A 57,671-nucleotide genomic window follows, 5' to 3' on the forward strand; every position below is an offset into this window, starting at 1 on the left:
CTTCAATGACACCGTCAACCATAATCGATACGCGATTGCAATATTCGGCTTCATCCATGTAGTGTGTGGTAACGAAAATCGTGGTGCCTTTGTGTGCTTCGGCATAAATTAATTCCCAAAATTGTCTTCGGGTTATTGGATCGACACCACCAGTGGGTTCGTCTAAAAAAACGATTTTAGGTTCGTGTAATAAGGCTACTGAAAAAGCTAATTTTTGTTTCCAGCCTAAAGGTAAATCGCCTACTTTAGTTTTAGCAATGTTGCCCAATTGCAATTCCGCGATCAGCTCTTCTGTTTTTGTTTTAATTTGTTTTCGCGATAAACCGTAAATACCGCCAAAAAAAGTAATGTTTTCCTGCACCGTTAAATCATCATACATGGAGAATTTTTGACTCATGTAACCGATATTTTGTTTGACCTCTTCGCTTTGCGTATGCACATCAAAACCTGCGACATTGGCTGTTCCGCCCGTTGAATTTGATATTCCAATCAACATTTTCATTGCCGTAGTTTTTCCAGCACCGTTTGCGCCTAAGAAACCAAAGATTTCGCCTTTGTTCACATGAAAACTAATGCCTTTAACGGCAGTGAAGTGGTCAAATTGTTTGGTTAAATTTTCTACGATAATGATTTTCTCTTGTGCATTTTCCATCTGCATTTCCTTTTATAAATCCATAAAAACATCCTCAATAGTTGCGGTTGCTTTTTGAATGCTTATGTTTTGATGTCCTTTATCATGTAAAAACGTTCTTAAGACATCCATATCAAAAGAATCGTTCTTGTCGATGTAGTGCATGAATTCGCCAAAAGCAAACACACTGTACTGCGAAGGAAACTCTTTCAAATCCAAAATCAAATTATGCATTTGATTGGTTGCTACTTCATAGATAGTTTTTTCGTAAGCTTCCACAATGGCATCTGGTGAATCGATTTTAAGGATTTTTCCTTTTTGAATTAAAGCAATTCGGTCGCACAAACTCGCTTCATCCATGTAAGGCGTGGAAACTAAAATGGTAATACCTTTCTGTTTCAACCGTTTGAGCATTTCCCAAAATTCTTTTCTGGAAACAGGGTCAACACCCGTTGTGGGTTCGTCTAAAAACAACACTTTTGGTTTGTGTATTAAGGCACAACACAAGGCTAATTTTTGTTTCATTCCTCCCGATAATGCACCCGCTCTTCGATTTTTAAAAGGTTCGATTTGCACGTATATATCTTCAATCAAATCGTAATTCTCTTCAATAGTTGTTCCGAAGATTGTGGCAAAAAAGGTTAAGTTTTCGGCAATGGTTAAATCCTGATACAAGGAGAATTTTCCCGGCATGTACCCAACGGAATTTCGTATTTCCTTTATATGTTTCAAAATGTTGTAATCGGCTACTGTTGCATTGCCTTCGTTGGGAACCAGCAAAGTAGTCAACAATCTAAAAAGCGTTGTTTTTCCTGCACCATCAGGACCAATTAAGCCAAAAAGTTCGCCTTCCTGCACTTCAAAAGTGATATTTTGCAATGCTTGAACGTTTTTATACTTTTTAGAAATATTTTGAATGGAAATACTCATGGCGTGATGGTGCTTGAAATTTTATTTTATCAACAGAAAATTACTTAATTCATGAGCGTTTACCCAATGTTTCACCTCAACAGGAATTTTAACGAAATCGCCTGATTTTAAACGGATTTTCTCATCATTTTCATAGCTAAATGTGGCATCTCCAGTAACGCACACCAAAAGTGCTGGTACTTTGGTAACATGCTCTTTCAATTGTTCGTTTTTTGCAATTTGTAAAGCAATTACTTTAGCCTCTGTAGGTTCAAACAACACTTGCGTTTGAACGGGTTTATCGGTTTGATGTAAGTTGGTTATATTCATTGGAAAAACTGATTAAAGGTTGCAAAAGAATCTTGTATGGCTTTGAATTCTGCTTCAGATGGTTCTTTTTCTAAGGTATCCACTAACTCAATATATGGTACTAACCATTTGTGCAATTCGTCATGGGCTTGCCCTTTCATGGTACAGTTTGACGTTAGCAAATCAAGATTGGTTTTTAAATTTGTTGCCAATTGCGCATAATCTTTATCCGAATTACCAGCAAATGCAATTACATCTTTTTCCATATTACGAATGTGTTCCATCATATTATCATCCACTTTCCATTTTTCGCCGTTGTTCAAGACGATTGCTTCGTGCTCATCGTGATGTTGTTCCGATTTAACTGTTGTTTCAGTTGGTGTTTCGCTACTTTTTTCTGCTTCTTTTGCGCCTGAGTTGCAAGAAAGTGTTAACACTGCAATTGTGCTAAAAAGCATCATTTTTACATTTGAATTTTTCATGGTTTTAGAGGTATTGATTTATCATTATTTCAGCCAAACTTCTGCCGGCATGCCTATTTTTAAACTTCCATCGTTTTTTACGGCTACTTTTACAGCGTACACCAAATTGGCTCTTTCTTCTTTGGTTTGGATAACTTTTGGAGTAAATTCGGCTTGCGCGCTTATCCAAGTGATATTGCCTTCGTATTTTTTAGTGTCGTTTTCCGCATCAATGGCTACCGTAACTTTTTGTCCGATTTTTATTTGTGCCAATTGCGTTTCGGTCACATACACACGTAATTCCATTTCGTTTAAATTGGCGATTTTGTATAAGGGTTTGCTAAAAGCTGTGATTTCAGAAGGTTCTGCGTATTTCGTTAAAACGGTTCCATCTACTGGGTTTGAAATTTTTGATTTCTTTATTTGGTCGTCTAATTTTTCAATTTGGACTTTAATTGATTTTATTTCGTTTAAAATTGGGGCATTTTGAGATTGAACACTGCTGATTTGTTTTTCGATGACTTTTACTTTTCCGTCAATTTCGTCAATTTGTCTTTTGGTAGCGGCATTTTCAGCGAACATGTTTTTGATTCGGTTTTGTTCGATTTTAGCGGTTTTCAGTTGTTCATTTAAAACTTCAATTTGCGATACAACCGAGGCCGATTTGGATTGAACCGTTTGAATGGAAGCTTTGAGTTGCTCTCTGTTAAAATGCAATTGTAACGTATCGATTAAACCTACTAAAGTTCCTTTTTTAAGTTGCGCGCCTTCTTCCACATTTAAAAACTCAATTTTTCCGTTGGATTCCGAAGAAACGGTGATTTCTATGGCTTCAAAATTACCATAAGCGTCGGCTTTCTCGTTGTTTTTATTGCAACTTAGTATTGCAATTGATACCGTAAGAAGGGTTATTATGTTTTTCATGATGTATGCTTTAAATTCCTTTTATGATTTGATGATTCACTTTGGCTAACAGCAACTGAATGCGATGCGTTTTTTCGGTAATTTTTGATTCAAACAATTGGGTTACATCGTTTAAATAATCGGAAGACGTAATCACTCCGTTTTTCATTTGTGCTTCTGCTGAACGGACAATTTTTTCCCGTAATTGAATAATTTCACTATCCGAATTCAGTTGTTCTTTAATTTTCTCGATCTCAAAATCGGCTTCCTGTAACTGACGGTTCTGGTTTACTTCGAAGGTTTCTTTTTCTGAAGCGATGAGTTGTTTTGAAATTTCCAGTACTTCTTTTTCTTTTTTGGTTTTATTCCAATCGAATAACGTCCAATTTAACCGTACCCCTGTCATGTAAAAAGTCTCAAATGAATTGTTTAACATGTTCAACGCCGGATTTCCGTAACCGCCTTGTAGGAAAGCGTTTAGTTTTGGTAAGTTGGTTGTGGTAATTACTTTTTGCGAAGCATTGATTTGTTGGTTTTGCAATTCAAATAACTCTAATTCAGGTCGAATGGTTTTGTTTTCGGAAGAGAAATTTTTAGGTATTTCTAAAATGGTATTTGGGTTAAATTTTGTGCCGGAAAGTTGTTCCAAATGTTGCCAAAGTTTTAGTAGGTCATACTTGACGTCATTTAATTGTTGGTTGATTTTGATGATTTCGGCTTCTATCACTTGTTCCGATGAAGGTAAAACGGCTCCAAATTTCAGGGCAGCTTGTATTTCTTTACTTTTTTCCTGCAGCAATTTTTTTTTGGCATGTAGCAATTCCTGTTTTTCCTGTCCCAACAAAAGACCAAAATAGTATTGGTTGATAAAGCTTTTTAATTGGTATAGATTAACTTCAACCAGTTGTTGTTGGGCTTTGATTTGCGATTCTTTGAGTTGGGTTTGTGCTTTGATGATCCCACCATTGTAAATCAATTGGTTAACATCAATGGTGGCTCTGTATTGGTCTTTATTCAGAGGATCGATAGTCGTGTTAGGCATTGAAAAGGGTACTTGAGTGACTTCCGATTGGTAAGTAGCCTGTGCGTTTAAGGTTACTTTTGGTAATCTGTCTTTTGATAAAATTTCTGAATGTAATTCCGATTGGTTTTGTAACAAACGGTTTTGTTTTGCCAATGGATAGTTCTTTTCTGCCAACTCATAGCATTTTTCGAGCGTTAGTTTTTCCTGAGCCCAGATAGTTGGAGCCGTCAAGAGTAAGAGTATTTGAAAAATTTTTTTCATCACTTTTTAATTGCGTTGATAATTTGTTCCGAGATGTGGATTTTTCGTTCTTCCATTAACTGAAAGAATTCTTCGTCTGAAATATTGATAATTCCCTTTACTAAGGTTTGTGCTGCAAAAGGGAAAACAGTCATCGAAAAAACATCTAAAAGCAGTTGTTTGGGCGGAATCGGTTTAATGAGTCCCAATTCAATTTCGCTTTCAATTTGCTTCAGTATTTTCGTAGGATCCGGTCGTTTTTCATCTTTTAGAAATTTAGTCACAAATTCAGGATTGTTATTCATTTCCTGAATGATGAATTGGGGCAAAAAAGGATACTCCATGACAAATGAAATATAACTGTCCGTGAACTTCTTAATTTTTTCAAATAAAGCTTCGTCCGAGTTGAATATTCCATTGATTTGTGGGGCTAATTTTCCAAAAGCATTCATGAAAACTGCTTCAAACAATCTTTCTTTGCTTCTGAAAAAGTAATGTAGCATGGCTTTGTTTATTTCTGCTTCGTCGGCTATTTCCTGCATTCTGGCTCCTGTAAAGCCCTTTTTTTGAAATACTTTAAAGGCGGCTTCGAATATTTTTTCTTCGGTTGTCATGTGTTAACTTTTAGGTTTAACCATTTGGTTAACAAAAATACAAATAATAGTATTGAATCTTATTTTTTAGATTTTTTTAACACTAAATTAACCCTCTATCGTGAGTGTTTCAGAGAGAATTGTCGGTTAATGTAATCGGAATGTACTTATGAAATAAAATGAATCAGCAAAGAAGAATGAAGGATGTTGAATTTTTTAAAATTTTGCTAATTGTATAAAAAGTAAAAAGCCGAGGTGGAGCCCCCGACTTTTTGGTTGAACGTGTAACCACATTGCTGTGCGTTCGGGTGCAAATGTAAGACAATCTTTTGTATTACCTAATAAATTCTATGAAAAAATTAAAATAAATGTGTTGGCATCTATTTTTAAAATTATTATGATAGGAAAATAGAAATGGTTACTTTTGGAGCGATTAAAAATCAGAAATATACACTTTTGAATTATGGTTAAAGATTTATTTGAAAGAATACAAAACAATAAAGGTCCGTTAGGAAAATGGGCTTCACAGGCAGAAGGTTACTATGTGTTTCCTAAATTGGAAGGGGAATTAGGACCGAGAATGCAGTTTCACGGAAAAGATATTTTAAACTGGAGTCTGAACGATTACTTAGGTTTGGCCAATCATCCGGAAGTGCGTAAGGCAGATACCGAAGCAGCTGCACAATTTGGCGCGGCCTATCCAATGGGTGCCCGTATGATGTCAGGACACACAAAATACCATGAACAATTAGAGAATGAATTGGCGGCTTTCGTAATGAAAGAAGCGGCTTATTTGTTAAATTTCGGGTATCAGGGAATGGTATCGATTATCGATGCATTGGTGACTAAGAACGATATTATTGTTTATGATGTGGATTCTCATGCTTGTATCATCGACGGTGTTCGTTTGCACATGGGAAAACGTTTTACGTATAAGCATAACGATTTGGAGAGCATGGAGAAGAATCTTCAGCGTGCTACTAAAATGGCTTTGGAAACCGGAGGCGGAATTCTTTTCATTACGGAAGGTGTTTTCGGAATGCGCGGTCAGCAAGGTAAGCTGAAAGAAATCGTTGCCATGAAAGAAAAATACAATTTCCGTTTGTTGGTTGATGATGCACACGGTTTCGGAACACTTGGTAAAACAGGCGCCGGAGCAGGAGAAGAGCAAGGTTGTCAGGATGGCATCGATGTGTATTTCTCAACGTTTGCAAAATCAATGGCAAATATCGGAGCTTTCGTAGCTGCGGATAAGGATGTCATCGATTATCTGAAATACAACTTACGTTCGCAAATGTTCGCAAAAGCATTGCCAATGATTCAAACCATAGGCTCTTTGAAACGTTTGGAGTTGTTGCGTAATTCTTCCGAAATCAAAGACAAACTTTGGGAAAACGTAAACGCGTTACAGAGCGGATTAAAGGAAAAAGGATTCAATATCGGAGATACAAACACTTGTATCACACCGGTTTATCTTGAAGGTTCTATTCCGGAAGCGATGGTGATGGTTAATGATCTTCGTGAGAACTACGGAATTTTCCTTTCGATTGTGGTATATCCGGTAATTCCTAAAGGGATTATCCTATTGCGTATGATTCCGACAGCATCACATACCTTAGCGGATATCGAGGAGACATTAACGGCTTTTGAAGCGATTCGCGAGAAATTAGTTAACGGAACGTATAAGAAAATTGCCGAGGAAACTACAGTAGACGTTTCTTAATTGATTTAGAAATAGCATTTATAATAAAGAAAAACCATCTGCACAAACAGATGGTTTTTTTAATTTTAGTGGGTGTGTTATCAGAGCAAAGCGAAATTTTTAAAGTAACCTTTTTCTCTTCGTAAACGGAATTCGGAGTTTCGTCAACTGAAAGGCTGCTTTTGGAAAGTTAGTTAATGGTGATTGGATTTTGATTGTAATTTTAATCAAAATCATGTTTATGAAGCCACTACTGAATAATGATCGTCTTGAAATCGTCCTGATGCTGTTGTATGCTTTATTGGTAATTATCGCATTATCGGCATCGGTGTAATGTTCACTATCCGATTGCAATAAATATTCAAAAACATATTTTTCTGAAGTAACTTGCTTCGAAAATTACAGATCTTTCCGAAAGGTCTTTCTTCTCTTGTTAATTACCGGGTCGAAATTTTTCCAAAGATTGTGAATCGCATGATTTTCTTCCAGTTCCGGAGTTCTTACGCACAATTCAATTCCTTTAGCGAGACTTACTTTGTAATATTCATCAAAAATGATAGCGGTAACGCCTTTACTCTGATATTCCGGTGTCACGCCAATCAGATAGAATACAATTTCCTTCGACTTTTTTCGGGCTTGCAGCAAATGGTAAAATCCAAAAGGGAAAAGCTTTCCTTTCGCTTTCTGTAAGGCTTGAGCAAAATTGGGCATTACAATGGCAAAGGCAATCATATTGTCGTCTTTGTCCATGATGAATTTAATATACTCCGGATTGATGAAACTAATGTATTTTTTCTTGAAATATGCTTTCTGAATGTCGTTTATGGGTACAAAGGATTGGAGGTTTGCGTAAGTTTCGTTAAACAAATCAAACATCCTGTCCACATAAGGCATTATCTCTTTCGTATTCGTGAAATTCAGCGGTTTTAATCCGTAACGTTGCTTTATCAGGACACTTGCTTTCTGGAACGGAGTGGGGTCGATGGTAGCAAAAGAAAAATTACTTTCGATGTATTCTTTTTCTTTTACCAGTCCGAGTTTTTCAAAATGGTCTTTGTAATACGGCATGCTGTACCAGGTTATCATATTGCCAATTTGGTCAAAGCCTTCGGTAAGGACTCCTACTTTATCCAGATTGGAGAAACCCATAGGACCTTCAACATGATCCATATGGTGCTTATGTCCGAATTCGTAGGCTTTTTCAAGTAACGCTTTGGTAACTTCAATGTCGTCAATAACGTCAAACCAGCCAAAACGGACTTTCTTTTTACCTAACAGATTCACTTCATCCCAATTGATGATAACGGCAATTTTGCCAACGATTTTATTGTTTTTGTAAGCAAGATAAAAATGAGCTTCCGCAGACGAAAAAGCCGGATTTTTTTCTTTGTCAAAAGTCTCCATTTCATCCGCTATTATCGGAGGAATCCAATAGGGATTGTCTTTGTACAGTTCAAAAGAAAATAATACAAACTCTTTAAGTTCCTTTTTAGAACTTACTTCTTTAATTGTAATCATAATTATTGTACTTCGTCTGAACGTTTTTTCTTTTCCATTTCGGCTTTTTTGCCTTTGGTGGCACCTTTTACTTCTTTCCCGCTTTGAATTTCAACCGGTTTGTAAGATTTGTCAAAACGCCAGGAGAAACCTATCGCACCTCCGAAAATGGACGGTGTGTTCTTAATGTTGGTTCCTATGGATGCATCAATCTGCATGTTTTTCTTTAACAGATAAGCCGCTCCGCCACGCAAAATACTGTCGGCATACCAATCGCTTTTATACCCTTGGTTTTCAATAAACATCGACCACTGTTGGTTGATTCCCCTACTTAGCGTTAAAATATATCCATACGAAGGGTAATCGGTAATAAATTTATCGGCAATGATATTTGTTGTAAGTACGGTTCTTGACCCGAAGTGATTCTGTAAGATCAACATTACCCGGGGACTGAATTTCGGATCGGTCGGGAAAGTATACGGATTGTCACCCACATTGAAATTAGCACCTGCATAAGCACCGATAGCCGGTAATAATTTTTTCCATTTGAATTTTTTATTGGCTTTCCAACTGTACACATTTACTTTCTCTTCGTAATTTTTCCACGGATCGTAAAACAGGTATTTTGCACCAACGGTCAGTTGTTTGAACCCGTTTCGTTTTTCCTCCAGATAAGGAGAAGAATAGGTGTCTGTTTGGTACTGCATTTCGGCGATGAACTCCAATTGTTCCAAAAGGGCTCCGTAACGTAATGCCAAATCCAATCCGAAACCTTTGGCTTCCGATTCCAGCAATTTGTGTTTTTCTTTGGTATAATAGATTCCGGATTCGGCCTGAATTACCGTTTTTCCGATAGAATAGGCGCCAAAAGATTTTCCCGGACGGTTGGAATTGATTTCATCGGTATATTGAGCAAAGGTAATTCCTGTGGTAAGCAGCAAAAAACCAAGGAGTTTCGTTTTTATCTGACGCATGTTATTTGTGTTTCTGTTAAATTATGCTTTCCAAAAATAGTTAATTTATTATTATTTTAAGAAACAGATTTTATTTTTAAATGTAGCTTTGCTTAAATTTGACAAAATTTAGATTTAGGATGGAAACAGCATCATTTACCGGTTTGATAAAAGTTTTGGTTTGGATTCTTTTTATATACTATGCGTTAAAATTTTTAATGCGCTTGTTGGCACCGTACTTTTTACAGCAGGTGGTAAAAAAAGCCGAACAGAATTTTCAGCAACAACAGCAAAACTATAGAAATCAACAGCAACGGCAGCAACAACAGCAACAGCAGCCTTCTAATTTTGAAAAACCTCAGGAAAAGAAGAAAGTAGGCGAGTACATTGATTTTGAAGAAATTGAATAGTCATAATTAAAACGAATAACAGCCGAGTTATTCGTTTTCTTTTTTTAAAGGGTTTTTATTGTTATTTTAGCCTGATTTTTAAGCGAATTGAAGCAGAATACTATGAAAAACCTGAACAAGATTTATCCTTATTTGTTAGTCGTAATCGGCTTTACGGTTATATCCCTACTTTATTTTTACCCGGTAATGCAGGGTAAAAAAATCTATCAGAGCGATATTGCGCAATATACCGGAATGGCGAAGGAGCAAAACGACTTCAGAAAAGCTACCGGAGACGAACCGTATTGGACCAACAGCGCTTTCGGAGGGATGCCTACCTATCAGTTGGGAGCGAATTATCCGCACAATTACATCAAACAATTAGACAGCCTGATTCGTTTTTTACCGCGTCCGGCCGATTATCTTTTCCTTTATTTCATAGGGTTCTTTATTTTACTGAAAGCTTTAAAAGTCGACAATCTCAAAGCTTTTTTCGGAGCACTCGCCTTTGGTTTTTCCACCTATATGATCATCATTCTGGGTGTCGGACATAACGCCAAAGCCCACGCCATTGCGTATATGCCTATGGTTGTAGCCGGTGTGATTATGGTGTATCAGAAGCGTTTCATAGCGGGCGGATTGCTAACGATGATTGCCGCCGCTTTTGAGATTAACGCGAACCACTTTCAAATGACCTATTACCTGTTTTTCCTTTTGCTGGTCATTGCGATTTATTATATCATTCAGTATGTAAAAAAGAAAGATTACAGCAGTATCGGAATCACTTCCGGAATATTTGCCTTGGCTGCTGTTCTGGCAATTGGTGCCAACGCCACGAATTTAATGGCAACAACCGAATATGCGGATTTCAGTATACGAGGCAAAAGCGAATTGACGTTCAATCCGGATGGTTCTAAAAACGATACAAAATCGGCAATGCCGTATGATTATATCACCGAATACAGTTACGGAATTGCGGAAAGTTTAAATTTAATTGCTCCCCGTTTATTTGGAGGATCGAATAACGAAAAAGTGGGAGAAGGTTCTCCTATGTATGATTTTTTATTGAATCAAGGTGCATCACAAACAGAAGCTAAAGAATTTGCTTCGTCTGTGCCAACTTATTGGGGTGATCAGCCTATAGTAGCGGCTCCGGCATATATAGGTGCTATCGTTTTCTTCCTGTTTGTTTTAGGGATGTTTGTCGATAAACGAAAAATTAAATACGCCTTCTTGGGAGGTGCGATCTTATCATTATTGCTTTCCTGGGGTAAAAATTTCCCATTGCTGACCGATTTCTTCATCGATTTTGTACCAATGTATGATAAATTCAGAGCGGTATCTTCCATTCAGGTGATATTGGAATTGTGTTTCCCTGTAATGGCCATTTTAGGATTACAGGCTTTCTTTAAAGAAGAGGAGAAAGCCCGTTTTAAAGCCTTATGGATGACTGCAGCAACCACGTTAGGTCTTGTTGTGTTGCTCTTCCTTTTCAAAGGGATGTTCAGTTTTAGTGGAGGTAGCGATAGCATGTATTTACAGGCCTATGGCGAAATGGGCGGACCATTCGTACAGGCATTGAAGGAACAACGTCAGGCGATGTATTCTGCCGATTTGATGCGTACGGGAATATTGATCTTATTGGCAGCGGGAGCACTTTGGATGTTCACTAAAAATAAACTGTCTGAATTCACCACGATTATTATTGTAGGGGTTTTGATGGTTGGCGATTTGTTCTTCGTGGATAAAAATTATGTGAATAACGATAGTTTTATTTCTGCCCGTCAAGCGGATATTCCATTCGAGCCAACTCCGGCTGATGAACACATTTTACAGGATACAACGCATTATCGCGTATACGAAATTGAAGGAAGACTGCAGGCCAGAACATCTTATTTCCATAAGTCATTATCAGGTTACAGTGCCGTAAGACCAAGACGTATCGAGCAATTGTATGATTATCAGATTGAAAAAAACAACATCAATGTACTGAACATGCTGAATGTGAAATATATCATTCAGAAAGACGAACAAAGACAGGATGTTCCCATGACGAATCCGAATGCAAACGGCAATGCGTGGTTTGTAAGCGAAGTGAAATTGGTAAATACAGCTGATGAAGAAATGAAAGCGTTGGATAAGCTGGATACGAAGAAAACAGCGATTGTCAATCAGAAAGATTTTGCCGGTGCGGTAAAAACGACTTCGTTTGTAAAAGACAGTCTGGCGACAATCCAATTAAATGATTATAAGCCGAATTATATCAAATACACTTCTAACAATACCAATTCCGGATTGGCGGTTTTCTCGGAAATCTACTACCCGAAAGGATGGATTGCTACCATTGATGGTAAAGAAGCGGATATTTTCCGCGTAAATTATGTATTGCGAGCGATTAACGTTCCTGCCGGAAAACACACGATTGAATTCAAGTTCGAACCGCAGGTGGTAAAAACCGGAAGCATGATTTCATTGTTCAGTTTTATCGGAATGCTGGTATTGCTGGCAGGCGGTTTTTTCATGGAATATAAGAAACGCAAACAGACAGTTTAGTGAGAACCCTTTTGTTAATAGCGTTAGGAGGTGGCTTGGGCAGCGTTTTTCGTTATCTGACTACTCTGTTTATTAATAAACACTCGCAATTGTTTTTTCCGTACGCGACTTTTGTGGCTAATATTTTTGGTTGTTTTTTAATCGGATTGTTTTTGGGATGGTTGGAGAAAAATAACATTACCAATCCCGATTTGAAATTCTTTCTAGTAACCGGATTCTGCGGCGGATACACGACTTTTTCAACGTTTTCGAATGAAAATGTCAGTTTGTTACAGGCAAATCAAACCGGAACCGCTTTTTTATACATCGGATTGAGTGTCATTCTCGGTTTGGCAGCTACTTGGGGAGGATTAATGGTTTCTAAATTGTAATATGAAGAAGGTACTTATCATAACGTATTATTGGCCACCTGCCGGAGGACCCGGAGTACAGCGCTGGCTTAAGTTTGTGAAGTACTTACCTGATTTCGGGATTGAACCGATTGTATATATTCCGGAAAACCCGACCTATCCTTTATTGGACGAAAAACTATTGGCAGATGTACCTAAAAAGGTAACCATTCTGAAAAACAAAATTATCGAACCCTATGCTTGGGCTTCAGTTTTTTCAAAGAAAAGTACCAAGAAAATAAGTTCCGGAATTATCCCGAACCAAAAAAAGCAGTCATTCATTCAGAAGATGATGCTTTGGATTCGTGGCAATCTTTTCATTCCGGACGCACGGGTTTTGTGGGTGAAACCATCCGTGAAATACCTGTCAAAATACATTCGGGAAAACGAAATCGACACGATAATTACCACCGGACCGCCACACAGTCTGCATTTGATCGGATTGGAATTGAAACAGCAATTCAATATAAAATGGATAGCCGATTTCAGGGATCCGTGGACGACCATCGGATACCATAAAGCACTTAAATTAACGGAAGCATCCGCCAAAAAACACAAAGCATTGGAAACTGAAGTAATGAATTCTGCTGATTTTCTTCTGGTTACAAGTCCGACAACCAAAAAAGAATTTGAAGCCATTACCACTAAACCGATTCATGTAATTACCAACGGTTATGATGTGGAGAATGTGAACAGACATTCTTTAGATGAAAAATTTACCTTGGCACACATCGGATCATTTTTATCCGAACGAAATCCGAGAATTTTATGGAAAGCCTTGCGTGAATTGGTAAAAGATAATCCGGATTTCAAAAAACATTTCGAATTGAAATTAATCGGAGCAACCAGTCAGGAAGTTTTGGATACGATTTCCGAGTTTAAATTATCGGACTATGTGAATAATCTTGGCTATGTTTCGCATCAGGAAGCGATTGAGCACCAACGCAAATCACAGGTTTTGTTGTTAATTGAAATCAATTCCGAAGAAACGAAAAGTATCATTCCCGGAAAGTTGTTCGAATACATGGTTTCGGAACGGCCTATATTGGCTATTGGTCCGCAAGATGCTGATTTTGCCACTATTCTGAAACAAACCAACACGGGAGTTTTTGCCTTGTACGATGAAAAAGAAAAAGTGAAAGAAACGATTTTGTCGTACTTCAATTTGTATTTACAACAAAATCTAAAAGTATACCCGGTTGGTTTACAGCAATACAGCAGAAAGAGTCTTACTAAGGAATTGGCGGGGTTGCTGCAATAAAAAAATCCCGTTTCACATTGCTGCTCCGCGGGATTTTTAACCAAACTTAACCAACCAAAATCTTAACTAGGATCTTTTATTTTTTGCTTTAACAGCTTTCTCGTCTTTTTTAACTTCTTCTATTTCCGCAGCACTCATTTTTGCTTTTGTACCATCGGCTTTATAGTAGTAGTAATCGTCTTCATTATACCCTGAACCGCTTTCGTAACCATCATAACCATAATCGTTGTCATAGTTCATGTTGTCATAACCGTTTCCTCCGTAAGGCATGTAAGCATAACCGTTACTGGCGTGGTTTACATATCCGATTACATCAATGATGTGACCTCTTCTGTCATACAGGATTCGCAAGCCACCCACTTGAGCCAGTGCGAAACTGTTGTATCTCATGTAAACAGAACCTACACGTTTCACTCTGTTGTATCCGTCGTAGTTGATGAATACGTTTCCGATACGTCTCACCCTTCCAAAGTTGTCGTGTTCTATACGAACGCCATAGTTTGAAGGACCGTAGTGTACCGCAGTATGAACTCCGGGTGCACCGTAAGTAACGTTGGTAACACCTCTTCTAGGTCCAGATGGACGAGTGTTGAAATCAAATTGGCCGTCAGGGAAAACGTAGAATTCGATTCCGCGTTCCATAAACATAATTGGTTCTGCATTTCTGTAATCTACAGCATAACGCGGACCTTTTCCATTTGCATCAGAAAAAACAGGGTTTTCTGACGCGTGTGCCATACTTCCTACCAGAAGTATACTGGCTACCATAAGAGTAATTTTTTTTCTCATGACTTTAAAGTTTTTTTAAATTAAGGTATTCGAGAATCTTACGATTTCATGATACAATAATTTAATGGTTTACCTACTCGTAACGTTTTTCGGTTTTCACGTTTCTGAATTTCAATTCAGTTATTTATTTGATAAGTAATATCCAATATGCGTGCCAAAAATTAAATGTTCTCTTTTTTAAATAGGATTTAGCTTTTATCACATTGATAATCAGGTAAATAAATTCAATAAAAAAATCTCACTTCTTTTTGGGAATGAGATTTCGTTTTGATTTTGAACTTTCAAAACAGTACAAAAAAGATTTATTTACCGCAGATTTGCAGATTTCTATTATGTTTTAATCTGCGAATCAGCGGTTGGTTTTCTTTTTAACAGCTTGACGAACTATGTTTTTATTTTATTTTTTCCGCGAAAGCGATAATGTGTCCGTCCGGATCGGCAAAATAACAAACGCGGTCGCCCCAGTTGCGATCTTCCGTTTCGCTGACAATTTTTGCACCCGATTGTAAAGCATTCTGGTATTCCAATGCGATGTTTTCCACATAAAAGTAAAGTTCACAACGCGGAATTCCGTTTCCCTTCTCCGGATGAATGGTGGCCGGAGTGATGATTTTAGCGATTCCGTTATTGGGCATTAATCCGATTTTGAGGTTTTCGGAAAGTGTGAATTCGGTCATTCCCGGTACTTCAAGAGTTGGTTTTGTTCTGAAAAGCAATTCGTAGAAACGAGAGCTGACTTCCTGATTGTCAACATAAAGGATGAATTCGGAGAAAAGTATGTGTTTCATTTTTGATTTGTATGTTATTAGTATGAAAAATATTAAAAAATATTAACAGATAAGTTAAAAATGTATAAATTCGTAAACCAAACTGACTTACTTAACTAAACTAACTGAAAAAATGAGATTTTTAAATGGAAAAACGTTGCTGCTGTTTGCAGTAATGTTTTGTCTGCAAACCACCACAGCGCAGACTTTTATTCAGGCCTACGCCGATAAGGCAAATCAATGCTCACAAACCAATATCACCACAAATTTAACGGAGTATGAAGCGTTGGGTGTTAAATATCGAGGCACTCCGGCCTTGGAAAACGCCTATCAGTGGCTTGTAAACAAATACACCAGTTATGGGTATACTGCAAGTCAGATTACAACCGATTCGTTCAGTTATTCCGGAAGTACCTGCAAAAATGTTGTGGTAACTAAAGTCGGAACCCTTTATCCCGATACCTATGTAATTGTCTGTGGACATTACGATTCGATTACGGGAACGGGTACAAATGACAACGGAAGCGGTGTGGTTTCCATTTTGGAAATAGCAAGATTGTTGCAAAATGTGCCTACCGAGTATTCCATAAAGTTTATCAACTTCAGTGGAGAAGAGGACGGTTTACGCGGGAGTCAGCATTATGTAACCAATGTGGTGAATGCCACCAATCCGAAAATGAATATTCGTCTGGTGTTCAACATCGATGAAGTGGGAGGTATAGCGGGACAAGTAAATAATTCCATAACCTGTGAACGCGATACGGGAACACCAACTACGAACAATGCGTTATCTTCTACAATGACGCAGGAATTGATGAATTGCGTGAGTTTTTATTCTCCGCTGACTCCTGTGTTATCCTACGCCTATGCCTCGGATTACATGCCATTCGAAGAGAATAATGAAATCATAACCGGTTTTTTTGAAACCAACGAATCGCCTTATCCTCATACTGCCAATGATTTACTGGTTAATATGGACCCGGTCTACAATTTTAACGTAGCCAAAGCTGCGGTAGGAGCCACTTTACATTTTGCCAAAGCAAATGCGGCGGTGTTGTCTGAAGAGGTATTTGCTACCGATTATCAAATCAGTTTTTATCCCAATCCGACGAAGGGAAAACTGAATATTAATTTGGGAACCCTAAAGCAAAACAACTATACGTTTTCTATGATGGACATTCAAGGGAAAGAAGTGTACAGCGATACCATTCCGAATGCCAAACAGATAGAAACCATCGATGTTTCCCGTTTCAGTAAAGGAATTTATATGGGTGTTTTGGAATCGGAAGAAACCCGAATCACTAAAAAGATTGTTATCGAATAAATAAAAAAGACCTCAATGTTGAGGTCTTTTTTTTTATAGTTTTTCTTTCAGATATTTCCCCGTAACGGATTTAGCATTTTTGGCAATTTCTTCCGGAGTACCGAACGCCATTAAATTCCCCCCGTTTTCACCGCCTTCCGGACCAATATCGATAATGTAATCGGCACACTTAATCAAATCCAGATTGTGCTCAATTACGATAATGGAATGTCCTTTTTCAATTAAAGCATCAAACGAAGCCAATAATTTTTTGATGTCGTGAAAATGCAAACCGGTTGTAGGTTCGTCAAATACAAACAAGGCTTTTTCTTTAGTTGCGCCTTTCACCAAAAAGGACGCTAATTTAATACGCTGCGCCTCTCCGCCGGAAAGGGTAGAAGAGGATTGTCCCAATTGTACATAACCCAAACCAACATCCTGAAGCGGTTGCAATTTCTGAGTGATTTTTGTTTGTTTGTGCTCGTTGAAAAACGCAATGGCATCATCAATGGTCATCGTTAAGATATCGTCAATGTTTTTATTTTCGTAATTGACTTCCAGAATTTCCTTTTTGAAACGTTTTCCGCCGCAAGTTTCACATTCCAGATGCACATCGGCCATGAATTGCATTTCAATAGTCACTTCACCATCGCCTTTACAGGTTTCACAACGACCGCCTTCCACATTAAACGAAAAATGTTTTGGTTGATATCCGCGCATTTTGGATAGTTGCTGTTTTGAAAACAAATCACGGATGTCGTCATAGGCTTTGATGTACGTCACCGGATTCGAACGCGAACTTCTTCCAATCGGATTCTGATCCACGTATTCAATGTGTTTAACCTGAGAATAGCTTCCCGCCAATTCGGTAAACTGACCGGCTTTTTCACCCACACCTTCCAGTTTTTTCTGAATGGCTGGGAATAATATTTTTTTAACTAACGTACTTTTTCCACTTCCCGAAACGCCGGTAATCACCGTTAGGCATTCCAAAGGAAAAGTAACATTGATGTTTTTTAAGTTGTTTTCCCGCGCCCCGATAACATCAACATGGTTTTTGAATTTCCGACGTTTTTTCGGCACTTCGATTTCCATTTTTCCGTTGAGGTATTGCGCGGTAAGGGAGTCGGCTTTCAGGATTTCTTCGTAAGTGCCCTGAGCCACCAATTCACCACCTAATGTTCCGGCTTCGGGTCCGATATCGATAATCATATCCGCGGCTTTCATGATGTCTTCGTCGTGTTCCACCACAATTACGGTATTCCCCAAATTGCGTAAATCTTCCAATACTTTTATCAGTCGTTCGGTGTCTTTCGGGTGCAAACCAATACTCGGTTCGTCCAAAATGTACATCGAACCCACCAAACTGCTCCCTAACGAAGTTGCCAAGTTGATTCGTTGTGATTCCCCTCCGGAAAGCGTCGCCGAATTTCGGTTTAAGGTCAGATAATTCAAGCCGACTTCGTCCAAAAAGCGCAAACGGTTGTTGATTTCCAGTAAAAGACGTTTGGCTACTTTTTCGTCGTATTCGGATAAGGTTAACGCTTTGAAAAATGCAATCAGGTTTTTAATCGGTAAATCCACCAAATCGGAAATGGTTTTTCCTCCGATTTTGATATAATTGGCTTCCGGGCGCAAACGTTTTCCTTTACAGCTATTGCATTTGGTTTTTCCACGATAACGGGATAACATCACCCGGTTTTGGATTTTATAATTCTTCTCTTCCAACTCCTGAAAGAAAGCATCCAATCCTACAAAATAGTTGTTACCTTTCCAGATAAGCGCTTTGTGTTCGTCTGATAATTCGAAAAAGGGTTTGTGAATCGGAAAATCGAAATGATGACTGTTGTTTACCAATTGGTCGCGATACCAGCCCATACTTTCGCCGCGCCAAGGATAAATGGCATTTTCATATACGGAAAGTGCCGTGTTTGGGATGACTAATTCTTCATCGATTCCGATAACGTTTCCGTAACCTTCGCATTTCGGACAAGCGCCATAAGGATTGTTAAAGCTGAATAAATGAACATTCGGTTCAAGGAAAGTAATGCCGTCCAATTCAAAATTATTGCTGAAAGTGAAACGTTTATCCGAATTCAGTTCCTGTAAATAACATTCGCCTTTTCCTTCATAAAACGCAGTCTGAATCGCATCGGCCAAACGGTTGAAAAATTCCTCTTCCTCTTTCACCACGATTCGGTCGATAATTAACAATACATCTTTGTTATCAAGGGAATGCTGATTGATTTCATCTAGACGAACCATTTCGTTGTCGACTAAAATACGCGCAAAACCCTGTTGCAACAGTACTTTTAATTTGTCTTCCAAAGCTCGGCCTTCTTCCAAATGAATAGGAGAGAGCAGCAACCATTTGCTTTCCAAATCAAAATTTTTAACCTGATTGATAACGTCGGTTACGGTTTGTTTTTTGACTTCATTGCCGGAAACCGGAGAAAACGTTTTTCCGATTCGGGCATATAATAATTTTAAGTAATCGTAAATTTCTGTGGAAGTACCCACCGTAGAACGGGCGTTGGTAGTGTTTACTTTTTGTTCGATGGCAATAGCCGGAGCAATACCTTTGATGTATTCGACTTTAGGTTTGTCCAAGCGACCCAGGAACTGACGTGCATAGGAAGACAAACTTTCCACATAGCGACGTTGTCCTTCTGCGTATAGCGTATCGAATGCCAGACTGGATTTTCCGGAACCCGAAAGTCCGGTGATAACCACAAGTTTGTTTCGCGGAATTGCCACATCCACATTCTTAAGATTGTGAAGTTGCGCTCCTTTTATAATGATATTTTTCTTCGGTTCGAGTGTTGTGATGTCGGTTTTCATAGAACAAAGTCGGTGAAATGCAAAGATAGTCAAAAACCAATTTTTTAAGGAATTTGTTTTCGGATTATTATGTTGTGGAATAGGCGACTGACTTACAATCAGTTGGTTTGTACTAATTGATGATTTTGATGGTTTTGATGCGCTTTTTAAGATTTATTGTGTGAAATTATGTTAAATTTTAATTTTTTATTTGTCAGATAAAAATATTTATTGTTATATTTGGATATCATTAATTAACAAAAAAACATTTGCCTATCGCATAAAAATACTTTTTAGAGATTTTAAATCTTTCCCAAACCAAAAACTAAAAGGTATTATTATGGCTAATGTTGTACTTCCGGACGCAGTCCTAGTGAAAAATTATGTAGGTGGAGACGAAATTGCTTTAGCTACATTAATTGAGAGACACCAATCTAAGATTTACGGTTTCATTTATTCTAAGGTAATGGACAGAGATGTTACCGAGGATATCTTTCAGGACACTTTTATTAAGGTTATCAAAACTTTAAAGACGAAAAATTATAACGAAGAGGGTAAGTTTTAGCCTTGGGTAATGCGTATTTCCCACAACCTGATTGTGGATCATTTCCGTAAAACCAAAAAAATGCCTTTCAACAGAGACACCGAGGAGTATTCTGTTTTTTCAATCATGACGGATAACAGTCCGAATATTGAAAGCCGAATCATTTCCGAACAAGTGGAAGTTGATTTACAGCGTTTGATAAACGAATTGCCGGACGATCAGCGTGAAGTTCTGGTAATGCGCATCTATGACGATTTGAGTTTCAAGGAAATTGCCGATTTAACTGGTGTGAGCATTAATACGGCTTTAGGCAGAATGCGTTATGCCTTAATGAACCTTCGAAAAGTAATTGAAAAAAACCAAATTATTTTAACCAATTAAACAATATTTGGATTGCTGTTGCGTTATTGTATTAAATTTAAAGCACATACAATGGCAAAACTCTACTCTAAGAAGACTAAAGCAAGTCCAAAAATGTTACCTAAAAAAGAAACAATTAGTTTTTTGCTCAGCTACTCTAAAGCGCTGACCATTACAAAAGTAGGTGACTTAACTTTTGAGAATATTGCTAATTAGGAAAATGTCCCGGAATAGAAATTTCGGGACATTTTTTTATTTGAGATAAAAATTATAGCCGCAGATTCGCAGATTATTTAGGTTAATTCACAATCTGCGAATCTGTGGTTAAATGTTTATTTTCAAAACACTGTCTTTCTGATTTTTCACATAAAATTAAAGAGTATTATTTAATAGCGGTTTACTCTTGTAATACTCGTCCAAAACGGATTTTCTTCCTATGGTTTTCGTAATGATGTCTTTTTCCAGATCCCATCCGCGCGCCGGAGAATATTCTCTACCATACCAGATAATCTGAAGGTGTAAATCGTTCCATAATTCCCTCGGAAAGATACGTTTGGCATCTTTTTCGGTTTGTTGCACGTTTTTGCCGTTGGTTAAATTCCAGCGGTACATCAACCGATGAATGTGTGTGTCTACAGGAAAAGCAGGAACTCCGAAAGCCTGACTCATTACCACGCTGGCCGTTTTATGTCCCACAGCCGGTAAAGCTTCCAAATGTTCAAAACTCTGCGGAACTTCGCCACCGTGTTTTTCAATCAGAATCTGAGACAAACCGTGAATTCCTTTTGATTTCATTGGCGAAAGTCCGCACGGTCTTATGATTTCCCTGATTTCATCCACAGACAGTTTTACCATATCGTACGGATTATCCGCTTTTGCGAAAAGTAGCGGCGTGATTTGGTTTACGCGAACATCAGTACACTGCGCCGAAAGTAAAACCGCAATCAATAAAGTATAAGGATCTTTATGGTCTAATGGAATCGGAATTTCCGGATAATATTGGTTTAAAGTATCAATAACGAATTGTACTTTTTCGTTTTTAGTCATGATGGTATTATGAATTGTCAATTATGAACTACGAAAATAAGTTTTCTTCAGCGATAAAATGCACTTTTTTTTACTTACTGAGTTTCTTAGTCGCTGAGAGGTTCGGTAACTATATAACTAAACAACTCAGCGACTCAGTAACTCAGAAACTCCAAGAAACTTTGTAACTTAGCGACTCAGTAACTCAGAAACTATAAAAATGACAACATTAAAAAAAGGGGATCAAGCGCCCAATTTTTCAGGAGTGGATCAGGATGGAAAACTACATTCTTTAACAGATTACGTTGGTAAAAAGTTAGTAGTCTTTTTTTATCCGAAAGCCAATACGCCGGGTTGTACTGCAGAAGCATGTGATTTAAGAGATAATTTCGAACGTTTTCAGGCCAATAATTACGCTTTGTTGGGGGTTAGTGCCGACAGTCAGAAAGCACAAGGTAAATTTAAGGATAAATTCGAGTTTCCGTTTCCGCTTTTGGCCGATGAAGATAGAAAAGTAATCGAAGCTTTTGGGGTTTGGGGACCGAAGAAATTTATGGGCAGGGAATACGATGGGATTCACAGAACCACTTTTGTAATAGATGAAAAAGGAATTATTGAAGACGTGATTTCGGATGTAAAAACCAAAGCGCATGCCGCTCAGATATTGGGTTAGTGCTCATTATTTTGGTAATAGAAGTTAGAGATAAAAAAAGAGTTAGACGGAATATATTTCATCTAACTCTTTTTTATAATGTGCAAACAGCTAACTGATTACTGCCTGCTATTTTGGTTGTTCTTCCAGTAATTTTTTTTCGTCGTAACCAAAAAGATGGTTTTTCTTGATAAGTTCGGCGATACCACCCGGAAGCATGTCTTCCCAGCCTTTTTTGCCTTTACTGATCATTTTCAGCACTTCACGGGAGAAAATTTTAAGGTGATCTTTGTCGAAATCGGTAATGTCAATCACTTTTCCGTTGTAAGCAAAGAATTTATACAACTCTTTCATACGAGGATGGACCTTAAGGTTTTGTGAGTTGATGATTTGTCCGTCTTCACTTTCCATCGGATACAAGAACACTTTTAAATCGCGGTAGAATAATTTACCGAAAGCTTCCAGGATTCCACCGCTCAAATGGCGATAGTATTTTTCGTCGAAAATATCAATCAGATTGCTCACACCCATGGCTAATCCCATTCTGGCTTTGGTATATTCAGAGAAGTATTCTACTACTTTGTAGTATTCCTGGAAATTGGAAATCATCACGGTTTGCCCTAAGGAACAAAGCAATTCCGCTCGGTCCATAAAATCAAGTTCGTCGATTTCTCCTTCGGAACGCAAATTGGATAAGGTGATTTCGAAAACAACCAGCGCATTTTCTTTCTCTACTTTCTTTTCCTGAAGGAACATTTCCAGTGATTTCTCATACATGTCCATATTCACTTTGGTAACCGGTCGGAAACTTCCACGCAAGGCCAAAATGTTTTTCTTGTATAAAATAGCTGCCGGAAGTACGTTTTTCCCGTCAGGACCAAACATAACCGCATCGGTCATTCCGTTTTTAACCAACTGTAAACTCATCAATCGGTTGTCTACATCTTTAAAACGCGGACCGGAGAAATTGATGGTGTCGATTTCCAATTGGTCTTTGTCCAGATGGTCGTACAAATAACGCAACAGTTTTTTAGGATCGTTGTATTTGTAAAACGCCCCGTAAATTAAGTTAACACCCAGTATTCCAAGTGTTTCCTGCTGTAATTTGGAGTCGTTTTCTTTGAAACGGATATGTAGAATGATTTCGTTGTATTCTTCACCCGGTTCTACCTGAAAATTAATTCCCACCCAGCCGTGACCTTTGAATTGTTTGGCAAAGTCGATGGTTGCTACGGTATTGGCGTAACTGAAATATATTTTATCGGGATGTTTTTCGCGATCCAGACGCTCTTCAATCAAACGGGTTTCATGAGTAAGCATTTTTCTGAGACGACTTTCGGTAACATAACGACCGTCATCTTCAACACCATAAATAGCATCACTGAAATCTTTATCATAAGCCGACATTGCTTTTGCAATAGTTCCCGAAGACCCCCCGGTACGGAAAAAATGTCTTACCGTTTCCTGGCCTGCACCAATCTCTGCAAAAGTTCCGTAGATATTTTTGTTCAGGTTTATTCGTAGTGCTTTGTCTGCTATAGCGGGTATAACTTCAATCTCGCGATCTCCTTTTAATTTGATTTCGCTTCCTATATTCTTCATAATTCCGTTTATATTGACAAAGTTAACAAAATAGCTATTTTTACAAAAGATAAATAATCCTATTTTTGTAAAAAACCATACAATTTTGAAAGTATATTTTTTAGGAACCGGAACTTCGCAGGGAATTCCCGTAATCGGAAGCCATCATTCGGTCTGTTTGAGTAACGATTTTAAAGACAAGCGTTTGCGGGTTTCCATTTGGATTCACTGGGAGAAACACTCTTTTGTGGTGGATTGCGGTCCCGATTTCCGTCAGCAGATGTTGGCTGCCAATTGCCATGATTTGGACGGAATTCTGTTTACACATGAACATGCCGATCATACCGCCGGTTTGGACGACATACGTCCTTATAATTTCAGAAAAGGCGCTTTACCGATTTTTGCTCACGAAAGAGTACTTAAAAGTTTAAAAAAACGTTTTGATTATATCTTCGAAACTGAAAATCGATATCCGGGAGCACCTTCGGTAGCCATAAATGAAATTGAGAATGACAGGCCTTTCGCAATTGGAAACAAAACAGCCGTTCCGATATCCGTTTGGCATGGCAATCTGCAGGTTTTCGGTTTCAGAATAGACGATTTCGCCTATCTGACCGATGTGAAAACCGTTGAAGAACCGGAAATCGAGAAGCTGAAAGGGGTTAAGGTGTTGGTTGTCAATGCGCTTAGGGAAGAACCGCATGCCACACATTTTAATTTGCAGGAAGCCTTGGATTTTATAGCTTTGATACAACCTGAAAGAGCCTATTTAACCCATATTAGCCACCTTTTGGGATTCCATAAAGAAGTCGAAAAAAAATTGCCGAAGAACGTGTTTTTGGCTTATGATAACTTAGAAATTACCATTTAAAATGAAGAAAGCAGTATTGTATTTATTTATTCTGTCCCTGTTGTTCAATGTGTTTCAGTACATGAATTCAACTAAAATCCTGAAAACGCAAAGCAAGGAAATCGAGAATGCCAAAGCGAAAATAAAAGCCGTAAGGGATTCGTCCGATATCGTTTACAACCAGATGCTGGATGCGAATTATTTCTCTTTGGAGATGAATGACGAATCCATAAACTATCTTGAAGATTACAGTATTCCGGAATTATCGGAGAAAATAAAAAATGAATTGTTGGCATTAAACGACAGTCCGAAAGGAAATCCGTTAATTCCATACGATCCCATTGACGGAAATAAATTCATTATCAACAAGATAAAAATAATCAATCACCGTTGGATAATTGCCGATATTTATTCTGGAACGCTGAGAGGTGAAATTCTGATAAAATATTTTGTCAACGAAAATAAGCCTACGGATTTTGAAACCATAGAAACGATTTTGTTTCCCAAAGTAAAAAATGTACAATAAAAATGTAGTAATTTTAGTTTTTATTGTCTGACTTAACAATAACCACCACATGAAAATAATTGTACATAGTATTTTGGCAGTTTTGTTGCTGACCTCCTGCGATTTTATCCTCAAAGATCATTCGACTGATGATGCCGTTGTGGTAGATCAGAAGCCTGTTGTGTTGGGAAATGATAAAGATGATAAGGGGTGTGTTGCATCGGCTGGTTACATGTGGTCCGAAACCCGTAAAGGCTGTATTCGTGTGTTTGAAGAGGGATTCCGATTGACGCCCTACAGAAGTCAGGCCGATTCAGTAGATGTAGATGGAGAGCTGGTTACCCTTAATGCTTACGTTGTTTTCAGTGAAGACAAAGCGGTAGCCGAATTGTTTTTACCAAACGCCAAGAAATCATTGTTATTGAAACGAGAAAGTGAAGGAAAACCTTATGTGCAATCCGATTGGATGCTGGAAGCCTGGAAAGGATATGTGCTGAAGAAAGGCAATCAGATAGAGTTTGTTTCGGCTGTTGCCGTAGAAAAAAAGATAATTGGCAGCGATGTTGGCGAATAAAAAAATAACCGCAGATTTAAGGATTACCGCAGATAAATCTGTGTGAATCATTAAATCTGCGGCGAAATAAATTCACATTTTACAGATTAAAATATACAAAATCAATTCAAGTAAATGATTGTTTATTGTACCAACCAGTTCTTAAAATCATAAAAATTCTGAGGAGCCACACCGTGACCGACAGGATATTCTTTATAAACCACATCCAATCCTAAATTCTTCAAAAACTCAGGAGCTTTTCTAGCCCAGTCTACCGGAATTACCTGATCTGCTGTTCCATGGGAAATAAAGAATTTCAGGTTGCTGATGTTGTTGCTCTGATAGTTTTCTTTTACGATGTCCAAATTCAGATAACCGCTTAAAGCCACCACCCGCTGTACTTTTTCAGGATAGGAAAGCGCTACCGAATAACTCAGAATGGAACCCTGACTGAAACCAATCAGTGTAACGTTATTAGCGTCAATCGGATAATTTGCTATCAATTCGTCGATGAATGTTGCAATTAAATCACGGGATTCCCGGGCTTCATCATTATCGGAGAATTTGTTTTCATCGGTGTCAAAATGAATGGCATACCATGCGTTACCATAAGGCGGAAGCGGGTAGGGCGCACGAGCCGAAATCACAAAGTACTCGTCCGGTAATTCCTGTGCGAAGGAGAATAAATCTTCTTCATTGCTGCCATAACCGTGCAATAGTAACAGCAACGGATTTTTTTCTTTTTTTACTTTCGGTTCTCTAACGAGATGGTATAAGGATAAATTCATGTTATGCTAAATTTTTAAACCATTTCTGGAAATGTTCTCCCAAAAGCGGAATCACTTTCATTTCGCCCTGAACGGCTCCGATAAATCCATAAACCCATAAAACAAAGATGAATACATAGAAACTGGAAGAAACCATCCAGCTGTCGAAATAACCAATAAAATAGGCTAAGATGTAGAACGTAATGTTAATTCCGAAGGCCTGACGGATATGAAAACCCGCAAACGAATTTTTAGGTTCCATGTTCATGAAAATGGCGATGATACTTCCTAAAATGGTGAAATAACTAATTATGGCAGTAGTTTTTCCTTCTTGTACCGAATTTTTTTCCATGACGTTAGTTTAAAATTAATTGTTTGTTATTGTAGATACCATAAGCTTTTCCTTTCATCGGTTGTCCCAAAAAAGCCGAGTTTTTCGATTTTGAAAGGATGTTTTCTTTGCTGAATTCCCAGTTCCCTTCTGTTGTGAATAACGTTAATGAAGCTGCATTTCCTTCTTTAATCGTTTGCTTTTCAATTCCGAATACGTTCTTGCCGTTGGTTAATTTTTCAACGATGATTTCCAAAGGGAGCACTGTTTGTAAGGCTCCGAAAGCGCTTTCCAGTCCGATAGTCCCATTTTTGGCATTGTCGAATTCCATTTTCTTATGTTCGATATCCAACGGATTATGGTCGGAAGTAATCATGTCGATTGTTCCGTTCAGAACGCCTTCAATCAACGCTTTTCTGTGATTTTCATCACGTAAAGGCGGTGTCACTTTATATCTAGTGTCGAATCCGGTTAAAACTTCGTCGGTCAACACTAAATTATGAACGGCAACGCTGCAGGTTACTTTTAATCCTTTAGCTTTCGCCGCTTTAATCAATTCCACCGATTTTGCCGAAGAAATCGTCGGAATGTACATTTTTCCACCGGTATATTCCAGTAAAAACAGGTTTCTCGCGATTTCCAATTCTTCAGCCAAAGCCGGAATTCCTTTTAATCCCATGCGCGTGCTTACCAAACCTTCATGCACCACGCCGCTTCCTTTGATGGTTTTGTCCTGGCAATACGCAATCACCAATCCGTCAAAATCCTGAACATACTGCAATCCGATTTTCAAAAGGTTCGCGTTATCGGAATTCTTATTATAATCTCCGAAAGCGATCGCTCCGGCGTTTTTCATGTCAAACATTTCGGCTAAATCGTTGCCTTCGCTGTTTTTGGTAAACGCGCCAATCGGGTGCAATTGCGTGGCAAAACCGTTGGCTTTGTTCAGAACAAAACTCACTTGCGACTGGTTGTCGATTACCGGAAGGGAATTCGGTTGTAAGGCCACGTTGGTGAAACCGCTTTTTGCTGCGGTTGTCAATCCGTTTGCAATAGTTTCACGGTCTTCAAATCCCGGTTCGCCAAAGGAAACCGATGCATCAAACCAACCTTGGGAAACGTGAAGGTTTTCCAGTTCAACAACGGGAAAATTTTCTTCATTGGTAAGATTCGTACCGATTTTGGTTATGATGCCGTCGATAATTTTAATGTCGGCTTTCTGGTTGTGGAAAGCACTTTCGGTATCGATGATAGTTGTGTTTTTTAAAATTACGTTCATTTTACGAATTTTTGGATCAGTAGTTCGAGTAATAAAAATAGTAGTGTTGCAATTATAAAATATTTCCAAACTTCGTTGCCGGTTCGTGTCGAATGAATGTCGTTGAAAACCGCTTCCACCGAAGTTACGGAAGTAAAATTATCAAATAAATTGTCGTTTATCAGGCTCAAATCGCTTTCGGTTCGGGCGTGATTGAAACTGATGTTTTTCAGCACGTCTTTGTTCTTCATCACCGAAAAATTACCCGATTGTTCCGGATAATCCCCAAAAGCCAATTTGATTTTGTTGTTCAGAATCTGTTGCATCGGAATGAAATCGGACTGCTTATTTGCTATGGTAACCACTTCATCTTTCGATAACAAAACATCCAAAACCAAATTTTGATTTTCTCCGATAGTGTAGGCTGAAATTCCGGATTTCTGATTGTTTTGTGCCATGTTATAAAACGTAGGAACAATTAAAGGCGAATTCTGGAAGTTGCTGTTGGTTTTGTTTATCGGTGCCGAAAAAATATAAAGGTTTCCGATTTTGTTGGTTGTTGAACCTAAGAAAAAGGATTGGTCGGCATAACTTAAAACGGGAGAAATATTCCCACTCGTACTGAAAGCCGTGCTGACTTTCGGATACTGGAAATTATCGGTTTTCTTTTCAAAAACGGTTTGGTATAATGGGTGACCGAACGCAATTTTCGTAATCTGTTTTTCCTGATTTTGAAGTGAACCGAATTTAATTCCACTGAAATTGGTTAAAAAGGAGTTCACGTTTTGAGCCGAACTTTCCGCAGACGGAATCAGAACTACATTACCACCTTTTTCATAAAACGCTTTTAACGTAGTGGTTAGTGCTTGCGGAATGTCTTTGATTTCGTTCAGCACAATGGCGTCTTGTTTTTCAATGGCGTTGTAATCTAAACCGCTGAGTTCTGTTGTAGTGAAATTGAATTCTTCCGAAGTGTAAATTCGGGATAAAAAGTTGTTTTTCTGGTTTTCGCCGATGACAATCACATTCGATTTTTCCGGTTTGGAAATGCTGAAATAATAGGAGTTGTCGTAGTTCAGACTATTGTCTTCAATGGAAACATAGCCGTGGAAATCTTTTTTCGGTAAATTAAACTGAACCGATTTTTTATTGTTTTTCAGTTTTACGACTGTTTTGGCCACCAGATTTTTTCCGTTGAAAACCGACATCGGAATATCATTTTCAATAGTGCCAAAACCATTCACGTCGACTTTAATTTCATAAAACGTTTCCGATTGACCGCTTATGGAAACCGCCTCAATACTCACATTGGTTTTATTTTCGGCTTTCGGAATCCAATAATAAACCGGTGAATTTTCATCCAGTTTTTCAATGCTTTTCGATTGCGAATTCACAGCATCGGTAATGATGAAAATGTCTTTCGGAGTATTGTGTTTTTTAGTGTCGATTTTGGTCAGCAGAAAGTCCAAATGAAACGGAGTCGCGCTGTATTGCAGGTTTTGCAGGTCTTTCTGAATCGATTTGATATCGGTATCCCAGAAGGTTTCGGTATTGGTTACCAACGAAAAAAGCTGGTTGTCCGGAGTATTCTCCAATAATTCCTGTACAGCACGTTTTAACAATTCACCACGGTTGCCTTTGGCCTGCATCGAAAAGGAATTGTCAAGTATAATAACCATTTCGTTGCCGCTGTTCTGACTGTCTTTGGCTTTAAAAAAAGGTTGGGCAAAAGCAATAATCAGACACGCTAATAAAAGCAATCGGGTAGCCAACAATAACCATTTTTTGATTTTGGAACTCTTTCGGGTTTGAATGCTGAGTTCTTTCAGGAAGCGAACATTGGTGAAATATTCGGTCTTAAAGCGTCGTAACTGAAACAAATGCACCAAAATTGGTATCACCAATAGAAAAAGGAAATACAGAATTTCGGGATGTTTAAATTGCATTTATTTTAAAGATTTTTCAAAGATAATTAAAATTAGAGTAATTAGTAAAAAGTTGTTAGTAATTAGTGAATATCTACAATAGAAAAAAAAAACTAATTACTAATACCTAGCCACTAATCCCTAATTTCTATTTCTTCTTTCTCTTTTCAGCACGTTTTCGTTCCACGGCACGATTGGTCGGTTTTGTTTTTCTCGGTTTCACTTTTCCTGGTCCACCAAGATTGACCTGTTTGTTTTTATCTGATTTTTCATGAAAAGCCGCGCCACCTTCCAGTTTGACTTTCTTCATCAGGAATTTGACTTTTTTCTTGTCTTTTTCAAATTCCAAACGTTTTTCTTCAATTTTTACACCTTCTGGAATAGGCAATAATTCGAGTTCTTTTTCCATTAAAAGCTCGGCTTCCACTTGGAATTCTTCTTCTGTAGGTGAAATCATGCTAATCGCGATACCCTCTTTATCGGCACGACCGGTACGACCGATTCGGTGAATGTACTGTTCCGGAACTTCCGAAAACTGCATATTGATTACGTGTGTGATATCGGAAATATCCAAACCACGCGCCATAATGTCCGTAGTTACGATTCCGCGAATTTCACCGGCCTGAAAACTGGCCATCGTGTTCAAACGGTAATTTTGAGATTTATTGGAGTGGATCACCCCGAATTGCCCCGGAAAATCTTCTTCCAGATGTTCCATTAGGATATCGGCTACTCTTTTATTATTGATGAAAAGAAGAATGCGCTCCAATGACTCATCCTGCGTTAGCAAATGTTTCAGTAAGTTGACTTTCGTAAGGAAATTGGGTACATGGTACGCGAATTGTTCGATTTTCTCCAATGGTGTTCCTGATTGCGCCAGAGAAACCTCTACCGGAAAATCGAAATATTCGTCCAAAAGTTCATCCACTTCATCCGTCATCGTTGCCGAAAACAGAATGTTCTGGCGTTTCGGACGCATCATGGAAAGGATGGAAGTAATTTGGAATCGGAACCCTAAATTCAGGATTTCATCAAATTCATCAATGACCAATTTCTGCATTTCATCGAAACGAACTACGTTATCCAAAGCCAAGTCCATCATACGACCCGGAGTTCCCACCAAGACGTCAACCCCTTGATATACGGATGTTTTTTGTGTATTGATGTTTACGCCTCCATAAACTCCTAAAACACGAACCGACATGTATTTGGTCAGTTTTTCCACTTCTTCGGCTACCTGAACTACTAATTCACGGGTAGGCACGATAATTACCACTTTTGGAGTGTGTGTGGGTGTGAATTTCCATTGTTTCAGAATAGGAAGCAAATACGCATACGTTTTACCGGTACCGGTTTGAGCGATTCCCATAACATCTCTTCCGGACATAATTACCGGAAATGATTTCACCTGAATAGGCGTAGGGGTGGTTAAGCCCAAATCATCAATGGCTTTTTGTAGGGATTTCGGAAGATTGAATTGCTCAAAAGTACTCATAAAACGTATATTTTGTGCAAAGATACGATTTCTGAGTCAGTTATAACCATTTGAGGTTCAGTTAGCCTTTTAAAACCCTTCGAAAACACCCAATCCGAATAAAGCGTAGTCGTATTTCACAGGGTCGTTGGGGTCGAGAAGACGGAGGTTGGAGTCTAATTCCAAAAGCGCTTTGGCGTCGTTTTGTTTTCGGGTAAGCAGTTCCAGTTTTCGGGCCACGTTTCCGGAATGTACGTCTAATGGACAGGAAAGTGCCGCAGGAGCAATGCTTTTCCAGATACCTAAATCCACGCCTTTGTTGTCCTGACGAACCATCCATCGTAAATACATGTTGATGCGTATAAATTGTGATGCTTGTTTCTTCAATAAAAAAACCACCCATAATTTTCTAATTTAAGAAATCATGGATGGCAAAAATGTGAATTAATAATTTATAATTTGTGTTTCATCAATGAAGCAATCGTCTCAAAATACTCCTTTTCAGTTTCCAAATAAGTATTCATTGTAGCATTATAGTAATTAAGCTCAACAAAATACTCTAAAACAGATATTTGACCCAAAGATAATGCTTTATCTAATAATCTCATATTATCGTTTATAATGGTAGATTTTTGATAATCTTCTAAAATAGATTTTAGGTTTTCATACTTGCCGTAAAGCTGTTTGATTTCATAGTAATGCTCATTTTTATGGTCAGTTAAAGCCGTTTCGGTAAAAGAAATTTTTGCTTTTTGGAGTTTCACCGTGTTTTTACTTTCCCATAAAGGCAATGATATCCCAGTATGAATTCCGTTGTAGGTTTGACCTAAGATTCCCTGATAGTGATACCCTACTTCCATTTTAGGCAATGCCAACGCTTTACTGACTTCCAACTGTTTTTGACTGATTACCTTTTCCTGTTCCAAGAATTTGCGCTGAGGGTCGTTTTCTTCTATTTCCTTTTCTAAGGTTTCAAAGTCTGGAATAGCAGGAAAACCAAAGTAAACCGTATCGTTAAAAACAATATCGCTTCCGCCATTCAAACCTATTAACTTTTGATGAAGTTTTGCAATTTCGGACTGATTGTCCAGATACAGTTTTTTAATATCAATAAGTTGCACTTCGGCTTTGTTTACATCAAGGATGTTACCATCCCCGCTCTTCAGTCTTTTTCTGAAATTATCCAACCATTTCTCTGTTGCCTGTTTCCTTTGTGTCAATGGTATTTGCAATTTGTTTCTGAAGACCAACTCAATACAGATTTTCTTTGCTTCCAATAACAGATTTTGAGTAGCAATTTTCTGTTGGATATCTGTTTGTTGGATTTGTTGATTAGCTAACTGATTTTTCTTAGTATAAGCGGTCGGAAAATCAAAAGATTGACTAATTGTAATATCTGTTTGGTTTCCTGCATTGGCAGGGCTTCCTTTCAGATAGTCGTATTCCACAGTAGGATTGTAAAGCGAAATTCCTGTTTTGTATTGGATTTTTTGCGCTTCTGTGAATTTCTGATTAGCTTGAATGGTCTTATTATTTTTGCTGATTTCAGACAACACCTTATCAATCGATGATTGCGATTTTACTTGTGACGGAATAAGAGCGATTCCACATAAAACCACTAAAAATCTATATTTCATTTTGTTCTTTTTTACGGTTTGATAAATAGTATACCACTGGTACAATAAAAATATTCAAGAGTGTTGATGTTAACAGCCCCCCTAAAATAACTTTTGCCATAGGGCTTTGAATTTCGTTCCCAGGCAAATCACTTGCTATTGCCAAAGGAATCAAAGCCAGTCCAGCCGTTAATGCCGTCATCAAGATTGGGCTTAATCGGTCTTTGGACCCTTGGATAATGGTGTCATACAAGTTGTAACCTTCTTTTTCAAGTGTTTCGTAATGAGAAATCAGCAAAATACCGTTCCTTGTAGCAACTCCAAACAAGGTGATGAAACCGATAATCGCAGGAATACTCAAAATTCCGCTGGTAAAGTAAATACTGAAAACTCCACCAATCAATGCTAACGGAAGATTCAACAAGATAATCGATGCTGTTTTTACTTTCTTGAACTCATGGTACAGAATCATAAAAATAACCAAAATCGAAATTAACGAAGTCAGTACCAAAGTTTTTGATGCTTCGGCTTCGGCTTCAAATTGTCCCCCGTATTCAATATGATATTCTTCAGGAAGTTTTACTTTTTCATCGATTATTTTCTGAATGTCGGCAACCACGCTTTTTTGGTCTCGTCCAGCTACATTGGCAGACACAACAGTTTTACGTTGAACATTTTCACGGTTAATAGTGTTCGGTCCAGAAGTACTCACAATATCGGCCACATAATACAACGGCACTTTTGTACCATCTTTGGTATCAATCATAGCATTTTTGATATTCTCGATTTTGCCTTTGTTAGCATCATCAAAGCGAAGTATCAAATCGAAAGTTTTGTTTCCTTCGTAAATCTCAGATACTTTTTCGCCCGCAAAAGCCACATCAACAAATTCATTGAACTGACCAACGGTAATGCCGTAATGATTAAGCATGTCACGCTTGGCTTTGATTTGAATCTGCGGAATTTCTATTTGCTGTTCCACACTCAAATCAACCAATCCTTCTACCTTCTGAATCTCGTTTTTAACCTGATTGGAAAGTGTGTAAAGCTTATTCAAGTCAGTTCCGAAAATCTTAATGGCAATATTGGCCCTTGTTCCTGAAAGCATATGGTCGATACGGTGTCCGATAGGCTGACCAATGGTAATATTTGCCCCTGAAACTCCTGCTAATTTTTCCCGAACATCAGCCATGAATTCTTCCCGACTTCTTTCTTCCAAAGTAAAAGGTGCATCTATTTCAGCAGCGTTTACTCCTTGGGCATGTTCATCTAATTCCGCTCTACCAGTTCTTCGTGTGGTAACTTTTATTTCAGGAACAGAAAGCAATGCTTTTTCTACCTGTGTCCCAATTTTATTACTTTCATCAAGTGAAATCCCTGGCAAACTTACGGCACTGATAACCAGTGACCCTTCGTTGAATTCTGGTAAAAAACTTCGTCCCAATTGACTCATGGCTAACATAGCAATCAAAAACAATCCCCCTGCAACTAAAAGCACGGTTCGCTTCATTTCCATTGTTCGGGTTAATGCGTTAGTATAGATTCGTTGCAAATGTTCAACAAGCCAACTTTCTTTGTGTTGTTTTAACAGCATTTCATCATCTGTAAGCAAGTAACTCGCCAAAACAGGTGTAAGTGTTATGGACACGATTAACGAAGCAAACAAGGCAACTATGAAAGCGATTCCAAGTGGTGCCAACAATTTGCCTTCCATTCCAGATAGAAAGAACAACGGCAAAAAGGCTACGATGATAATAAAAGTAGCATTGATAACCGAACTTCTAATCTCAAAGGAACCATCGAAGATAACGGTAAGTTTATTTTTCCTCTCCGCTTCTGGTTTCAGTGCATTTTCTTTGAGTCGCTTGAATACATTCTCGACATCAATAATGGCATCATCCACTAAATCCCCGATAGCGATTGCCATACCCCCCAAACTCATCGTGTTGATGGTAAAACCTAACCATTTCAAAGTCAAAATGGCAACGATAAGTGAAATCGGAATTGCCAGTAATGAAATGAATGTTGCTCTCCAGTTCATCAGGAACAGGAATAAAATGATGATTACAAAAGCTGTTCCTTCCAAAAGGGTTTTTTGGATGTTGCTAATCGAAGCATTGATGAAATCTGCCTGACGGAAAATCTTTGTGTTGATATGTACATCCTTGGGCAAATTCTTCTGAATATCAGCAATAGCAGTATCAATATGGTCGGTTAATTCAAGCGTATTGGTTGCTGGCTGTTTCATCACAGTCATAATAACAGCTGGATTTCCTTTTAGCGAGCCATCCCCAATTTTTAAAGAAGCTCCGATTTTAATTTCGGCTACATCTTCAATTTTAACCGTGTTTCCATTCACCGTTTTGATAACCGATTTTCCAAGTTCATTAATGTCGGAAGTCCTACCAATACCTTTAACAATGTATTCATTGCTGTATTCGTTCATAAAGCCACCCGATGAATTACCGTTGGCTTCTTCACTGGCTTTAAGTAATTCGCTCAAAGAAACATTATAATAGTTCATTTTTTGCGGAGAAGCCAATATCTGAAATTGCTTGTATTCCCCACCAATAACCACTACTTGAGAAACTCCGCCAGTTGCCAACAATCTTGGTCGGATTGTCCAATCGGCAATGGTTCTTAAATCCATTTGTGAGGTTTTATCAGCGGTAACACTGACCAGCATGATTTCACCCATAATGGAAGACTGTGGTCCCATCGTTGGATTACCGACACCTTGCGGTAGTTTTTCGGCAACAGCCGTAATCTTCTCGTTTACTATCTGGCGAGCCTTGTAAATATCCGTATTCCATTCAAACTCAACCCAAACAATTGAGATACCTGCTGAAGATGAGGAACGCACCCTTCTTACATTGGTTGCGCCATTTACAGCAGTTTCGAGCGGGAAAGTAACCAGTTTTTCTACTTCTTCGGGAGCCATACCGTGAGCTTCGGTAAGTACTACAACCGTTGGAGCTGTCAAATCTGGAAAAACATCTACTTCCATCTTAGAAGCCACCACACCACCAAAAATGAGCAGTAAAACGGATGCTATCACTACAAAAAACCTGTTCTGTAGTGAAAAATTAATTATTCTGTTTAGCATGTGCTTTTCTTTTAGTGTTCATGGCCATGTGCTGGCATTGTTCCTGAAGCAGTAGCAAGTTTTATTTGATAAGCCCCTTTGGTAACTACTCTTTCATTTTCCTGAATTCCTGAAAGCAACTGAACTTCCTGACCATCGGAAGCTCCAAGTTTTACTTCTCTTTTCTGAAAACTTTCCCCTTCAGTTTGTACATACACATAGAAAGTTCCTTGTTCTTCAATTAGAGCCGAAACAGGTACAACTAAAGCATCAGGAATTGACGATGATTTTAAATACACTTCAACTACCGACCCTGAAATCAGTTGTCCCTGATTGTCGATTTCAAATGTTACTGGAATAAACGGAGCATTTGCCGAAGCACTTTTTCCGTAAGAGATTATTCTCCCGTTAAGATTCTTAGTATTGTAAACAATGTCACTTTGAGGTGTTTTAAAATTAGCGGAAGTAATTGAGGATAATCTGTTAAAATAATTCTGGGAAACATTTGCCTGAACAATAAGGTTTCTGTTTTTTGAAATGGTTGCCAACGGAGTTCCAGACTGCACAAATTGACCTTCGGTAACCAAAACATTTTTCACATATCCTGACATTGGAGATAAAACATTCTGACCTTTTGAGGTGTAGTTTTTAGCAACGGTATTGTAGGCAGTTTGGGCGTTTTCAAATTGAAGCTTTACTTGTTGGTGTTCCTTTTCGGAAACAATTTTATCTGCTACCAACAATTTTGAACGTTCGTAATCGGCTTTAGTTTTCATGTAGTTTGCCTTTGCTTCTTTTACAGCAGCATCAATGTTGCTTTCTGTGATATCACCACCAGCAATCGTAAAAAGTGTATTGCCATTATTTACAGTAGTTCCGACAAAAGTATTTTTACCAGAAAAAAGTACAACTCCGCTTGCTTTGGCAGTTACAATCATTTCATCACCTGGAGCAGCGAGTATTTGTCCGCTTGTTTTGATAACATCGTGAAACTCTTGCTTGGTAATGGCTTTATTGGCAAAATCTATTTTCCAAGCTTGTTCCTTTAAATACGATATGTCACCACCATCAGAATGCTTTGGTTGTTGCTCTAAGGCTACTTTTTCATTAGGATAGACAGTAACATCTTTAATTATAATTTTATCGGTGAAGTCTTTTGTTTTAATATCGAAAATCAAAGTGCCTTTTCCAGCCATTTTAGGCATTAATGCCAATCTGAAAATCCCAGGGGAACTTGGCTTGTCTGCTGAATTTCGTATACCTTCATTGCCAACGACCAAACTTACTGTCACGTTAGCCTCGGTTAATGCTTTAAAGTTTTCTCCTAAAACAGTAAAGTGTGCTGCAAACTTAGATGTCTGACCGACAACCAATGGCTTGAACTCTACAAACAATTCGGAATTATCAGTGTAAAGCGTATAGGCTAATGGCTCCAATGATGAGTCTTCTTTTGTATCTTCTTTTTTGTTACAACTTACCAAGCTCAAAACAAGTAAGGCAAGAAGTAGTATTTTATTATTAGTTCTCATATCATTTTTAGTTAAAGTATTCAGCCCACAATCAAAATAGGAAATGACTATGGGCTTTATACCAATTAATGTTGATGCTCTTCACCAGCGGCATGCTGATGGTCGTGAGCTTCTTGTGTTGATGTACTGTCACTGCCTACAGTAAATTCTTCCTGTGGAGCAGCAGTTTCTTCATGATTTTCATGTGTGGAACCATCTTCGTGTTGATGCGTTCCTTCAGCATGGTCATGACCATGTTCATCAGCCTTTTTGGTATTACAAGCTGTAAGCATTGCTAATACCGTCATTGAAAGCAATAATTTTCTCATTGGATTTGCTTTTAATAAAATGAATAAATATAAAAATGACCTATGGTGAAATAATGCCATAGGTGTCCTGTAATTCAGAAACTGAATAATTAACTAAAAAAAGAAGGGGGACCCCTGAAGGTGAGGGATTCTAGGTGAGGCGAAATAAAAACGAACGGCTCTTTAAAAGTCTTTATTGGTACTTCTGACACATTGAAAAAGACTTCTAAATCGATACCTGCTACATTTGTAATTATTGCCTGTAGATTATTGGTACATACAAAACGGACTTCTTCATCAAAATGCCCTTTTGTGAAATTATCTGAGTTGTGATTAAAATGCGAAAAGAAAAGTGCTATTCCGCTTTCTTGGGATTTTTCATCATGGTGATGATGGTGGTGATGTTGCCCGTCATGATTATGATGATGCTCAACCACATGGGAATGCGGGAAAAGGCTGTGTCCCAAATTAACGACACAGGCAATAAAAAACAAGAGTGTTATTGCAAGTCTTTTCAGCATGGTTGCAAAGGTAAATAAAAATGTTAAATACTACTCTCAATTAAATTAAGAGATTATTATTAGTCTTTAAGTTAAGAATAAAAGGGAAACTTTAGAACTTTTCAAAAACGCCCAATCCAAATAACGCAAAATCGTATTTTACGGGGTCGTTAGCATCTAGCAAGCGAAGGTTTGTATCCAATTCAAATAGCGCTTTGGCATCGTTTTGCTTACGATTTAGAAGCCCTAATTTTCTGGCTACATTTCCAGAATGTACGTCTAAAGGGCAGGAAAGTGAGGCAGGAGATATGCTTTTCCAAATCCCTAAATCCACGCCTTTATTATCTTGTCTACAATTCCACCTCAAATACATGTTGATGCGTTTTGCAGCGGAACCGTTCATGGGATCGGAAATGTGTTTTTCAGTTCGCGGCAAATGATTAATTTCAAAAAACGTTTTCTTGAACTCCGAAATGCTTTTCTGCATTGAATTCGATTCCTGGTATTTTGTAAAAACAGTTTCTAAACCGTTGTGGCTTTGATAAATGTGCTGCAGCCCTTTGATAAATCCAACAAAATCCTGACTGTTGAATGTCCGGTGCACAAAAGTGGAAAACCGCTCCAAATCGTTTTCGTTGTGAGACATGACAAAGTCATAAGGCGCATTTCCCATCAGATTCATCATCTTTTTGGCATTATTGATAATCATTTTGCGATTACCCCAGGCAATGGTAGCAGCCAGAAAACCCGCAATTTCGATATCTTCTTTTTGGGTAAACAAATGCGGAATCTGTATCGGATCACTTTCGATAAAATCCGGACGGTTGTATAATTCGACTTTTTCGTCGAGAAAAGATTTGAGCTCGTTTTGGTTCAAAATTTAGAGAATAGAAAATAGAAAATAGAGAATAGGAACTTTAACTCATGTTTTATACCTCAGAATTCATAACCTGCTTGGTTACTTCATTTCGGATATCTCCATCTACCATAATCAGTTTTCTGTCGGCCATATTTGCCAGCTCCTCATTGTGGGTCACGATAACAAATGTCTGTCCGAATTCGTCACGCAGTTTAAAAAACAACTGATGTAAATTTTCGGCGGAGTGGGTGTCTAGATTTCCGGAAGGCTCGTCGGCAAAAATAATGGCTGGCTTGTTGATTAAGGCTCTGGCAACCGCCACACGTTGTTGTTCACCCCCCGAAAGTTCTCCGGGTTTATGGTCATAACGATGGGATAATCCTAAATAATCCAATAATCGTTTTGCTTCCGTTTCGGTTTCCTTTTTATCTTTTCCGGCGATGAAGGCTGGAATACAAACGTTTTCAAGAGCTGTAAATTCCGGTAAAAGCTGATGAAACTGAAAAATGAATCCCAATTGTAAATTACGGAATTTGGACAGGGCTTTGTCATTCATCTTCAAAATATCTTCACCGTTGATAAACAGTTCCGTGTTTTTTTCCGAAGAAGGTTTGTCCAATGTACCCATAATCTGTAATAATGTGGTTTTTCCGGCACCGGAAGCACCAACAATAGAAACAATCTCGCCTTTCTGAATATGAAGGTTAACGCCTTTTAATACGTGAAGTTTATCGAAATATTTATGAATGTTTCTGGCCTTAATCATGGTGTTCGTTTTGACAAAGAAACAAATTAAATGACTAAAATTAAATCTGAAGTGGCATAAAATGCGTAGATGAAGTAATAAAGTTTCGTTAAAGAAAAATTAATGTTTAATTATTTAGTATATTTGTTAAACAAAATAATGATCATGAAGAATTTATTTTTTTGTTATTTAGCTACCATTGCTTTCGCGTGTGAAGCCAAAGGAAATAAAAGCAAAGCGGATATGGAAATACAAACTATGGGTACAGAAAATCAGAAATCGGTAAAGGCTACGTTTGCGGGAGGTTGTTTTTGGTGTACGGAAGCACTTTTTTTAGAAATAAAAGGGGTTGAAAAAGTTGTGCCGGGATATACTGGAGGTAAAGTTGTGAATCCAACCTACGAAGAAGTATGTGAAGGGACAACAGGCCATGCCGAGGCTATTGAAATCACCTACAATCCCGAATTGATTTCCTATGAGGATTTGTTGGAAGTGTTTTTCGGAACTCACGATCCAACGACTTTAAACCGACAGGGAGCCGATGTGGGGACGCAATACCGAAGCGAAATTTTTTACCATTCTGAAGCACAGAAAAAGGCGGCCGAAAATTTCATTGACTTGCTGAATACACAGAATTTTTATGGAAAAAAAGTAGTGACAAAAATTTCTCCTGCCGTGAGATTTTATGTTGCCGAAGAGTATCATAAGAATTATTACAACCGAAATAAGAATCAGGGGTATTGCATGGCGGTTATCGCCCCGAAGTTGGATAAATTGAAAAAGAACTACCAATCGAAACTTAAAAACTAATTCCAAACATCACCCTTTCCATGGAAAACCAAACAGAAAAAGAACTTTTTGAAATCATTGGTGACGATCATCAGATGACTTCTATTGAAACGCCCCTTCGACCGGACGCTTTCCTTAAATCCGATGAAGAGAAAATGGTGGTGATCGAACAGCATTTCAAAGCAATTATGGAAGCGTTGGGTTTGGATTTAACCGATGACAGTTTGATGGGAACACCGCATCGTGTGGCAAAAATGTACGTTCAGGAAATATTCAGTGGCCTGCATCCGGACAACCGTCCAAAGATGTCGGTTTTCGATAACAGTTATAACTATGACAAAATGCTGGTGGAGGCAAACATCCATTTTAATTCCACTTGCGAACATCATTTTTTACCCATCATCGGAAAAGCCCATATTGCTTATGTTTCCGGAGGTAAAGTGATTGGGTTGTCAAAATTAAACCGTATCGTGGATTATTTTGCCCGTCGCCCGCAGGTGCAGGAGCGCATGACCATTCAGATCTATAACGAATTGTGTGAAGTTTTACATACCGAAGATGTGATTGTGGTTCTTGAAGCCTCCCATCTTTGTGTTTCAAGTCGCGGAATCAAAGATATATCGAGTTATACAACGACTTTGCAGTATGGTGGTGTGTTTGAAGAAAAGGAAATGCGAAACGATTTCTTTAATTTGTTGAAGAAAGAACAATAATTGGCATTGATTTTGAAGTGATTATCATACTAAAAGCTGTAATGATGTCACAAGAAATCGCGGTACAAACTTCCGAATCCAAAAAAACAAAGCACTTGATTTTAAGTCTGCTTTTTGATGCCATTGGTTATCTCTCTTACGGAATTCCGTTTGTGGCCGAACTAACCGATGTGGTGTGGGCACCATTAGCGGGTTTTCTTCTTGCAAGAATGTATAAAGGTACCGTGGGAACTGTGGGTGGATTAACGGTTTTTGTGGAAGAGTTGCTTCCCGGACTGGATTTCATACCAACCTTTACAATTACGTGGATTTATACTTACCTGATTAAGAAGGAAAAATAGAAAATAGAAAATAGAAAATAGAAAAGAAAGGGGCTAGTATTAAGCTCCTTTTTTATTTCCGAAAGCATCCGCGATAAATCCCAATTTCATACCGCGCAGCATTTTGAAAACAAAATTTTTAAAGAAAACGTGCTGTCCGAAAATCGTACCGATGGTTACCAGAAGCACTTTGTAAACCGGAAAAACAATCAGGACATACAAGGTCCAGTATAAAACCGGATGAAGATTGTCTTTGGTAATTCCGAATGTCTCTAAAATTGGTTTTGAAAGATAGGAAGCCGTGGTTCCCGTAATGGCGAAAACGACAAATATGATTGCCATTTGCCAATTGCTGTTTATTCCCCAACGCTGTTTTAAGTTTGCCATTTTCCCTAAATATGGTCAAAAATACAAATTATGGTCGAGGCGTAAAACCTCCCAGACGAATATTATTTTTTATTTGAAAATAGACCAGATAATTGTAGATTAGGTAATTCACTTCATAACCGTAATCGATACCGTTTTGGTAATTTACTTCCATAAGAAACAGCTCCCTGTCTCTGCTGTTTTTTGGGGAACGTGCCCGGTTATTCCATTCGATTATCCAGGGGATGTTTCTGCTTTCCAGATGGGATTGAGTATAATAACCGCGTGGTCTTGCGGTTGATTGTAACCAGGAATTGAAACCGGGATCGATGATGGTAACCTCATATTCCAATTCTTTGTTAACAATTCGCACGGTATCACTCAGGGTTTTATCAGTCTTGTTTTCCGCCATCGGTTTTGTAGTGGATTTGCAACTGAAGAGCAATGCGGTAAACATTACGATTGCTATGGGAATATAATTTTTCATCGCACTGATTTTTCTTATAAAGTTACTGAAATTCAATCGGATTTTGGTTTGTTTTAAATAAAAAAGCCAAACATTGCTGCTTGGCTTAGTAAGAATAGTAATTGTTTTATTTTCCGAAAAGTTTTCCGAGCAAGCCGCCTAAAAAACCGCCGCTTTTTCCTGAAAGGGCTGCAGTGGCATCATTCATGTCTACTTTTCCGTCTTTATTCTGATCCAAACCAAATTGTCCGCCATATTTGGAAACGGCATCCATCAGACCGGAATTGCCACCGATTGAATTCACAATATCCGAAACATTAAAACCGGGCTGATTGGGGTCGTTCGCTTTACCGATTAATGAACCCAATACTTTCGGAATCATGCTTCCTGCAACTCCTGAAGCGGCATCACTGCTCAAACCAAACTTCTGACCCAAATTTCCTGAAAGTTGATCGGTCAGCTGTTTTACAACAGGATTCGATGCGTCAATATTTCCGCCTTTTAATAATCCGGCAATGTCGTTCACATTACCCTGGGCCACCATATTTTTCAATCCGGACAGGATACTGTTTCCGGTCTCGTTCATTACGGCTTCATTTTGTTCGTTTGGAACCGACTGATTGTTAACAATAGCCTCACCACCAAATTGTTTGACTAATTCTGATATCTGATCTAACATTGGAAAAATATTTAAGGTTGAATATCAAATTTAAGCAAAAAAATGGTTACAAAATTTACTTTTCGGTTTTTAACAGACTGATAATTTGTTCCGCAAGTTCAGTTCCGATTCGGTCCTGTGCTTCTAAAGTGGCAGCACCAATATGCGGAGTCATGGAAATCTTCGGATTCATCAAAACCTGAATGGCCGGAGTGGGTTCTTCTTCAAAAACATCCAAACCTGCAAAACGTATTTTCCCTTCCTCCAAAGCATCAATCAGAGCCACTTCATCGATAACGCCGCCACGGGCACAGTTTACGATTCCCACACCGTCTTTCATCATGTTGATTTCTTCTTTTCCGATAACGTAACCGTCCTGAGCCGGAACGTGAAGGGTAATAAAATCGGAATGTTTCAGAATGTCTTCCATCGGTTCGGTTTCGATATCCACGTTGATGAATTGTCCGTTGTAGAAATCTACTTTTATGGTAGCTTCATCCACATATTTGTCTGAAGCCAATACTTTCATACCCAACCCCAAAGCCATTCTTGCCACCTCACGACCAATACGTCCGAAACCAATGATTCCGATAGTTTTTCCGCGAAGTTCAATACCGTCAGCATACGCTTTTTTAAGGCTGTTGAATTGCGAATCTCCGTCTAAAGGCATGTTTCTGTTGGCATCGTGTAAAAAACGGGCTCCGGAGAACAAATGCGCGAAAACCAATTCCGCTACCGATTCTGAAGAAGAAGCTGGGGTATTGATTACGTGAATTCCTTTTTCGACAGCATATTTTACATCAATATTATCCATTCCCACACCACCGCGACCGATGATTTTTAAAGACGGACAATTGTCGATAATATTCTGACGTACTTTGGTTGCACTGCGGACCAAAATTACACTTACATTATTGGTATTGATATAATTGGCTACCTGTTCCTGAGCCACTTTGGTGGTTATAACTTCAAATCCGGCTTTTTCCAAAGCAGCTATTCCGCTTTGTGAAAGTCCGTCGTTTGCTAATACTTTCATTTTATTTTGTCATTGTGAGGAACGAAGCAATCTCGACCTCATATTTTATAATAGGCTAAATACTTTTTTCTAATTCTTTCATTATATCGACTAAAACCTGAACGCTTTCAATCGGCAAGGCATTGTACATTGAAGCGCGGTAACCACCCACGGAACGGTGTCCGTTAATTCCTGAAATTCCGGCTGCTTTCCACATCGAATCGAATTTTTCTTTGTGACTTTCATCAACCAGTAGGAAAGTCGCATTCATGTTGGAACGGTCTTCTTTTACGGTTGTGCCTTTGAATAATGGGTTTCTGTCGATTTCGTTGTATATCAATTGGGCTTTGGCTTCGTTTAGTTTTTCGATAGCCGCAATTCCACCAAGGTTTTTCAACCATTGCATTGTTAAAAGAGAGGTGTACACCGCAAAAACCGGTGGTGTATTGTACATACTTTCTTTATCAATGTGTTGCTGATAGTTCATGATGTTCGGAATGGCTCTTCCGGTTTTACCAAGAATTTCTTCTTTAACTACGATAAGCGTAACACCTGCAGGACCCATGTTTTTCTGAGCACCGGCGTAAATCAAATCGAATTTTGAAAAATCAAGAGTACGAGAAAAAATATCCGAACTCATATCGCAAACTACAGGAACATTCGTTTCCGGAAAACTTTTCATTTGTGTTCCGAAAATGGTATTGTTACTCGTGCAGTGGAAATAATCGGCATCTTCCGGAATAGCATATCCTGTTGGAATATGGTTGTAATTCTCCGGTTTGGAAGAAGCTACAACCACGGTTTCTCCAAAAGCTTTGGCTTCTTTGATGGCTCCGCTTGCCCAGGTTCCTGTGTCTAAATACGCCGCTTTTCCGTCCACTCTCATCAGATTGTACGGAATTCGTAAAAACTCCATGCTCGCACCTCCTTGTAAAAACAATGCCTGATAGCCTTTTCCGGTTAAGCCTAAAAGGTCCAAAGCCAAAGCCCGGGCCTCTTCCATAACGGCAACAAATGCTTTATCTCTGTGGGAAATCTCCAAAAGGGACAATCCCATGTCGTTAAAATTTAAAACGGCCTGTGCTGCTTTTTCAAATACTTCTTGAGGTAAAATGCACGGACCGGCACTGAAATTATGTTTTTTCATTACTTAATCTTTAAAAACCTGAATTACTACTTCTTTTTCTACCAAGTCGGTAAATTTCCCTGTATAACGGGTTGCTTTTACCAAATGATTGTCAATCCAATGGTAATTTCCGCCACGCGGTTTTCCAACTAAAAGGCTGTGAAATTTGAATCCGTGTTTGTTAAGCCATTCTAAGGTTACTTCACGGTGTTCTTCGGTTCTGGAGGTAAAAAAGCAAATCTGATGGCCTTCGTCGTACCATTTGTTAATGGTTTCCAAGGCGTCGGGAAACGGTTCGCAGGTTGCCATTCTTTCGGGTTGTTCGTTGGGAACATCTTCCGTGATTGTACCGTCAATGTCAATGAGGTAATTCTTAATCCCGTCTTTTAAAACCGGACTAATGTTGTCTTTGTGTTCTAATTGCATTATGTTGTGTGTTTAATGCAAGCAAATTTCCAAAAAAAAAATGACTTCAGCGGCAAAAAAATGCGAAAGGGACGATTAATATCGTTTTAGGGATTTAAAGCTATATTTTTAATAAAAATGAAATGGTATCGACGTTATCGGCATAATCCCATAATTTCGGTTTTTGCGATGAACCGAACGGAATACTGTGATTAATTAAATTATTGGACACGATGCACTGTATTTTTTCAGAATCTTCTAACAGTTTGGTTTTTACAGTCTCTAAATCATCGTAAAATTCATAGAATACGGATGAAATGGGAGAAGCATAGCTTGAGTCTTCTTTTAAGGTCAAAAACTCATTATCCAGAAGTTGGAACAGGCTCATTAAGAAAACCGCTTTGTTGTAATCGTAGTTGTTGGCGTATTTTTCATAGTGAATGATATCGCCGTATTGATAAATCGCTTCAAAAAACAGTTTGAAATCGTAACCCCTCGGAACAAACAGTTTGGAAACATTGCGACAACCCAATCCGAAATAACGAAAAATATCTTCACCCAAACCGACTAAATCTTCTTTGGATTCCTTTCCGTTCAAAACCGCCACCGAATTTCTGTTTTTGCGGATGATACTTGGCTTCTCCTTAAAATAATATTCGAAATAACGCGCGGTGTTGTTGCTTCCGGTGGCAATTACGGCATCAAAATTTTCGAGTTTGCCTTCCGCAAAAGTGATGCGTTCGGCCAACTTAGGTTCCACGGCAATGAGATATTCGGCTAAAAAAGGTAAAAGTTTCTGATCGTTCGAGGATGTTTTTATCAGTACATTATGTCCCGAAATCAACACCGATAAAAAATCGTGAAAACCAACCAGCGGAATATTTCCGGCCAGAATCAATCCGACTGTTTTTGGCTGAACATCCGAAAAATCATATTCGGATAACCATTGGTTCAGGTTTTCTTCCGTTAAGGCTTCTGCCCAGGAATTGATGGAAAAATGAACCTGTTCCGGCGTAAACCAGCCGTTGTGACTTTGTGATAAGGCAATCAAATCCAAAAACCTGTCGAAAAACAAATCATTATAGAATACGCTTTCTTTTTTAGCGGAAGTATCCAATGAGAATTGGCTTAAAAACTGACCTAAAGCAATAAAAGCTATTTTTTTCTGATTGAGGTTCATATAATTTGTTTATGAAAGGTTTTGATTGTAATTTTGTGCAAATTTACAGCTAAAAATTAATATACGCTATGGCAATCATTATAACTGACGAATGTATTAACTGTGGGGCTTGTGAGCCGGAGTGTCCTAATACCGCAATTTATGAGGGTGCTGACGACTGGAGATATAAAGACGGAACGAAATTATCCGGGAAAATAATACTTCCGGATGGCACCGAAGTAGATGCTGATGCCGCTCAAACTCCAATTTCAGATGATATTTATTATATCGTACCCGGAAAATGTACCGAATGTAAAGGTTTCCATGAAGAGCCGCAATGTGCTGCCGTTTGTCCGGTAGATTGTTGTGTGCCGGATGACAATCACGTTGAAAGTGATGAAACCCTGCTAAACAGGCAAGCTTTTTTACATAACGAATAAAAAAAAATCCCGAGCGTGACTCGGGATTTTTTTTTTGAAATTTTTATTTGACGAGATTGAATTTTTCAACAATCATTTTGTCATTCTTTTCGTCATAGGTTTCCAAAACAAGATTTCCGTCTTTATCGAAATGACCTACCGACACTTTGCCTCTATTTACATAAATATAATTGTCGTTTGAAGTTTTTCTTAATAATGCCGGTTTTTTAGTGTTTGGCAACATCACCGAATATCCGGATTTATCTATTGCTACCTGATATTTGGTTCCGTTTGGACCCAAGTAATATGCAGAACGGTCAACATCAACAGTTCTTGTAACACCATCAACGGTAACTTCGGTTGTAGCGGTCACCTTAACCGGAGTTTCTTCCATTTCCTTGTTTATTTTTTTTGATTCGGCATCTTTAAGTTCAATATCCTGAACTTCCCGAATTTTTTCTTTTTTAACGATTTTTTTCTCGCCATCTGAATCCTTAATGGTTGTAGTGGTGGTTTTCACTTCTTGTTGAACATTTGTGTTCTGCGCAAAAGAGTTTGCTGAAAATACTATAGCCAATAATCCTAGAAATACAGTTTTCATAATTTAATTGTTTAAAAATTAATACATTACAAATTTACTTTAAATATTCAGGCCCTTATTATACAATTACCCTTTAAAATTATATTATTTACATGTTTAGCGTGAATTGACGGGGTTGTCAAACAGAATCCTTGCGATTCTCAGTTTTATACTTGCGAATAATAAACTATATTTGCACGCCCGAAATTTTGGGAGATAACAGATTTGCGAATTATTGATCGGACAGCCGATTGTAAACTTATAGAAAATGAAAGCAGGAATTGTAGGATTGCCAAACGTAGGGAAATCAACCTTGTTCAATTGTTTATCCAATGCCAAAGCGCAGAGTGCGAACTTTCCGTTTTGCACTATCGAACCGAATATTGGTGTGGTAAATGTTCCCGATCCAAGAATCAACCGTTTGGAAGAATTGGTAAAACCGGAGCGTGTTCAAATGGCCACCGTGGATATCGTGGATATTGCCGGTTTGGTAAAAGGAGCCAGTAAAGGGGAAGGTTTAGGGAATCAATTTCTTGGAAACATCAGAGAATGTAACGCGATCATTCACGTTTTACGTTGTTTTGATAACGATAATATTGTACACGTTGATGGTAATGTAAACCCGATTCGCGATAAAGAAACCATCGACATCGAATTGCAGTTGAAAGACCTGGAAACGGTAGACAAGCGTTTGGAAAAAGTAAACCGTGCCGCTAAAACCGGAAATAAAGAAGCTCAGGCTGAAAAAGCATTGTTGGACCGAATCCGAGAAGCATTAATGCAGGCGAAATCGGCGCGTACCGTAATTCCTCAGAATCAGGATGAAACCGATTTGATGGAAGATTTCCAATTGATTACTACAAAACCGGTATTGTATGTTTGTAATGTTGACGAAGCTTCGGCGGTTAACGGAAACAAATATGTAGATATGGTTCGTGAATTGGTAAAAGACGAACAGGCAGAAGTAATTGTACTTTCAGTAGGGGCAGAAGCGGATATTACCGAATTGGAAAGCTATGAAGAACGTCAGGTATTCCTTGAGGATATGGGGTTAACAGAACCGGGTTCTGCCGTATTGATTCGTGCGGCTTATAAATTGTTAAACTTGCAAACGTATTTTACGGCAGGAGTTAAAGAAGTTCGTGCGTGGACTATTAAAATTGGCGATACTGCACCAAAAGCAGCTGGAGTAATCCACACCGATTTCGAAAAAGGATTCATTCGTGCGGAAGTAATCGCTTTTGAGGATTTCTCAAATTTCGGTTCCGAAGCAAAAGTGAAAGAAGCCGGAAAATTAAGAGTGGAAGGAAAAGAATATATCGTTAAAGACGGCGATGTGATGCATTTCCGATTTAACGTGTAATCGTTCACAACAAAATAGCGAAAAGCGAGGCAGTACTGTTTCGCTTTTTTTTGTACTTTTAATAGCAACAAAACACAGGAAATCATGAAAATTGTAGCATTCGGAGGAAGTAACAGCAGAAATTCCATCAACAAAAAACTGGCAACCTATGTTTCCCATTTGTTTGAAAACTGCGAAGTGGAAGTATTGGATTTAAACGATTTTGCCATCCCGCTTTTCAGTGTCGATTTGGAAAAGGAAATCGGACAACCGTTAGAGGCCAAAGATTTTCTGGACAAGATTGCTACTGCGGATGTGTTGGTGATTTCCATGGCGGAAAACAACAGCAATTATACGGCAGCTTTTAAAAGCCTGTTTGATTGGGCTTCCAGAATAAACGTGAAAGTGTTTCAGCAAAAACCAATGCTGTTAATGGCTACTTCACCAGGAGCCAGAGGTGGTGGCAACGTACTTGAAATCGCGAAAAATGCTTTCCCCCGTTACGGCGCCGACATTAAAGCTACTTTTTCATTGCCAAGTTTCAATGATAATTTCGATTTGGAACACAATAAAATATCAAATCCTGAATTCGACAATCAGATAAAAGAAATCGTGAAAAATTTTGTGGTCAAAACGTTTTTGGCCTAAAAATTGTATTTGGATGCTATATCTGAAATCAATTTATAAGCATCAGAATGAAAGTAGTGAAAAAAGGGTTTAAAGTGTTGCTGTGGTTCATTTCAGGAATCGTGGGTTTTCTCTTGTTGTATGTGATTTCAGTGTTGTTGATTTCCAGAATTGCTGTTAACTCCGAAATACTTCAAGATAGCAAGGAAATTGAAATCTACATCTTATCGAATGGAGTACATACCGATATTGTACTTCCCGTAAAATCTCAGGTAATTGATTGGTCTGAAAAAGTAAAATTCCAACACACCAAGGCTGGTAATGCAGCAGCAAAATACCTGGCTTTTGGTTGGGGCGACAAAGGGTTTTACCTGAATACGCCAACTTGGGCCGATTTAAAATTTTCCACTGCCATTAATGCGGCTTCCGGGTTGAGTACTTCGGCGATGCATTGCACTTTTTATGGAAAAATGGAGGAAGATGCACAGTGTAAAAAAATCAACATTACAAAAGAACAATATCAGAAACTGGTAGCGTTTATCCAAAATTCCTTCCAAATGGAGAACGAGCAAATCATTAAAATCGAAACCGATGCGGTCTATGGAAATCACGACGTTTTCTATGAGGCAAAAGGCAGTTACAATCTGTTTTATACTTGTAATACCTGGACTAATAACGCGTTAAAAGCAGCCAGTCAGAAAGCCAGTTTGTGGACCGTTTACGACAAAGGAATCCTGTATCATTATCAGTGAATTCAAGTAGAAAATATAAATTTAAAGTGATGGATAGTCAGAAATCTAGTGTTTAAGGACCTTTTTTTCACCCTCTTTCTTCTTTTCTCTTCTCCCTGTTTTTTTTTCATAATTTAGAACTCCTAACTATTTCATTTCATTGTCAATAACTTTGCAATAAACCCCTTTTATTTACGACTGATTTCGCTTATTTTAGCAGAAATTCCAAAATTTCCTTATGCTAGAGCAAAATCAGTACACCGAAGACAATATCCGTTCCCTCGACTGGAAAGAGCATATTCGTATGCGTCCCGGAATGTACATCGGAAAACTAGGCGACGGTTCTTCTCCCGATGACGGTATCTATATCCTTCTGAAAGAGGTACTTGATAACTGTATCGACGAGTTTGTAATGGGTGCCGGTAAGACGATTGAAGTAACCGTAAAAGACAAAACCGTATCCGTTCGCGATTACGGCCGTGGTATTCCGTTAGGAAAAGTGGTCGATGTGGTTTCCAAAATGAATACGGGCGGTAAGTACGATTCCAAGGCATTTAAGAAATCGGTGGGTCTGAACGGGGTCGGAACCAAAGCGGTGAATGCCTTGTCAAATTATTTCCGCGTGGAATCCGTACGTGACAACCAACAAAAAGCGGCGGAATTCTCGGCAGGAAATCTTACGTTGGAAGAAGACATCACTGAAACCACCAAACGTAAAGGAACCAAGGTGACTTTCGTGGCCGATGAAGCCATCTTCAAAAACTACAAATACCGAAACGAGTACATCATTAAGATGCTCAAAAATTATTGTTACCTGAATACGGGTTTAACGATAATTTACAACGGTGAAAAATACTATTCCGATAACGGACTGAAGGATTTACTGGAAGAAACCATTTCCGAAGAAGACATGGTGTATCCGATTATCCATCTTTTGGGTGATGATATCGAAATCGCTTTAACCCACAGTAAAACACAGTATTCCGAAGAATATTACTCCTTCGTAAACGGACAGAACACGACGCAGGGAGGAACGCATTTGGGTGCTTTTCGGGAGTCGATTGTAAAAACGATTAAAGAATTTTACAACAAACCTTTCGAAGCTTCTGATATCCGTAAGTCGATTGTTTCTGCGATTTCCGTGAAAGTGGAGGAGCCGGTTTTCGAATCGCAGACCAAAACAAAATTGGGTTCTACCGATATGGGGCCGAATTCGCCTTCGGTTCGAACGTTCGTCAACGATTTCATCAAAACTAAATTAGACAACTTCCTTCATAAAAACCCGGAAGTGGCCGATGCGTTGTTGCGCAAGATTTTACAGGCGGAAAGAGAGCGTAAAGAGCTTTCCGGTATCCGTAAGTTAGCCAAAGACCGTGCGAAGAAAGCCAGTTTACACAATAAAAAATTAAGAGATTGCCGAGTGCATTTAACCGATGCCAAAAACCCGCGAAGCCTGGAAAGTACGCTTTTTATTACCGAGGGAGATTCCGCGTCCGGTTCGATTACCAAATCCCGTGATGTGAATACTCAGGCGGTTTTCAGTTTGCGTGGTAAGCCTTTGAATTCTTATGGAATGACCAAGAAGATTGTGTATGAGAATGAGGAATTCAATTTATTGCAAGCGGCGTTAAACATCGAAGAAAGCATGGAAGATTTGCGGTACAACAATATCGTAATCGCTACCGATGCCGATGTCGACGGAATGCACATCCGTTTGTTATTGATTACGTTTTTCCTGCAGTTTTTCCCGGAATTAATCAAAGAAGGACATTTGTATATTCTGCAGACGCCGTTATTCCGTGTGCGTAACCGAAAAGAAACGATTTACTGTTACAGCGAACAGGAACGAATCGATGCGATCGAAAAATTAAAACCAAAGCCGGAAATCACACGATTCAAGGGATTGGGAGAGATTTCACCCGATGAGTTCAAGAATTTCATTGGAGAAAGTATCCGTCTGGATCCGGTAATGTTGGATAAAGCGACATCCATCGAAACCTTATTGGAATTCTATATGGGTAAAAACACACCGGACCGTCAGGAATTTATCATCAACAACCTGAAAGTGGAATTGGATGTGGTGGAAGAGGCTTAAAGTACTATTTAAATAAACCGTTAACCGAAAACTGTTAACTGTAAACTATGAACGAAGACGAAGAAAATATCATACCCGAAAACGAAGACGAAAATCTCGACAATCAAAATGGATCCACTAATGAGGAAGGTTTTGACGACATTCGTGTTTCGAGCGGACATCATTTTTACGAAAATAACGACAGTTCCGAAGACACGATTACCAAAGTAACCGGAATGTACAAAGACTGGTTTCTGGATTATGCTTCCTACGTAATTCTGGAGCGTGCCGTACCTGCCATCGAAGACGGATTCAAACCGGTACAGCGTCGTATCATGCACTCTATGAAAGAACTGGACGACGGTCGTTACAATAAAGTGGCGAACGTGGTGGGGCATACCATGCAATATCACCCTCACGGAGATCAGAGTATCGGGGACGCGATGGTGCAAATCGGACAGAAAGATTTATTGATCGATTGTCAGGGTAACTGGGGAAATATCTTAACAGGTGACGGCGCTGCGGCTTCGCGTTATATCGAGGCGCGTATCAGTAAGCTTGGACACGATATTTTGTATTCACCCAAAATTACCGAATGGGGTGTTTCCTATGACGGTCGTCGTGCGGAACCCATCAATCTACCGGTAAAGTTCCCGCTATTGCTTGCGCAGGGTGGGGAAGGTATTGCCGTAGGTTTATCGACCAAAATTTTACCGCACAACTTTAATGAGCTGATTGACGCTTCCATTAAGATATTAAAAGGGAAACCGTTTACGCTTTTCCCTGATTTCCCGACGGCCGGAATTGCCGATGTTTCCAATTACAACGATGGTTTGCGTGGCGGACGTGTACGCGTGCGTGCGAAAATTGCGCAGTTGGATAAACAGACCTTGGTGATTTCTCAGATTCCGTTTTCTACCAATACGACAACATTGATTGACAGTATTCTGAAAGCGAACGAAAAAGGGAAAATCAAAGTGAAAAAAATCGAAGACAATACCGCTGCTGAGGTGGAGATTTTAATTCATCTTCCGCCAGGTGTTTCTCCGGATAAAACGATTGATGCGCTGTATGCGTTTACCGCTTGTGAAACTTCGATTGCACCATTAGGATGTGTAATTGAAAACCATAAACCTTTGTTTATTGGGGTTTCTGCGATGTTAAAAATATCTACCGACAGAACGGTTCAGTTGTTAAAACGCGAGTTGGAAATCCACCTGGAAGAACTGGAAGCGAAATGGCATTTTTCGACCTTGGAAAAAATATTCATCCGCGAAGAAATGTACATCGACTTCAAATTGTATTCCGATAAAGAGGGATTATTTGAATACATGTACAAGCGTTTTGAATCGTTCCGAAAAATATTGGTACGCGATATCGTTGATGAAGATTTGCAGAAATTAACGCAAATCCCGATGATTCGTATTACCCGTTTCGACTCGGACAAGGCGGATGAACACATCGCCAAGTTGGAAGAGGAAATGGAGAAAGTAAAACACAATCTGGAAAACCTGATTGATTTTGCCATCGATTATTTTTCAAAACTGAAAGAGAAGTATGGAAAAGGACGCGAACGTCAAACCGAATTACGCAGTTTTGATAATATTGAAGCGACGAAAGTGGTTTTACGTAACACGAAACTATATGTAAACCGTGAGGAAGGTTTCATCGGAACCGGACTGAAAAAAGACGAATACGTAGCGGATTGTTCCGACATTGATGATGTAATTGTATTCCTTCGCGACGGAAAAATGATGATTTCCAAAGTAGACGATAAGAAGTTTGTAGGGAAAGACATTATTCACGTAGCGGTTTTCGACAAAAACGACAAGCGTACGATTTACAACATGATTTACCGCGACGGAAAATCAGGTTCGTCCTTTATAAAACGTTTCAATGTTTCTGGGGTAACGCGTGATAAAGCGTACGATCTGACACAGGAAAAACCAGGCTCACAGGTATTGTATTTCTCGCACAACCCGAATGGGGAAGCGGAAGTGGTTACCGTTTTACTGCGTCAGGTAGGAAGCGTGAAAAAACTGAAATGGGACATCGATTTCGCCGATATTGCCATAAAAGGACGTGCTTCCAAAGGAAATACGGTTTCCAAATATCCGATTAAGAAAATCGAACTGAAAGAGAAGGGAATTTCCACCTTGCGTCCGCGTAAGATTTGGTTCGACGACACGGTGCAACGACTGAATGTCGATGGAAGAGGCGAGTTGTTGGGCGAATTCCGTCCGAACGACCGTTTGCTGATCATCAACCAATCCGGAAAACTGAAAACCATTATTCCGGAACTGACCACACACTTCGACGAAGACATGGTGGTTTTGGAAAAATGGCATCCGAAGAAACCGATTTCGGCCATTTATTTCGATGGCGAAAAAGAGCGTTACTATATCAAACGTTTCCTGATTGAAAACGAAAACAAAGAGGAAATCTTTATTTCGGAACACGAGAAGTCACAGTTGGAAATCGTTTCCACCGATTGGCGTCCGGTTGCAGAACTTGTTTTTGCTAAAGTTAAAGGCGTTCAGAAGGAGAACCAAACGATTGATATGGAACAGTTCATTGCCGTAAAAGGAATCAAAGCCTTAGGGAACCAATTAACGACCGATAAACTCAAACAGGTAAATCTGTTGGAATCCTTACCGTATGAAGAACCCGTTGAGGTTATTCCGGAAGAACTGGAAGTGAATCAGGATATCGAGTTAACGGACTATAACATCGAATTAGACGATGACGGTCAGATTACGTTAACGTTAGAATAATAAAAAAGCGCTCTGTTTTGAGCGCTTTTTTTGTGATACGGGATTATTCATATTGTTCTTGCTCACGTTGTTCGAATTCTTCTTTCTGAACTTCCATATTTGTTATTATGGCACGTATTTCTGCGTCATAATTTGTAATCTCTACTTCGTATTTTTTAGTTTCTTCAGATACTGCTTTGTATATTAATTCATAGTTTTTTATTCTTAATTCACAATAGTGTTTCAGGATTTTATTTCTCTCATAAAATTCATCCGGTAAATCAAGACTGTCTATTTTGTTTAGTAATTTGATATTTTCATTCCAGTAATAAATGCCTTTATCTTTTATGAGCGTAAGTACTTGGTCTTTTGGAGTTTCAGGTGTAATTCGATAAATATCTAATGCCATATCTTCTATTTTTACAAACTCTTTCATGGCATTGTCATATTCCTTAATATCATTAGGGATATTTTTGTAGACAACAAATGAAGAACAAAGAGTTAATACAGCGATTATTCCAATAGTAGAATATTTGATGTTTTTTGATTCAGGTTTTTTTAAACTGGGAACGAAAGCATAGCCTATTAGCATTCCGCATACCAATCCCCCGATATGCGCTGCATTGTCAATTCCTCCTTTTAATCCGTATATCAAGTTGTAACCAACAAAGAATGCAATACTTGTTAATAACGCTTTTCTAGCCTTCTTCTCAATTAGATTTGTAGTCAGCATTGCAAGAAATACACCATACATGCCAAAGATTGCTCCGGAAGCACCTGCACTGATTGTGGTCTCATGCCACCAGAGACTTGCTATGCTAGCTGCAATTCCTGCTAGTAAATAGGCAGCGACAAACCTTGTTTTTCCTAAATAGGGTTCCAGAAGAAATCCAATATACATTAAGGCATACATATTCATTAAAAGATGGAAAATCCCTATGTGTAAAAAACAACTCGTGAGAAGCCTCCACCATTCGCCTTCTAAAGTTAATGGCCTGAAATTTGCTCCCCAACTTAATAAACTTTCACTGGTAGGTTCGATAATATTAACCCCCAAAACGACCATTAAAATAAATATCAGAATATTTAAGTTTAAAAGTATGGGGGTAATAAAATAATTATTTTTAGGTTTAAAAATTGAAAAAAAATCTGAAATTTGTTCCGAAGTGGTTTGAGGAGGTAAATTTAAAATGTCCCTTTCAACATCAGCTATCATTTCTGTTTTCAATTCTTGAAGTTTAAACTCCAAGTTTTCAGATGTAAAAGTTGGTTTTAATTTACGATATACCGAAAGAAACGCTTCAATGTTTTTTTTATTCTTACCCCAATCCATCATTTCATTTCCTGTAGATGAACTTTTTAAACACGCGTAACCATCTTGAAATTTGATTTTAACTTCAATTTCTGCATTCCATGAAAACATTCCGTTGTTTGTATATGCGATAAAACCATTTTCACTAATATAGTTAATTTCCCATTTCATCTCCTTTGCAGCTTCAGCGGCTATAACGAGAAATTGTTCTCTTGTTAATTCATTTAATGGTAAATTTTCGATGTATTTTGGTGTAAAACCGAATGCCATATTTTAATCTTAAAGTTCATAATTAACCCGGAAGGAAATTGCTGACTGATTTCTATTGCAATATCTTCCGGGTTTGAATCCACAATTTTGTTATGGTGCTATTTTTTCTTTCTCATTTTCATATTAAGAAACTCCACTGCCAGTGAAAAAGCAATGGCAAAATACAGATATCCTTTTGGAACGGCACCCACATGCTGTCCAACCAAGGAAGCATTGGATAAGTGCATGCTTTCCGTCATCAGCATAAATCCGATAAGGATTAGGAACGCCAAACCTAAAATCTGAATGGAAGGGTTTTTATTTACGAAGTTTCCAACAGGAACCGCAAACAACATCATTACGCCCACAGAAATTACCACAGCCGTTACCATTATATATAAAGCTCCTTCCAAACCATTGGTCATACCTACTGCGGTAAGGATACTGTCTACAGAGAAGATAAGGTCAATCAATAAAATCTGGAAAATTACGTTACCAAATGATTTTGCAGCAGAGGATTTCAATTCCTTTTCTTCTTCCCCTTTATGATCCACTTTTTCATGGATTTCTTTGGTACTTTTATAAATCAGGAAAATACCTCCGGCAAACAAGATTACTGCCTGCCCT

General features: G+C 38.5%; 56 protein-coding genes and 2 pseudogenes (2 of these 58 cut by a window edge). 21 read left to right on the forward strand and 37 right to left on the reverse strand.

Annotated elements, in window-relative coordinates:
- The 7 genes in view from BLQ05_RS10140 to BLQ05_RS10170 are tightly spaced (at most 24 nt apart) and all read right to left on the reverse strand, a layout consistent with a single transcriptional unit that may run on beyond the window.
- Nucleotides 1-652, reverse strand: the 5' portion of a protein-coding gene (locus tag BLQ05_RS10140) for an ABC transporter ATP-binding protein (protein WP_074460131.1). The gene continues 89 nt to the left of window position 1, outside the view; only the first 652 of its 741 coding nucleotides appear in the window; it begins with the start codon at nucleotides 650-652; the stop codon falls past the left edge of the window.
- Between the two features lie 12 nt (nucleotides 653-664).
- Nucleotides 665-1,561, reverse strand: a complete 897-nt coding sequence (locus BLQ05_RS10145; protein ID WP_023575767.1) for an ABC transporter ATP-binding protein — start codon at nucleotides 1,559-1,561, stop codon at nucleotides 665-667.
- A 21-nt stretch (nucleotides 1,562-1,582) separates the two neighbouring features.
- The gene (locus BLQ05_RS10150) at nucleotides 1,583-1,870 is read right to left on the reverse strand and encodes a cupin domain-containing protein (protein WP_035654126.1); all 288 of its coding nucleotides are present in this window, start codon (nucleotides 1,868-1,870) and stop codon (nucleotides 1,583-1,585) included.
- Nucleotides 1,867-2,331 carry a hypothetical protein gene (locus tag BLQ05_RS10155; protein WP_023575769.1) on the reverse strand — a complete coding sequence of 155 codons (465 nt, stop codon included), beginning with the start codon at nucleotides 2,329-2,331 and terminating at the stop codon, nucleotides 1,867-1,869. Before BLQ05_RS10155 ends, BLQ05_RS10150 begins: the two co-directional genes overlap by 4 nt.
- A gap of 24 nt (nucleotides 2,332-2,355) precedes the next feature.
- Nucleotides 2,356-3,234: an HlyD family secretion protein gene (locus tag BLQ05_RS10160; protein ID WP_023575770.1), complete on the reverse strand. Its 879-nt coding sequence runs from the start codon at nucleotides 3,232-3,234 to the stop codon at nucleotides 2,356-2,358.
- Nucleotides 3,235-3,244: 10 nt separating this feature from the next.
- Complete coding sequence (locus BLQ05_RS10165; RefSeq protein WP_035654127.1) at nucleotides 3,245-4,498, reverse strand: TolC family protein; 1,254 nt, start codon at nucleotides 4,496-4,498, stop codon at nucleotides 3,245-3,247.
- Nucleotides 4,498-5,091 (reverse strand): TetR/AcrR family transcriptional regulator, encoded by a 594-nt coding sequence (locus BLQ05_RS10170; protein WP_023575772.1) that lies wholly within the window; start codon nucleotides 5,089-5,091, stop codon nucleotides 4,498-4,500. The genes BLQ05_RS10165 and BLQ05_RS10170 overlap by 1 nt, the downstream gene beginning before the upstream one ends.
- 442 nt (nucleotides 5,092-5,533) lie before the next feature.
- Between BLQ05_RS10170 and capB the strand changes: the two genes are divergently transcribed.
- Nucleotides 5,534-6,793 (forward strand): cysteate-C-fatty acyltransferase, encoded by a 1,260-nt coding sequence (gene capB, locus BLQ05_RS10175; RefSeq protein WP_023575773.1) that lies wholly within the window; start codon nucleotides 5,534-5,536, stop codon nucleotides 6,791-6,793.
- A 378-nt stretch (nucleotides 6,794-7,171) separates the two neighbouring features.
- Here capB and BLQ05_RS10180 read toward each other — a convergent pair whose 3' ends face one another.
- Both BLQ05_RS10180 and BLQ05_RS10185 read right to left on the reverse strand, forming a co-directional pair.
- Nucleotides 7,172-8,290: a hypothetical protein gene (locus tag BLQ05_RS10180; protein ID WP_023575775.1), complete on the reverse strand. Its 1,119-nt coding sequence runs from the start codon at nucleotides 8,288-8,290 to the stop codon at nucleotides 7,172-7,174.
- Between the two features lie 2 nt (nucleotides 8,291-8,292).
- Nucleotides 8,293-9,243 carry a transporter gene (locus BLQ05_RS10185; protein ID WP_023575776.1) on the reverse strand — a complete coding sequence of 317 codons (951 nt, stop codon included), beginning with the start codon at nucleotides 9,241-9,243 and terminating at the stop codon, nucleotides 8,293-8,295.
- 119 nt (nucleotides 9,244-9,362) lie between these two features.
- Between BLQ05_RS10185 and BLQ05_RS10190 the strand changes: the two genes are divergently transcribed.
- From BLQ05_RS10190 to BLQ05_RS10205, 4 genes are all read left to right on the forward strand, one after another.
- On the forward strand, nucleotides 9,363-9,632 hold the full coding sequence (locus tag BLQ05_RS10190; protein ID WP_023575777.1) for a DUF4834 family protein: 270 nt from the start codon (nucleotides 9,363-9,365) through the stop codon (nucleotides 9,630-9,632).
- Nucleotides 9,633-9,734: 102 nt separating this feature from the next.
- A complete protein-coding gene (locus BLQ05_RS10195; protein WP_023575778.1) occupies nucleotides 9,735-12,164 on the forward strand; it encodes a YfhO family protein in 2,430 nt (809 codons plus the stop codon).
- On the forward strand, nucleotides 12,164-12,535 hold the full coding sequence (gene crcB, locus BLQ05_RS10200) for a fluoride efflux transporter CrcB (protein WP_035654128.1): 372 nt from the start codon (nucleotides 12,164-12,166) through the stop codon (nucleotides 12,533-12,535). The genes BLQ05_RS10195 and crcB overlap by 1 nt, the downstream gene beginning before the upstream one ends.
- A gap of 1 nt (nucleotide 12,536) precedes the next feature.
- Complete coding sequence (locus BLQ05_RS10205; RefSeq protein WP_023575780.1) at nucleotides 12,537-13,814, forward strand: glycosyltransferase family 4 protein; 1,278 nt, start codon at nucleotides 12,537-12,539, stop codon at nucleotides 13,812-13,814.
- Nucleotides 13,815-13,880: 66 nt separating this feature from the next.
- On the opposite strand, the gene BLQ05_RS10210 is transcribed toward BLQ05_RS10205, so the two are convergent.
- Nucleotides 13,881-14,603 carry a hypothetical protein gene (locus tag BLQ05_RS10210; RefSeq protein WP_035654129.1) on the reverse strand — a complete coding sequence of 241 codons (723 nt, stop codon included), beginning with the start codon at nucleotides 14,601-14,603 and terminating at the stop codon, nucleotides 13,881-13,883.
- A 392-nt stretch (nucleotides 14,604-14,995) separates the two neighbouring features.
- Nucleotides 14,996-15,391 (reverse strand): VOC family protein, encoded by a 396-nt coding sequence (locus BLQ05_RS10215; protein ID WP_023575782.1) that lies wholly within the window; start codon nucleotides 15,389-15,391, stop codon nucleotides 14,996-14,998.
- A 112-nt stretch (nucleotides 15,392-15,503) separates the two neighbouring features.
- Between BLQ05_RS10215 and BLQ05_RS10220 the strand changes: the two genes are divergently transcribed.
- The gene (locus BLQ05_RS10220) at nucleotides 15,504-16,694 is read left to right on the forward strand and encodes a M28 family peptidase (RefSeq protein WP_023575783.1); all 1,191 of its coding nucleotides are present in this window, start codon (nucleotides 15,504-15,506) and stop codon (nucleotides 16,692-16,694) included.
- A 33-nt stretch (nucleotides 16,695-16,727) separates the two neighbouring features.
- Here the strand turns inward: BLQ05_RS10220 and uvrA are convergent, their stop codons facing one another.
- The gene (uvrA, locus tag BLQ05_RS10225; protein WP_023575784.1) at nucleotides 16,728-19,514 is read right to left on the reverse strand and encodes an excinuclease ABC subunit UvrA; all 2,787 of its coding nucleotides are present in this window, start codon (nucleotides 19,512-19,514) and stop codon (nucleotides 16,728-16,730) included.
- 319 nt (nucleotides 19,515-19,833) lie between these two features.
- Here uvrA and BLQ05_RS10230 point away from each other — a divergent pair.
- Both BLQ05_RS10230 and BLQ05_RS13795 read left to right on the forward strand, forming a co-directional pair.
- Nucleotides 19,834-20,418, forward strand: a pseudogene (locus BLQ05_RS10230) (RNA polymerase sigma factor).
- Nucleotides 20,419-20,469: 51 nt separating this feature from the next.
- On the forward strand, nucleotides 20,470-20,613 hold the full coding sequence (locus BLQ05_RS13795; protein ID WP_176756875.1) for a hypothetical protein: 144 nt from the start codon (nucleotides 20,470-20,472) through the stop codon (nucleotides 20,611-20,613).
- 156 nt (nucleotides 20,614-20,769) lie between these two features.
- On the opposite strand, the gene BLQ05_RS10235 is transcribed toward BLQ05_RS13795, so the two are convergent.
- Nucleotides 20,770-21,444, reverse strand: a complete 675-nt coding sequence (locus BLQ05_RS10235; RefSeq protein WP_023575786.1) for an endonuclease III domain-containing protein — start codon at nucleotides 21,442-21,444, stop codon at nucleotides 20,770-20,772.
- Between the two features lie 199 nt (nucleotides 21,445-21,643).
- Between BLQ05_RS10235 and bcp the strand changes: the two genes are divergently transcribed.
- Nucleotides 21,644-22,096: a thioredoxin-dependent thiol peroxidase gene (gene bcp / locus BLQ05_RS10240; protein ID WP_023575787.1), complete on the forward strand. Its 453-nt coding sequence runs from the start codon at nucleotides 21,644-21,646 to the stop codon at nucleotides 22,094-22,096.
- A 108-nt stretch (nucleotides 22,097-22,204) separates the two neighbouring features.
- On the opposite strand, the gene BLQ05_RS10245 is transcribed toward bcp, so the two are convergent.
- On the reverse strand, nucleotides 22,205-23,668 hold the full coding sequence (locus tag BLQ05_RS10245; RefSeq protein WP_035654166.1) for a hypothetical protein: 1,464 nt from the start codon (nucleotides 23,666-23,668) through the stop codon (nucleotides 22,205-22,207).
- Between the two features lie 94 nt (nucleotides 23,669-23,762).
- Here BLQ05_RS10245 and BLQ05_RS10250 point away from each other — a divergent pair, with 94 nt between their 5' ends.
- The 3 genes from BLQ05_RS10250 to BLQ05_RS10260 are packed head-to-tail and all read left to right on the forward strand — an operon-like array spanning nucleotide 23,763 to nucleotide 25,585.
- Nucleotides 23,763-24,527 (forward strand): MBL fold metallo-hydrolase, encoded by a 765-nt coding sequence (locus BLQ05_RS10250; RefSeq protein WP_023575789.1) that lies wholly within the window; start codon nucleotides 23,763-23,765, stop codon nucleotides 24,525-24,527.
- A 1-nt stretch (nucleotide 24,528) separates the two neighbouring features.
- Nucleotides 24,529-25,032, forward strand: coding sequence for a hypothetical protein (locus BLQ05_RS10255; RefSeq protein WP_023575790.1), 504 nt, complete (start codon nucleotides 24,529-24,531; stop codon nucleotides 25,030-25,032).
- Between the two features lie 49 nt (nucleotides 25,033-25,081).
- Entirely contained in the window at nucleotides 25,082-25,585 is a 504-nt protein-coding gene (locus BLQ05_RS10260) for a hypothetical protein (RefSeq protein WP_023575791.1), read from the forward strand.
- A 122-nt stretch (nucleotides 25,586-25,707) separates the two neighbouring features.
- On the opposite strand, the gene BLQ05_RS10265 is transcribed toward BLQ05_RS10260, so the two are convergent.
- The 13 genes and pseudogenes from BLQ05_RS10265 to BLQ05_RS10325 form a co-directional block, all read right to left on the reverse strand.
- Complete coding sequence (locus tag BLQ05_RS10265) at nucleotides 25,708-26,352, reverse strand: alpha/beta hydrolase (RefSeq protein ID WP_023575792.1); 645 nt, start codon at nucleotides 26,350-26,352, stop codon at nucleotides 25,708-25,710.
- A gap of 1 nt (nucleotide 26,353) precedes the next feature.
- Entirely contained in the window at nucleotides 26,354-26,683 is a 330-nt protein-coding gene (locus BLQ05_RS10270) for a DUF4870 domain-containing protein (RefSeq protein ID WP_023575793.1), read from the reverse strand.
- A gap of 4 nt (nucleotides 26,684-26,687) precedes the next feature.
- Nucleotides 26,688-27,941 (reverse strand): dihydroorotase, encoded by a 1,254-nt coding sequence (locus tag BLQ05_RS10275; protein ID WP_023575794.1) that lies wholly within the window; start codon nucleotides 27,939-27,941, stop codon nucleotides 26,688-26,690.
- Entirely contained in the window at nucleotides 27,938-29,866 is a 1,929-nt protein-coding gene (locus BLQ05_RS10280; RefSeq protein WP_035654130.1) for a vWA domain-containing protein, read from the reverse strand. The genes BLQ05_RS10275 and BLQ05_RS10280 overlap by 4 nt, the downstream gene beginning before the upstream one ends.
- A gap of 127 nt (nucleotides 29,867-29,993) precedes the next feature.
- Complete coding sequence (locus BLQ05_RS10285; RefSeq protein ID WP_023575795.1) at nucleotides 29,994-31,340, reverse strand: DEAD/DEAH box helicase; 1,347 nt, start codon at nucleotides 31,338-31,340, stop codon at nucleotides 29,994-29,996.
- A gap of 69 nt (nucleotides 31,341-31,409) precedes the next feature.
- A pseudogene (locus BLQ05_RS10290) lies at nucleotides 31,410-31,706 on the reverse strand (DUF2400 family protein); the annotation flags it as partial.
- Between the two features lie 65 nt (nucleotides 31,707-31,771).
- Complete coding sequence (locus BLQ05_RS10295; protein WP_035654131.1) at nucleotides 31,772-32,956, reverse strand: TolC family protein; 1,185 nt, start codon at nucleotides 32,954-32,956, stop codon at nucleotides 31,772-31,774.
- Nucleotides 32,946-36,041 carry an efflux RND transporter permease subunit gene (locus tag BLQ05_RS10300; RefSeq protein ID WP_023575798.1) on the reverse strand — a complete coding sequence of 1,032 codons (3,096 nt, stop codon included), beginning with the start codon at nucleotides 36,039-36,041 and terminating at the stop codon, nucleotides 32,946-32,948. Before BLQ05_RS10300 ends, BLQ05_RS10295 begins: the two co-directional genes overlap by 11 nt.
- Before the next feature lie 11 nt (nucleotides 36,042-36,052).
- Nucleotides 36,053-37,549: an efflux RND transporter periplasmic adaptor subunit gene (locus BLQ05_RS10305; RefSeq protein ID WP_023575799.1), complete on the reverse strand. Its 1,497-nt coding sequence runs from the start codon at nucleotides 37,547-37,549 to the stop codon at nucleotides 36,053-36,055.
- A gap of 65 nt (nucleotides 37,550-37,614) precedes the next feature.
- The gene (locus BLQ05_RS10310; RefSeq protein ID WP_051365729.1) at nucleotides 37,615-37,917 is read right to left on the reverse strand and encodes a hypothetical protein; all 303 of its coding nucleotides are present in this window, start codon (nucleotides 37,915-37,917) and stop codon (nucleotides 37,615-37,617) included.
- Between the two features lie 29 nt (nucleotides 37,918-37,946).
- A complete protein-coding gene (locus BLQ05_RS13735) occupies nucleotides 37,947-38,357 on the reverse strand; it encodes a hypothetical protein (RefSeq protein WP_143000944.1) in 411 nt (136 codons plus the stop codon).
- A gap of 91 nt (nucleotides 38,358-38,448) precedes the next feature.
- Entirely contained in the window at nucleotides 38,449-39,213 is a 765-nt protein-coding gene (locus tag BLQ05_RS10320; protein WP_023575802.1) for a TIGR02757 family protein, read from the reverse strand.
- A gap of 52 nt (nucleotides 39,214-39,265) precedes the next feature.
- Nucleotides 39,266-39,961, reverse strand: coding sequence for an ABC transporter ATP-binding protein (locus BLQ05_RS10325; RefSeq protein ID WP_023575803.1), 696 nt, complete (start codon nucleotides 39,959-39,961; stop codon nucleotides 39,266-39,268).
- Between the two features lie 222 nt (nucleotides 39,962-40,183).
- Here BLQ05_RS10325 and msrA point away from each other — a divergent pair, with 222 nt between their 5' ends.
- From msrA to BLQ05_RS10340, 3 genes are read left to right on the forward strand one after another with little or no spacing between them, the layout of a single operon-like run.
- Entirely contained in the window at nucleotides 40,184-40,750 is a 567-nt protein-coding gene (gene msrA / locus BLQ05_RS10330; protein WP_394359135.1) for a peptide-methionine (S)-S-oxide reductase MsrA, read from the forward strand.
- Nucleotides 40,751-40,770: 20 nt separating this feature from the next.
- Nucleotides 40,771-41,442 (forward strand): GTP cyclohydrolase I FolE, encoded by a 672-nt coding sequence (gene folE / locus BLQ05_RS10335; protein WP_023575805.1) that lies wholly within the window; start codon nucleotides 40,771-40,773, stop codon nucleotides 41,440-41,442.
- A gap of 44 nt (nucleotides 41,443-41,486) precedes the next feature.
- Nucleotides 41,487-41,783, forward strand: coding sequence for a hypothetical protein (locus BLQ05_RS10340; protein ID WP_035654134.1), 297 nt, complete (start codon nucleotides 41,487-41,489; stop codon nucleotides 41,781-41,783).
- A gap of 39 nt (nucleotides 41,784-41,822) precedes the next feature.
- Here BLQ05_RS10340 and BLQ05_RS10345 read toward each other — a convergent pair whose 3' ends face one another.
- The 7 genes from BLQ05_RS10345 to BLQ05_RS10375 form a co-directional block, all read right to left on the reverse strand.
- Nucleotides 41,823-42,149: a DUF6787 family protein gene (locus tag BLQ05_RS10345; protein ID WP_023575807.1), complete on the reverse strand. Its 327-nt coding sequence runs from the start codon at nucleotides 42,147-42,149 to the stop codon at nucleotides 41,823-41,825.
- A gap of 28 nt (nucleotides 42,150-42,177) precedes the next feature.
- Nucleotides 42,178-42,615, reverse strand: a complete 438-nt coding sequence (locus BLQ05_RS10350) for a DUF6146 family protein (protein ID WP_035654136.1) — start codon at nucleotides 42,613-42,615, stop codon at nucleotides 42,178-42,180.
- Nucleotides 42,616-42,721: 106 nt separating this feature from the next.
- Complete coding sequence (locus BLQ05_RS10355) at nucleotides 42,722-43,273, reverse strand: hypothetical protein (protein WP_023575809.1); 552 nt, start codon at nucleotides 43,271-43,273, stop codon at nucleotides 42,722-42,724.
- A 55-nt stretch (nucleotides 43,274-43,328) separates the two neighbouring features.
- Nucleotides 43,329-44,288: a D-2-hydroxyacid dehydrogenase gene (locus BLQ05_RS10360; RefSeq protein ID WP_023575810.1), complete on the reverse strand. Its 960-nt coding sequence runs from the start codon at nucleotides 44,286-44,288 to the stop codon at nucleotides 43,329-43,331.
- A gap of 55 nt (nucleotides 44,289-44,343) precedes the next feature.
- Nucleotides 44,344-45,414 (reverse strand): 3-phosphoserine/phosphohydroxythreonine transaminase, encoded by a 1,071-nt coding sequence (gene serC, locus BLQ05_RS10365; RefSeq protein ID WP_023575811.1) that lies wholly within the window; start codon nucleotides 45,412-45,414, stop codon nucleotides 44,344-44,346.
- Between the two features lie 3 nt (nucleotides 45,415-45,417).
- Nucleotides 45,418-45,819: an LNS2 domain-containing protein gene (locus BLQ05_RS10370; protein ID WP_023571913.1), complete on the reverse strand. Its 402-nt coding sequence runs from the start codon at nucleotides 45,817-45,819 to the stop codon at nucleotides 45,418-45,420.
- Nucleotides 45,820-45,919: 100 nt separating this feature from the next.
- Nucleotides 45,920-46,978, reverse strand: a complete 1,059-nt coding sequence (locus BLQ05_RS10375) for an acyl-CoA reductase (RefSeq protein ID WP_023575812.1) — start codon at nucleotides 46,976-46,978, stop codon at nucleotides 45,920-45,922.
- A gap of 68 nt (nucleotides 46,979-47,046) precedes the next feature.
- Here BLQ05_RS10375 and BLQ05_RS10380 point away from each other — a divergent pair, with 68 nt between their 5' ends.
- On the forward strand, nucleotides 47,047-47,397 hold the full coding sequence (locus BLQ05_RS10380) for a 4Fe-4S dicluster domain-containing protein (RefSeq protein ID WP_023575813.1): 351 nt from the start codon (nucleotides 47,047-47,049) through the stop codon (nucleotides 47,395-47,397).
- Between the two features lie 43 nt (nucleotides 47,398-47,440).
- Here BLQ05_RS10380 and BLQ05_RS10385 read toward each other — a convergent pair whose 3' ends face one another.
- On the reverse strand, nucleotides 47,441-47,977 hold the full coding sequence (locus BLQ05_RS10385; protein WP_023575814.1) for a hypothetical protein: 537 nt from the start codon (nucleotides 47,975-47,977) through the stop codon (nucleotides 47,441-47,443).
- Between the two features lie 247 nt (nucleotides 47,978-48,224).
- Here BLQ05_RS10385 and ychF point away from each other — a divergent pair, with 247 nt between their 5' ends.
- The 5 genes from ychF (at nucleotide 48,225) to BLQ05_RS10410 (ending at nucleotide 55,504) form a co-directional block, all read left to right on the forward strand.
- Nucleotides 48,225-49,319: a redox-regulated ATPase YchF gene (ychF, locus tag BLQ05_RS10390; protein ID WP_023575815.1), complete on the forward strand. Its 1,095-nt coding sequence runs from the start codon at nucleotides 48,225-48,227 to the stop codon at nucleotides 49,317-49,319.
- 84 nt (nucleotides 49,320-49,403) lie between these two features.
- Nucleotides 49,404-49,946, forward strand: a complete 543-nt coding sequence (locus BLQ05_RS10395) for an NADPH-dependent FMN reductase (protein ID WP_023575816.1) — start codon at nucleotides 49,404-49,406, stop codon at nucleotides 49,944-49,946.
- A gap of 47 nt (nucleotides 49,947-49,993) precedes the next feature.
- A complete protein-coding gene (locus tag BLQ05_RS10400) occupies nucleotides 49,994-50,677 on the forward strand; it encodes a TIGR02117 family protein (protein ID WP_023575817.1) in 684 nt (227 codons plus the stop codon).
- Nucleotides 50,678-50,894: 217 nt separating this feature from the next.
- Nucleotides 50,895-52,751, forward strand: coding sequence for a DNA topoisomerase IV subunit B (locus BLQ05_RS10405; RefSeq protein WP_023575818.1), 1,857 nt, complete (start codon nucleotides 50,895-50,897; stop codon nucleotides 52,749-52,751).
- Nucleotides 52,752-52,798: 47 nt separating this feature from the next.
- Nucleotides 52,799-55,504, forward strand: coding sequence for a DNA gyrase/topoisomerase IV subunit A (locus tag BLQ05_RS10410; RefSeq protein ID WP_023575819.1), 2,706 nt, complete (start codon nucleotides 52,799-52,801; stop codon nucleotides 55,502-55,504).
- Nucleotides 55,505-55,547: 43 nt separating this feature from the next.
- Here the strand turns inward: BLQ05_RS10410 and BLQ05_RS10415 are convergent, their stop codons facing one another.
- Together BLQ05_RS10415 and BLQ05_RS10420 are read right to left on the reverse strand one after the other, a co-directional pair.
- On the reverse strand, nucleotides 55,548-57,065 hold the full coding sequence (locus BLQ05_RS10415) for a rhomboid family intramembrane serine protease (RefSeq protein ID WP_023575820.1): 1,518 nt from the start codon (nucleotides 57,063-57,065) through the stop codon (nucleotides 55,548-55,550).
- 98 nt (nucleotides 57,066-57,163) lie between these two features.
- Nucleotides 57,164-57,671 carry the 3' portion of a TerC family protein gene (locus BLQ05_RS10420; protein ID WP_023575821.1) on the reverse strand. Its footprint extends 263 nt past the window's final position, so the window shows 508 of its 771 coding nt (coding positions 264-771); the start codon falls outside the window, past its right edge; its stop codon occupies nucleotides 57,164-57,166.

It is taken from the genome of Flavobacterium saliperosum (assembly GCF_900100625.1).
GTDB classification, from domain to species: domain Bacteria; phylum Bacteroidota; class Bacteroidia; order Flavobacteriales; family Flavobacteriaceae; genus Flavobacterium; species Flavobacterium saliperosum.

Excerpts from the sequence above, each read along its gene's own strand:
- BLQ05_RS10145 (WP_023575767.1), bottom strand. The coding sequence starts at position 1,561 with ATGAGTATTTCCATTCAAAATATTTCTAAAAAGTATAAAAACGTTCAA.
- BLQ05_RS10150 (WP_035654126.1), bottom strand. The coding sequence starts at position 1,870 with ATGAATATAACCAACTTACATCAAACCGATAAACCCGTTCAAACGCAA.
- BLQ05_RS10155 (WP_023575769.1), bottom strand. The coding sequence starts at position 2,331 with ATGAAAAATTCAAATGTAAAAATGATGCTTTTTAGCACAATTGCAGTG.
- BLQ05_RS10160 (WP_023575770.1), bottom strand. The coding sequence starts at position 3,234 with ATGAAAAACATAATAACCCTTCTTACGGTATCAATTGCAATACTAAGT.
- BLQ05_RS10165 (WP_035654127.1), bottom strand. The coding sequence starts at position 4,498 with ATGAAAAAAATTTTTCAAATACTCTTACTCTTGACGGCTCCAACTATC.
- BLQ05_RS10170 (WP_023575772.1), bottom strand. The coding sequence starts at position 5,091 with ATGACAACCGAAGAAAAAATATTCGAAGCCGCCTTTAAAGTATTTCAA.
- capB (WP_023575773.1), top strand. The coding sequence starts at position 5,534 with ATGGTTAAAGATTTATTTGAAAGAATACAAAACAATAAAGGTCCGTTA.
- BLQ05_RS10180 (WP_023575775.1), bottom strand. The coding sequence starts at position 8,290 with ATGATTACAATTAAAGAAGTAAGTTCTAAAAAGGAACTTAAAGAGTTT.
- BLQ05_RS10185 (WP_023575776.1), bottom strand. The coding sequence starts at position 9,243 with ATGCGTCAGATAAAAACGAAACTCCTTGGTTTTTTGCTGCTTACCACA.
- BLQ05_RS10190 (WP_023575777.1), top strand. The coding sequence starts at position 9,363 with ATGGAAACAGCATCATTTACCGGTTTGATAAAAGTTTTGGTTTGGATT.
- BLQ05_RS10195 (WP_023575778.1), top strand. The coding sequence starts at position 9,735 with ATGAAAAACCTGAACAAGATTTATCCTTATTTGTTAGTCGTAATCGGC.
- BLQ05_RS10205 (WP_023575780.1), top strand. The coding sequence starts at position 12,537 with ATGAAGAAGGTACTTATCATAACGTATTATTGGCCACCTGCCGGAGGA.
- BLQ05_RS10210 (WP_035654129.1), bottom strand. The coding sequence starts at position 14,603 with ATGAGAAAAAAAATTACTCTTATGGTAGCCAGTATACTTCTGGTAGGA.
- BLQ05_RS10215 (WP_023575782.1), bottom strand. The coding sequence starts at position 15,391 with ATGAAACACATACTTTTCTCCGAATTCATCCTTTATGTTGACAATCAG.
- BLQ05_RS10220 (WP_023575783.1), top strand. The coding sequence starts at position 15,504 with ATGAGATTTTTAAATGGAAAAACGTTGCTGCTGTTTGCAGTAATGTTT.
- uvrA (WP_023575784.1), bottom strand. The coding sequence starts at position 19,514 with ATGAAAACCGACATCACAACACTCGAACCGAAGAAAAATATCATTATA.
- BLQ05_RS13795 (WP_176756875.1), top strand. The coding sequence starts at position 20,470 with ATGGCAAAACTCTACTCTAAGAAGACTAAAGCAAGTCCAAAAATGTTA.
- BLQ05_RS10235 (WP_023575786.1), bottom strand. The coding sequence starts at position 21,444 with ATGACTAAAAACGAAAAAGTACAATTCGTTATTGATACTTTAAACCAA.
- bcp (WP_023575787.1), top strand. The coding sequence starts at position 21,644 with ATGACAACATTAAAAAAAGGGGATCAAGCGCCCAATTTTTCAGGAGTG.
- BLQ05_RS10255 (WP_023575790.1), top strand. The coding sequence starts at position 24,529 with ATGAAGAAAGCAGTATTGTATTTATTTATTCTGTCCCTGTTGTTCAAT.
- BLQ05_RS10260 (WP_023575791.1), top strand. The coding sequence starts at position 25,082 with ATGAAAATAATTGTACATAGTATTTTGGCAGTTTTGTTGCTGACCTCC.
- BLQ05_RS10265 (WP_023575792.1), bottom strand. The coding sequence starts at position 26,352 with ATGAATTTATCCTTATACCATCTCGTTAGAGAACCGAAAGTAAAAAAA.
- BLQ05_RS10270 (WP_023575793.1), bottom strand. The coding sequence starts at position 26,683 with ATGGAAAAAAATTCGGTACAAGAAGGAAAAACTACTGCCATAATTAGT.
- BLQ05_RS10275 (WP_023575794.1), bottom strand. The coding sequence starts at position 27,941 with ATGAACGTAATTTTAAAAAACACAACTATCATCGATACCGAAAGTGCT.
- BLQ05_RS10280 (WP_035654130.1), bottom strand. The coding sequence starts at position 29,866 with ATGCAATTTAAACATCCCGAAATTCTGTATTTCCTTTTTCTATTGGTG.
- BLQ05_RS10285 (WP_023575795.1), bottom strand. The coding sequence starts at position 31,340 with ATGAGTACTTTTGAGCAATTCAATCTTCCGAAATCCCTACAAAAAGCC.
- BLQ05_RS10295 (WP_035654131.1), bottom strand. The coding sequence starts at position 32,956 with ATGAAATATAGATTTTTAGTGGTTTTATGTGGAATCGCTCTTATTCCG.
- BLQ05_RS10300 (WP_023575798.1), bottom strand. The coding sequence starts at position 36,041 with ATGCTAAACAGAATAATTAATTTTTCACTACAGAACAGGTTTTTTGTA.
- BLQ05_RS10305 (WP_023575799.1), bottom strand. The coding sequence starts at position 37,549 with ATGAGAACTAATAATAAAATACTACTTCTTGCCTTACTTGTTTTGAGC.
- BLQ05_RS10310 (WP_051365729.1), bottom strand. The coding sequence starts at position 37,917 with ATGGCATTATTTCACCATAGGTCATTTTTATATTTATTCATTTTATTA.
- BLQ05_RS13735 (WP_143000944.1), bottom strand. The coding sequence starts at position 38,357 with ATGCTGAAAAGACTTGCAATAACACTCTTGTTTTTTATTGCCTGTGTC.
- BLQ05_RS10325 (WP_023575803.1), bottom strand. The coding sequence starts at position 39,961 with ATGATTAAGGCCAGAAACATTCATAAATATTTCGATAAACTTCACGTA.
- msrA (WP_394359135.1), top strand. The coding sequence starts at position 40,184 with ATGGAAATACAAACTATGGGTACAGAAAATCAGAAATCGGTAAAGGCT.
- folE (WP_023575805.1), top strand. The coding sequence starts at position 40,771 with ATGGAAAACCAAACAGAAAAAGAACTTTTTGAAATCATTGGTGACGAT.
- BLQ05_RS10340 (WP_035654134.1), top strand. The coding sequence starts at position 41,487 with ATGTCACAAGAAATCGCGGTACAAACTTCCGAATCCAAAAAAACAAAG.
- BLQ05_RS10345 (WP_023575807.1), bottom strand. The coding sequence starts at position 42,149 with ATGGCAAACTTAAAACAGCGTTGGGGAATAAACAGCAATTGGCAAATG.
- BLQ05_RS10350 (WP_035654136.1), bottom strand. The coding sequence starts at position 42,615 with ATGAAAAATTATATTCCCATAGCAATCGTAATGTTTACCGCATTGCTC.
- BLQ05_RS10355 (WP_023575809.1), bottom strand. The coding sequence starts at position 43,273 with ATGTTAGATCAGATATCAGAATTAGTCAAACAATTTGGTGGTGAGGCT.
- BLQ05_RS10360 (WP_023575810.1), bottom strand. The coding sequence starts at position 44,288 with ATGAAAGTATTAGCAAACGACGGACTTTCACAAAGCGGAATAGCTGCT.
- serC (WP_023575811.1), bottom strand. The coding sequence starts at position 45,414 with ATGAAAAAACATAATTTCAGTGCCGGTCCGTGCATTTTACCTCAAGAA.
- BLQ05_RS10370 (WP_023571913.1), bottom strand. The coding sequence starts at position 45,819 with ATGCAATTAGAACACAAAGACAACATTAGTCCGGTTTTAAAAGACGGG.
- BLQ05_RS10375 (WP_023575812.1), bottom strand. The coding sequence starts at position 46,978 with ATGAACCTCAATCAGAAAAAAATAGCTTTTATTGCTTTAGGTCAGTTT.
- BLQ05_RS10380 (WP_023575813.1), top strand. The coding sequence starts at position 47,047 with ATGGCAATCATTATAACTGACGAATGTATTAACTGTGGGGCTTGTGAG.
- BLQ05_RS10385 (WP_023575814.1), bottom strand. The coding sequence starts at position 47,977 with ATGAAAACTGTATTTCTAGGATTATTGGCTATAGTATTTTCAGCAAAC.
- ychF (WP_023575815.1), top strand. The coding sequence starts at position 48,225 with ATGAAAGCAGGAATTGTAGGATTGCCAAACGTAGGGAAATCAACCTTG.
- BLQ05_RS10395 (WP_023575816.1), top strand. The coding sequence starts at position 49,404 with ATGAAAATTGTAGCATTCGGAGGAAGTAACAGCAGAAATTCCATCAAC.
- BLQ05_RS10400 (WP_023575817.1), top strand. The coding sequence starts at position 49,994 with ATGAAAGTAGTGAAAAAAGGGTTTAAAGTGTTGCTGTGGTTCATTTCA.
- BLQ05_RS10405 (WP_023575818.1), top strand. The coding sequence starts at position 50,895 with ATGCTAGAGCAAAATCAGTACACCGAAGACAATATCCGTTCCCTCGAC.
- BLQ05_RS10410 (WP_023575819.1), top strand. The coding sequence starts at position 52,799 with ATGAACGAAGACGAAGAAAATATCATACCCGAAAACGAAGACGAAAAT.
- BLQ05_RS10415 (WP_023575820.1), bottom strand. The coding sequence starts at position 57,065 with ATGGCATTCGGTTTTACACCAAAATACATCGAAAATTTACCATTAAAT.